The organism is Pseudomonas piscis (assembly GCF_009380155.1).
Taxonomy (GTDB): Bacteria; Pseudomonadota; Gammaproteobacteria; order Pseudomonadales; family Pseudomonadaceae; genus Aquipseudomonas; species Aquipseudomonas piscis.
This window is the reverse complement of the sequence record NZ_WHUV01000007.1, coordinates 170,662-227,338: the sequence shown is the minus strand read 5'-3', so window position 1 is coordinate 227,338 and position 56,677 is coordinate 170,662. Positions and strand designations below refer to the sequence as shown.

Annotated in this window: 55 protein-coding genes (2 of these 55 running past the window's edge); 33 read left to right on the top strand and 22 right to left on the bottom strand. The window is 62.2% G+C overall.

The genetic code is table 11. From position 1 onward, the window contains the following. On the bottom strand, positions 1–147 hold the 5' end (the start) of the coding sequence (locus tag GDH07_RS29955; RefSeq protein ID WP_031320571.1) for a DUF4879 domain-containing protein. It extends 303 nt beyond the left edge of the window; the window shows 147 of its 450 coding nt (coding positions 1–147); its start codon is at positions 145–147; its stop codon lies off the left edge, out of view. A 207-nt stretch (positions 148–354) separates the two neighbouring features. On the opposite strand from GDH07_RS29955, the gene GDH07_RS29950 reads away from it, so the two are divergent. Next, positions 355–1,650, top strand: coding sequence for an NCS2 family permease (locus tag GDH07_RS29950; RefSeq protein ID WP_022641131.1), 1,296 nt, complete (start codon positions 355–357; stop codon positions 1,648–1,650). Then, the gene (gene trmA / locus GDH07_RS29945) at positions 1,647–2,726 is read left to right on the top strand and encodes a tRNA (uridine(54)-C5)-methyltransferase TrmA (RefSeq protein ID WP_152899665.1); all 1,080 of its coding nucleotides are present in this window, start codon (positions 1,647–1,649) and stop codon (positions 2,724–2,726) included. Before GDH07_RS29950 ends, trmA begins: the two co-directional genes overlap by 4 nt. A 193-nt stretch (positions 2,727–2,919) precedes the next feature. Here trmA and GDH07_RS29940 read toward each other — a convergent pair whose 3' ends face one another. The 12 genes from GDH07_RS29940 to pcaQ form a co-directional block, all read right to left on the bottom strand. Continuing rightward, the gene (locus GDH07_RS29940) at positions 2,920–4,254 is read right to left on the bottom strand and encodes a TolC family outer membrane protein (protein WP_053134699.1); all 1,335 of its coding nucleotides are present in this window, start codon (positions 4,252–4,254) and stop codon (positions 2,920–2,922) included. Further along, positions 4,251–5,591, bottom strand: coding sequence for an HlyD family type I secretion periplasmic adaptor subunit (locus GDH07_RS29935; RefSeq protein ID WP_152899664.1), 1,341 nt, complete (start codon positions 5,589–5,591; stop codon positions 4,251–4,253). Before GDH07_RS29935 ends, GDH07_RS29940 begins: the two co-directional genes overlap by 4 nt. After that, complete coding sequence (locus GDH07_RS29930; protein WP_152899663.1) at positions 5,588–7,363, bottom strand: type I secretion system permease/ATPase; 1,776 nt, start codon at positions 7,361–7,363, stop codon at positions 5,588–5,590. The genes GDH07_RS29935 and GDH07_RS29930 overlap by 4 nt, the downstream gene beginning before the upstream one ends. Positions 7,364–7,581: 218 nt before the next feature. Beyond that, positions 7,582–8,196, bottom strand: a complete 615-nt coding sequence (locus GDH07_RS29925) for a heme acquisition protein HasA (RefSeq protein ID WP_022641137.1) — start codon at positions 8,194–8,196, stop codon at positions 7,582–7,584. Between the two features lie 82 nt (positions 8,197–8,278). Further along, on the bottom strand, positions 8,279–10,978 hold the full coding sequence (locus GDH07_RS29920; protein WP_152899662.1) for a TonB-dependent receptor: 2,700 nt from the start codon (positions 10,976–10,978) through the stop codon (positions 8,279–8,281). 130 nt (positions 10,979–11,108) lie between these two features. After that, positions 11,109–12,122: a FecR family protein gene (locus GDH07_RS29915; RefSeq protein WP_343038359.1), complete on the bottom strand. Its 1,014-nt coding sequence runs from the start codon at positions 12,120–12,122 to the stop codon at positions 11,109–11,111. 63 nt (positions 12,123–12,185) lie between these two features. Next, on the bottom strand, positions 12,186–12,707 hold the full coding sequence (locus GDH07_RS29910) for an RNA polymerase sigma factor (RefSeq protein WP_031320574.1): 522 nt from the start codon (positions 12,705–12,707) through the stop codon (positions 12,186–12,188). 108 nt (positions 12,708–12,815) lie between these two features. Then, positions 12,816–13,040 carry a hypothetical protein gene (locus GDH07_RS29905; RefSeq protein ID WP_022641143.1) on the bottom strand — a complete coding sequence of 75 codons (225 nt, stop codon included), beginning with the start codon at positions 13,038–13,040 and terminating at the stop codon, positions 12,816–12,818. Positions 13,041–13,136: 96 nt separating this feature from the next. Next, positions 13,137–13,814 carry a TetR/AcrR family transcriptional regulator gene (locus tag GDH07_RS29900; RefSeq protein ID WP_031320575.1) on the bottom strand — a complete coding sequence of 226 codons (678 nt, stop codon included), beginning with the start codon at positions 13,812–13,814 and terminating at the stop codon, positions 13,137–13,139. Between the two features lie 157 nt (positions 13,815–13,971). Then, the gene (gene pcaG / locus GDH07_RS29895) at positions 13,972–14,577 is read right to left on the bottom strand and encodes a protocatechuate 3,4-dioxygenase subunit alpha (protein WP_022641145.1); all 606 of its coding nucleotides are present in this window, start codon (positions 14,575–14,577) and stop codon (positions 13,972–13,974) included. Between the two features lie 10 nt (positions 14,578–14,587). Beyond that, positions 14,588–15,307 carry a protocatechuate 3,4-dioxygenase subunit beta gene (gene pcaH, locus GDH07_RS29890; protein WP_152899661.1) on the bottom strand — a complete coding sequence of 240 codons (720 nt, stop codon included), beginning with the start codon at positions 15,305–15,307 and terminating at the stop codon, positions 14,588–14,590. Between the two features lie 103 nt (positions 15,308–15,410). Next, the gene (pcaQ, locus tag GDH07_RS29885) at positions 15,411–16,340 is read right to left on the bottom strand and encodes a pca operon transcription factor PcaQ (protein WP_152899660.1); all 930 of its coding nucleotides are present in this window, start codon (positions 16,338–16,340) and stop codon (positions 15,411–15,413) included. Between the two features lie 140 nt (positions 16,341–16,480). Between pcaQ and ypfJ the strand changes: the two genes are divergently transcribed. Together ypfJ and GDH07_RS29875 are read left to right on the top strand one after the other, a co-directional pair. Next, entirely contained in the window at positions 16,481–17,380 is a 900-nt protein-coding gene (gene ypfJ, locus GDH07_RS29880; protein WP_022641148.1) for a KPN_02809 family neutral zinc metallopeptidase, read from the top strand. After that, positions 17,381–18,352, top strand: coding sequence for an alpha/beta hydrolase (locus GDH07_RS29875; protein ID WP_152899659.1), 972 nt, complete (start codon positions 17,381–17,383; stop codon positions 18,350–18,352). It begins immediately after the preceding gene. 14 nt (positions 18,353–18,366) lie between these two features. Here GDH07_RS29875 and GDH07_RS29870 read toward each other — a convergent pair whose 3' ends face one another. From GDH07_RS29870 to GDH07_RS29860, 3 genes are all read right to left on the bottom strand, one after another. Further along, on the bottom strand, positions 18,367–18,960 hold the full coding sequence (locus tag GDH07_RS29870) for an HAD family hydrolase (RefSeq protein ID WP_152899658.1): 594 nt from the start codon (positions 18,958–18,960) through the stop codon (positions 18,367–18,369). Next, complete coding sequence (tesB, locus tag GDH07_RS29865; protein WP_022641150.1) at positions 18,957–19,826, bottom strand: acyl-CoA thioesterase II; 870 nt, start codon at positions 19,824–19,826, stop codon at positions 18,957–18,959. The genes GDH07_RS29870 and tesB overlap by 4 nt, the downstream gene beginning before the upstream one ends. 104 nt (positions 19,827–19,930) lie before the next feature. Next, the gene (locus GDH07_RS29860) at positions 19,931–20,500 is read right to left on the bottom strand and encodes a GNAT family N-acetyltransferase (RefSeq protein ID WP_085597001.1); all 570 of its coding nucleotides are present in this window, start codon (positions 20,498–20,500) and stop codon (positions 19,931–19,933) included. 75 nt (positions 20,501–20,575) lie between these two features. On the opposite strand from GDH07_RS29860, the gene GDH07_RS29855 reads away from it, so the two are divergent. The 24 genes from GDH07_RS29855 to GDH07_RS29740 all read left to right on the top strand — a co-directional run bounded on the left by GDH07_RS29855 (position 20,576) and on the right by GDH07_RS29740 (position 46,164). Further along, complete coding sequence (locus GDH07_RS29855) at positions 20,576–21,496, top strand: histone deacetylase family protein (protein WP_085597000.1); 921 nt, start codon at positions 20,576–20,578, stop codon at positions 21,494–21,496. Between the two features lie 1,011 nt (positions 21,497–22,507). Next, positions 22,508–23,821 (top strand): UDP-N-acetyl-D-glucosamine 6-dehydrogenase, encoded by a 1,314-nt coding sequence (gene wbpA, locus GDH07_RS29850; protein ID WP_152899657.1) that lies wholly within the window; start codon positions 22,508–22,510, stop codon positions 23,819–23,821. Positions 23,822–23,870: 49 nt separating this feature from the next. Continuing rightward, positions 23,871–24,821 carry a Gfo/Idh/MocA family protein gene (locus GDH07_RS29845; RefSeq protein ID WP_343038358.1) on the top strand — a complete coding sequence of 317 codons (951 nt, stop codon included), beginning with the start codon at positions 23,871–23,873 and terminating at the stop codon, positions 24,819–24,821. A 7-nt stretch (positions 24,822–24,828) separates the two neighbouring features. Continuing rightward, entirely contained in the window at positions 24,829–25,416 is a 588-nt protein-coding gene (gene wbpD / locus GDH07_RS29840) for a UDP-2-acetamido-3-amino-2,3-dideoxy-D-glucuronate N-acetyltransferase (protein ID WP_152899656.1), read from the top strand. After that, positions 25,413–26,513: a DegT/DnrJ/EryC1/StrS family aminotransferase gene (locus GDH07_RS29835; RefSeq protein ID WP_152899655.1), complete on the top strand. Its 1,101-nt coding sequence runs from the start codon at positions 25,413–25,415 to the stop codon at positions 26,511–26,513. The genes wbpD and GDH07_RS29835 overlap by 4 nt, the downstream gene beginning before the upstream one ends. Further along, positions 26,510–27,778, top strand: coding sequence for a lipopolysaccharide biosynthesis protein (locus tag GDH07_RS29830; RefSeq protein ID WP_152899654.1), 1,269 nt, complete (start codon positions 26,510–26,512; stop codon positions 27,776–27,778). Before GDH07_RS29835 ends, GDH07_RS29830 begins: the two co-directional genes overlap by 4 nt. Positions 27,779–27,789: 11 nt before the next feature. Beyond that, positions 27,790–28,788: a UDP-N-acetylglucosamine 4,6-dehydratase (inverting) gene (gene pseB, locus GDH07_RS29825; protein ID WP_152899653.1), complete on the top strand. Its 999-nt coding sequence runs from the start codon at positions 27,790–27,792 to the stop codon at positions 28,786–28,788. A gap of 3 nt (positions 28,789–28,791) precedes the next feature. Beyond that, positions 28,792–29,952: a UDP-4-amino-4,6-dideoxy-N-acetyl-beta-L-altrosamine transaminase gene (pseC, locus tag GDH07_RS29820; protein ID WP_152899652.1), complete on the top strand. Its 1,161-nt coding sequence runs from the start codon at positions 28,792–28,794 to the stop codon at positions 29,950–29,952. Next, a complete protein-coding gene (gene pseF, locus GDH07_RS29815; RefSeq protein ID WP_152899651.1) occupies positions 29,949–30,650 on the top strand; it encodes a pseudaminic acid cytidylyltransferase in 702 nt (233 codons plus the stop codon). Before pseC ends, pseF begins: the two co-directional genes overlap by 4 nt. Positions 30,651–30,679: 29 nt before the next feature. Beyond that, entirely contained in the window at positions 30,680–31,831 is a 1,152-nt protein-coding gene (locus GDH07_RS29810; RefSeq protein WP_152899650.1) for an N-acetyl sugar amidotransferase, read from the top strand. Then, positions 31,828–32,472 carry an imidazole glycerol phosphate synthase subunit HisH gene (hisH, locus tag GDH07_RS29805; RefSeq protein WP_152899649.1) on the top strand — a complete coding sequence of 215 codons (645 nt, stop codon included), beginning with the start codon at positions 31,828–31,830 and terminating at the stop codon, positions 32,470–32,472. The genes GDH07_RS29810 and hisH overlap by 4 nt, the downstream gene beginning before the upstream one ends. Further along, positions 32,466–33,254 (top strand): glycosyl amidation-associated protein WbuZ, encoded by a 789-nt coding sequence (gene wbuZ, locus GDH07_RS29800; RefSeq protein WP_152899648.1) that lies wholly within the window; start codon positions 32,466–32,468, stop codon positions 33,252–33,254. The genes hisH and wbuZ overlap by 7 nt, the downstream gene beginning before the upstream one ends. Next, a complete protein-coding gene (gene pseG, locus GDH07_RS29795) occupies positions 33,251–34,372 on the top strand; it encodes a UDP-2,4-diacetamido-2,4,6-trideoxy-beta-L-altropyranose hydrolase (protein WP_152899647.1) in 1,122 nt (373 codons plus the stop codon). Before wbuZ ends, pseG begins: the two co-directional genes overlap by 4 nt. Then, entirely contained in the window at positions 34,372–34,893 is a 522-nt protein-coding gene (gene pseH / locus GDH07_RS29790; RefSeq protein ID WP_246196052.1) for a UDP-4-amino-4,6-dideoxy-N-acetyl-beta-L-altrosamine N-acetyltransferase, read from the top strand. The genes pseG and pseH overlap by 1 nt, the downstream gene beginning before the upstream one ends. Before the next feature lie 14 nt (positions 34,894–34,907). Next, positions 34,908–35,966: a pseudaminic acid synthase gene (gene pseI, locus GDH07_RS29785; RefSeq protein WP_152899646.1), complete on the top strand. Its 1,059-nt coding sequence runs from the start codon at positions 34,908–34,910 to the stop codon at positions 35,964–35,966. 6 nt (positions 35,967–35,972) lie between these two features. Further along, positions 35,973–37,490: a hypothetical protein gene (locus GDH07_RS29780; protein WP_152899645.1), complete on the top strand. Its 1,518-nt coding sequence runs from the start codon at positions 35,973–35,975 to the stop codon at positions 37,488–37,490. 19 nt (positions 37,491–37,509) lie between these two features. Then, complete coding sequence (locus tag GDH07_RS29775) at positions 37,510–38,247, top strand: class I SAM-dependent methyltransferase (protein WP_152899644.1); 738 nt, start codon at positions 37,510–37,512, stop codon at positions 38,245–38,247. Positions 38,248–38,502: 255 nt separating this feature from the next. Continuing rightward, the gene (locus tag GDH07_RS29770; protein ID WP_218584752.1) at positions 38,503–39,348 is read left to right on the top strand and encodes a GNAT family N-acetyltransferase; all 846 of its coding nucleotides are present in this window, start codon (positions 38,503–38,505) and stop codon (positions 39,346–39,348) included. A 2-nt stretch (positions 39,349–39,350) separates the two neighbouring features. Next, positions 39,351–40,733: a polysaccharide deacetylase family protein gene (locus GDH07_RS29765; RefSeq protein ID WP_152899642.1), complete on the top strand. Its 1,383-nt coding sequence runs from the start codon at positions 39,351–39,353 to the stop codon at positions 40,731–40,733. Positions 40,734–40,792: 59 nt separating this feature from the next. Continuing rightward, on the top strand, positions 40,793–41,707 hold the full coding sequence (locus GDH07_RS29760) for a glycosyltransferase family 2 protein (RefSeq protein ID WP_152899641.1): 915 nt from the start codon (positions 40,793–40,795) through the stop codon (positions 41,705–41,707). 95 nt (positions 41,708–41,802) lie between these two features. Further along, positions 41,803–42,546 carry a glycosyltransferase gene (locus GDH07_RS29755; RefSeq protein WP_152899640.1) on the top strand — a complete coding sequence of 248 codons (744 nt, stop codon included), beginning with the start codon at positions 41,803–41,805 and terminating at the stop codon, positions 42,544–42,546. A 45-nt stretch (positions 42,547–42,591) separates the two neighbouring features. After that, positions 42,592–43,605, top strand: a complete 1,014-nt coding sequence (galE, locus tag GDH07_RS29750) for a UDP-glucose 4-epimerase GalE (protein WP_152899639.1) — start codon at positions 42,592–42,594, stop codon at positions 43,603–43,605. Between the two features lie 7 nt (positions 43,606–43,612). Continuing rightward, positions 43,613–44,779, top strand: coding sequence for a glycosyltransferase family 4 protein (locus GDH07_RS29745; protein WP_152899638.1), 1,167 nt, complete (start codon positions 43,613–43,615; stop codon positions 44,777–44,779). A 128-nt stretch (positions 44,780–44,907) separates the two neighbouring features. Further along, positions 44,908–46,164, top strand: a complete 1,257-nt coding sequence (locus GDH07_RS29740; protein ID WP_053134947.1) for a TIGR03862 family flavoprotein — start codon at positions 44,908–44,910, stop codon at positions 46,162–46,164. 33 nt (positions 46,165–46,197) lie between these two features. Here the strand turns inward: GDH07_RS29740 and rhlE1 are convergent, their stop codons facing one another. Further along, positions 46,198–47,532, bottom strand: a complete 1,335-nt coding sequence (rhlE1, locus tag GDH07_RS29735) for an RNA helicase RhlE1 (protein WP_152899637.1) — start codon at positions 47,530–47,532, stop codon at positions 46,198–46,200. Between the two features lie 196 nt (positions 47,533–47,728). Here rhlE1 and GDH07_RS29730 point away from each other — a divergent pair, with 196 nt between their 5' ends. Together GDH07_RS29730 and GDH07_RS29725 are read left to right on the top strand one after the other, a co-directional pair. Further along, entirely contained in the window at positions 47,729–48,187 is a 459-nt protein-coding gene (locus tag GDH07_RS29730; RefSeq protein WP_022641154.1) for a hypothetical protein, read from the top strand. A gap of 59 nt (positions 48,188–48,246) precedes the next feature. After that, complete coding sequence (locus GDH07_RS29725; RefSeq protein ID WP_152899636.1) at positions 48,247–49,308, top strand: alpha/beta hydrolase family protein; 1,062 nt, start codon at positions 48,247–48,249, stop codon at positions 49,306–49,308. Here the strand turns inward: GDH07_RS29725 and yedA are convergent, their stop codons facing one another. Continuing rightward, positions 49,309–50,217 carry a drug/metabolite exporter YedA gene (yedA, locus tag GDH07_RS29720; RefSeq protein WP_152899635.1) on the bottom strand — a complete coding sequence of 303 codons (909 nt, stop codon included), beginning with the start codon at positions 50,215–50,217 and terminating at the stop codon, positions 49,309–49,311. Positions 50,218–50,379: 162 nt separating this feature from the next. Here yedA and GDH07_RS29715 point away from each other — a divergent pair, with 162 nt between their 5' ends. Further along, positions 50,380–50,841, top strand: coding sequence for an Lrp/AsnC family transcriptional regulator (locus tag GDH07_RS29715; RefSeq protein WP_053134750.1), 462 nt, complete (start codon positions 50,380–50,382; stop codon positions 50,839–50,841). A 206-nt stretch (positions 50,842–51,047) separates the two neighbouring features. Here the strand turns inward: GDH07_RS29715 and GDH07_RS29710 are convergent, their stop codons facing one another. From GDH07_RS29710 to GDH07_RS29700, 3 genes are all read right to left on the bottom strand, one after another. Beyond that, positions 51,048–51,653 (bottom strand): 3'-5' exonuclease, encoded by a 606-nt coding sequence (locus GDH07_RS29710; RefSeq protein ID WP_152899634.1) that lies wholly within the window; start codon positions 51,651–51,653, stop codon positions 51,048–51,050. Between the two features lie 28 nt (positions 51,654–51,681). Further along, positions 51,682–52,161: an NYN domain-containing protein gene (locus GDH07_RS29705; protein WP_022641159.1), complete on the bottom strand. Its 480-nt coding sequence runs from the start codon at positions 52,159–52,161 to the stop codon at positions 51,682–51,684. Positions 52,162–52,298: 137 nt separating this feature from the next. Then, positions 52,299–53,081, bottom strand: coding sequence for a DUF2076 domain-containing protein (locus GDH07_RS29700; RefSeq protein WP_152899633.1), 783 nt, complete (start codon positions 53,079–53,081; stop codon positions 52,299–52,301). Between the two features lie 178 nt (positions 53,082–53,259). On the opposite strand from GDH07_RS29700, the gene GDH07_RS29695 reads away from it, so the two are divergent. Further along, a complete protein-coding gene (locus GDH07_RS29695; RefSeq protein ID WP_022641161.1) occupies positions 53,260–53,919 on the top strand; it encodes a YciC family protein in 660 nt (219 codons plus the stop codon). Positions 53,920–54,008: 89 nt separating this feature from the next. Further along, positions 54,009–55,085 (top strand): endonuclease/exonuclease/phosphatase family protein, encoded by a 1,077-nt coding sequence (locus tag GDH07_RS29690; protein WP_152899632.1) that lies wholly within the window; start codon positions 54,009–54,011, stop codon positions 55,083–55,085. Between the two features lie 134 nt (positions 55,086–55,219). Here GDH07_RS29690 and hrpB read toward each other — a convergent pair whose 3' ends face one another. Next, positions 55,220–56,677, bottom strand: the 3' portion of a protein-coding gene (gene hrpB / locus GDH07_RS29685; protein WP_152899631.1) for an ATP-dependent helicase HrpB. Its footprint extends 1,062 nt past the window's final position; 1,458 of the gene's 2,520 nt are visible here — the last part of the coding sequence; the start codon falls outside the window, past its right edge — the gene reads right to left on this strand; its stop codon occupies positions 55,220–55,222.

Genomic DNA, 56,677 nt, shown 5'->3' with positions numbered 1-56,677 from the left:
ATCCTCCAGCCCGCAGGACGACGACAGCACCTTGAGGATTTCCACCTGGCTCAAGGGCGCGGCAGAACCGGCCGTGGCCGAGGCGGCGAACCAGCAGGCCGCGGTTCCCAGCAGCGCCAAGGCGGTCTTTTTCACTGTACTGCGCATAAATCCCCCCTCGAAATCAGGGCGCAGTATGCGCTACTTGCCCGCCCGGCAAAACATCGACGACGATCGCAGCCATTGACCCACGCTGCTGGTATGATGCGCGGCTTTTCCCGACCCAAGGCAAATCCACAGGCGCATCAGGCAGTCTGTGCTTTGCTGTTGGAGTCGATACATTCACGGCGCCCGGCGGCGCCACGGGGAGCAGACATGCTGGAAAGGCTGTTTCAACTCAAGGCACACAACACCAACGTGCGCACCGAGATACTTGCGGGCGTTACCACCTTCCTGGCCATGGCCTACATTCTTTTCGTCAACCCGAGCATCCTCGGCGAGACCGGCATGGACAAAGGCGCGGTGTTCGTCGCCACTTGCCTGGCGGCGGCCATCGGCTCCACCGTCATGGGCCTGATCGCCAACTACCCGATCGCCCTGGCACCAGGCATGGGCCTGAACGCCTTCTTCACCTATACCGTGGTCCTGCACATGGGCCATACCTGGCAAGTGGCGCTGGGTGCGGTGTTCATCTCGGCGGTGCTGTTCTTCCTGCTGTCGATCTTCAAGATCCGCGAATGGATCATCAACAGCATCCCCCTGCCCCTGCGCTCGGCCATCGCCGCCGGTATCGGCCTGTTCCTGGCGCTGATCGCCCTGCACAACGCCGGGATCGTGGTCAGCAACCAGGCCACCATGGTCGGCCTGGGCGACTTGAAGAAACCTGCGCCGATCCTCGCCACCCTGGGCTTTGCCATGATCGTCGCCCTGGAGGCCCTGAAAGTCCGCGGTGCGGTGCTGATCGGCATCCTCTCGGTGACTGTCGTCTCCATCCTGCTGGGCGTCACTCCATTCGGCGGCGTGACCTCGATGCCACCGTCCCTGGCCCCGACCTTCCTGCAGCTGGACATCAAGGGCGCCCTGGACATCGGCCTGGTGAGCGTGATCTTCGCCTTCCTGTTCGTCGACCTGTTCGACAACTCCGGCACCCTGATCGGCGTGGCCAAGCGCGCCGGCCTGATGGGCAAGGACGGCCACATGCCGAAGATGGGCCGGGCCCTGATCGCCGACAGCACCGCGGCCATGGCCGGCTCCCTGCTGGGCACTTCCACCACCACCAGCTACATCGAATCCGCAGCGGGCGTGAGCGCCGGCGGGCGCACCGGCCTGACCGCCATCGTGGTGGCGATCATGTTCCTGCTGGCTCTGTTCTTCTCGCCGCTGGCAGCCAGCGTTCCAGCGTTTGCCACCGCACCGGCGCTGCTGTTCGTCGCCGTGCTGATGACTTCGGGCCTGGCGGAAATCGACTGGGACGACATCACCGTCGCCGCTCCGGTAGTGGTCACCGCCCTGGCCATGCCGTTCACCTACTCCATCGCCAACGGCATCGCCTTCGGCTTCATTGCCTGGACCGCGATCAAGCTGCTGACCGGCCGCGCCCGTGAGCTCAACGCCCCGCTGGTGATCCTGTCGATCCTGTTCGTGGCCAAGCTGGGTTGGTTCAGCGCATGACTTTCGACGCCGCAAGCTACAGCACCCAGTTGCAGGAAAAGGTCACGCGCCTGCGTGGCCTGCTGGCGCCCTTCGACGCGCCCGAGCCCCAGGTCTTCGATTCGCCGCTGCAGAACTTCCGTCTGCGCGCCGAGTTCCGCCTGTGGCGCGAAGCCGGCGAGCGCCACTACGCGATGTTCTCCCAGGAGGACAAGCGCACGCCGATTCTCATCGAGCAGTTCCCCATCGCCAGCCAGCGCATCAACCAGTTGATGCCGCAGCTCAAGGCCGCCTGGCAAGCCAGCCACGCCCTGAGCCACAAGCTGTTCCAGGTGGAGTTCCTCACCACCCTGGCCGGCGATGCGATGATCACCCTGTGCTACCACCGCCCGCTGGACGAGCACTGGCACCAGGCCGCGAGCCAGTTGGCCGCCGAGCTGAAAGTCAGCGTGATCGGCCGCTCCAAGGGCAAGCGTGAAGTGATCGGCCAGGACTACGTGGTGGAACGCCTGGAAGTGGGCGGTCGCAGCTTCAGCTACCGCCAGCCTGAAGGCGCCTTCACCCAGCCCAACGGCACGGTGAACCAGAAGATGCTCGACTGGGCCTATGCCGCCCTTGGCGAACGCCAGGACGACCTGCTGGAGCTGTACTGCGGCAACGGCAACTTCACCCTGCCCCTGGCCACCCGGGTGCGCAAGGTGCTGGCCACCGAAATCAGCAAGACCTCGGTCAACGCCGCCCTGAGCAACCTCAGCGAAAACGCCGTGGACAACGTCACCCTGGTGCGCCTGTCCGCCGAGGAGTTGACCGAAGCGCTCAATGAAGTACGGCCGTTCCGTCGCCTGCAAGGCGTGGACCTGAAGAGCTACGAGTTCGGCAGCGTGTTCGTCGACCCGCCACGGGCCGGCATGGACCCGGACACCTGCGAACTGACCCGACGCTTCGACAACATCCTGTACATCTCCTGCAACCCGGAAACCCTGGCGGCCAACATCGCCCAGTTGCACGACACTCACAGCATCGAGCGCTGCGCCCTGTTCGACCAGTTCCCCTGGACCCACCACATGGAATCCGGGGTCCTGCTGACCCGGCGCTGATCCGCTGCCCCCTGCAACGGCCGTCCTCGTGACGGCCGTTTTCATTTCTGGCGGCCATTCATGGCCCCGTGCCTGCTCCGGGTAGCCGCTGCCGCAGGCTGCGTAGGGCACGCAACGGCCGCGGTGTGGGTGGGGCGGCGCGATTGTTGAAGGCCCTGCGGGCCTTGTCGCAGCCTCGCAAGCTCGACAGCGGCTACAGGGTCGGGTGGAAGTAGCCGGCCAGTTGCGCAAGGTCCTGCTCGTTGAGCAGTCCGGACTGGTACTTGAGCTGGATACGCGCCAGCAGGTAGGCGTGCCGGGCATCGGCCAGGTCACGGCGGGCGCCGAACAGCTGCTGCTCGGCATCCAGCACATCGAGGTTGACCCGCTCGCCGCCATGCACGCTTTTCTGGGTCGCGGCGACCAGTGCCTGGGCCGAGTCCACCGCCATCTCGTAGGCCCGGACCCTGGCTGCGGCACTGGTATTGAGGTTGAACTGCTTGCGCAACTCGTTGAGGGTAGCGGCGGTCTGAGCGTCCAGTTCGTACTGCGCCTGGGACAACTGGCTGGCCGCCTGACGAGTCGAGGCCGACACCGAACCACCGGCGAACAGCGGCAGACTGACCTGGATGCCGATGGTATTGGTGTCGTATTTCTGGTTGTAGGAGCTCTCCGAGTCGGAGCTGGTCTGGCGGCTGCTGGCGTACAGGCTGACCTTGGGCAGATGCCCGGCGCGCTTGCGCTCCACCTCGTATTCGGCGGCTCGCAGGGCCTGTTGCTGGGACGCCAGCAGCGGATTGTTGGCCATGGCCAGGTCCCGCCAGCTATCGAAGCGATTGGGTTGCAATGGCTGGATCGTGAACTGCCGGGTCAGCGGGTCCAGTTCGTCGATCTGCACCGGCTCCCCGACTATCGCCTGCAACTCACGCAGGGCGGCATCCTGCTGGTCCTGGGCCTCGATCTCTTCGGCCAGTGCCAGGCTCAGCCGGGCCTGGGTCTCCAGCACATCGGTGCGGGTGCCCTCGCCATCCTTGAGCAGCCGCTGGTTGAGTTGCAGGCGCTCGGCATAGGCCCGCTTCTGCGCCTGGCTCAGCTCGATGCGCTCCTGGGCCAGCAAGGCCTGGCTGTAGGCCTCCAACAGGCGCACCGCCAGTTCTTGGCTCTTGCTACGAAAACGCTCGTCGGCGAACAGCGCCTGGGCCGCGCCCTGGCGAAACCGTGCGTAGGCTTCGTAATCCAGCAAGGGTTGCTGCAAGGTCAGGGTCGAGGCGTAGCTGCGGTAATCGCGATTGCTGGTGAGATCGCCACGCAGGGTTTCCTGGGTCACCTGCGAGCGATTACGCGAATTGTTGTAGCTCCAGGACAGGTTCGGTAGCAGCCCGGCACGCCCTATGGCGCGGTTCTCCTCCCCGGCGTCACGCTCCTTGATCGCCGCCTGGAAGGTCGGGTCGTTACGCAAGGCCAGGTCGTAGGCTGCCAGCAGGCCCAAGGCCCGGGCACCAGGAGCGAACAGCAGGCACAGTAGCAACAGGTAGCGGCACCGGATCATTCTTCCACCAACGCCATGTGGGTCCGGTCCAGCAGCGGCTTGAACAGGTAGTTGAGCATCGAGCGCTCACCGGTGCGGACAAAGGCTTCCACCGGCATGCCCGGGCGAATCTGCAAGCCTTGCAACTGCTGCATGCCCTGGGGGCTGACCACCGCCCGCAGGCTGTAGTAGGGCTCATCGGTACGCTCATCGACCTGGCGATCGGCGGAGACCAAAGTCACCTCCCCTGCCACCCTCGGCGTAGTGCTCTGGTTGAATGCCGGGAACATCAACTCCACCGCCAGGCCCGGATGGACCTTGTCGACCAGTTGCACCGGCACCCGGGCTTCCACCAGCAAGGGCTCGTCCTGGGGCACGATATCCATCAGCGGCTGGCCGGGCTTGATCACCCCGCCCTCGGTGTACACCTCAAGGCCCACCACCACCCCGGCGGCCGGGGCCCGCACCTGGCTGTTGGCCAGTTCGAACTCGGCGGCAGCCAGGCGGTTGCGCAAATCCTCGGTACGGATACGGGTCTCGGCCAGCTGGCTGCGCAGGTCTTTCTGGAAATCCTCGGCTGACTGGCGGATGCGCAGGCGCAGTTCGAGAACCTGGCGCTGCAACTGGCCGATGCGACCGAAGTCCTCGGCGATCGAGCCCTCGACCTGGGCGTATAAACGCTCGCTGTCCAGCAGGCGGTTACGCGGGATATAGCCGTCCCGGGCCAACTCCCGCAGCCCCTGCAGTTGCTCGTTAAGCGCCTGGCGCTGCTGGATCTTGCTGGCCTGGGAATCCCGGGTCCCGCGCAACTGCGCCTCGGAGCCGGCGATGGTCTCGGCCATCCCCTGCTGCTCCATGGCCAAGGCCTGGCGCCGGCTCTCGAACAGCTGCCGTTGCAGCGCCAGGCTGGCTGCTACGTCCGGCTCTTGCGCCAGGGCCTGCAACTGCGGATCGAAGAGGATTTCGTGTGCGCCGTTGCGTTCGGCGTCGAGTCGCGCCTCGCTGGCCAGGGACCCGAGGTACTGGCTGCGCAGCGACTGTACCTGGGTGCGCAGCGGGGTTTCGTTGAGCCGCAGCAGCACCTGCCCGGCGCTGACCCGTTGCCCCTCCTTGACCTCGATCCGCTCGATGATCCCCCCGCCCTGGTGCTGCACCGTCTTGCGATGCCCCGAGACCATGACCTTGCCCGATACCGCCACGCCCTTGTCCAGCGGGGCCAAGGCGGCCCAGCCGAGAAAACCGGCGAACCCCGCCAGCACCAGGAACCAGCCGAGCCGGGAATAGCGCCGGTCATCCAGGACCAGCACATTGCTGGCCGCGGTCCCCTCGGTGGCGCCTGTGGATAAAGATGCCTTCATGCCTTTTTACCCTCTGCCCCGGCCACGCCCAGGCGGTAATTCATGTTCAAGCTGGCCACCGGGTTGCTCGCCGGCGGTGGCGCGGCCTTGACCTTGGTGCTGGCCTCCAGTACCCGCGCCGTCGGCCCGAAGGCTTGCAACTGGCCCTCACGCAGGATCATCAGTTGGTCGGTCAGGCTCAGCACGTTGGGTTTGTGAGTGATCAGCACCAGCGTCCGCTGCAACTGCTTGAGCTGGGCAATGGCCTGCAGCAACGCCTGCTCGCCGGCCTCATCCAGGTTGGAGTTGGGTTCGTCGAGCACGATCAGCGCCGGCAAGCCATACAGGGCCCGGGCCAGGCCGATGCGCTGGCGCTGGCCGCCGGACAGCCCGGCCCCGCCCTCCCCGAGCCGGGTGTCGTAGCCCTGGGGCAATTGCAGGATCAACCCATGCACCCCGGCCAGTTGCGCGGCTTGCAGCACCTGCTCCGAATCCACCTGGCCGAAGCGCGCGATGTTCTCGGCGATGCTGCCGGCGAACAGTTGGATGTCCTGGGGCAGGTAGCCGATATGCGGACCCAGCTGCTGCTTGTCCCACTGGGCGAGGTCCGCGCCATCGAGGCGCACCTTGCCCGCCAGCGGCGTCCAGGCCCCCACCAGCAGCCGCGCCAGGGTCGACTTGCCGCAACCGGACGGCCCGATCACCCCCAGGACCTGGCCAGCCGCCAGGCTGAAACCGAGGTTGGCCAGGGCCGGCCGACGGCTTCCAGGAGCGCATGCGCTCAGTTGCTCGACGCTCAGCTCGCCCTTGGGCGGGGGCAAGCTCATGCGCAGCGGCCGCGAAGGGTGGGCCTGCAACAGTTCCGACAAGCGCTCATAGGCCAGGCGCGCCGAGCTCCACTGCTTCCAGACTGCGATCAGTTGGTCGATGGGACTGAGCACCCGGCCCATCAGGATCGAACCGGCGATCATCATGCCCGGGGTGATCTGGCCCTCTACCGCCAGCCACGCCCCCAGGCCCAGCACCAGGGATTGCAAGGCCATGCGCACGCCCTTGGACCAGGCGCTGATGGCCGCGGTCTTTTCACTGGCCAGGTTCTGCTGGGCGAGAAAACCCTGGTGACCGACGAACCAGCGCGCACGCAAGGCTCCCAGCATGCCCATGGCCTCGATCGCATCGGCGTTGCGCAAGTTGGCGCTGGCCTGTTGGCTGGTGGCGATGGACAACTGGCTGGCCTGGGCCAGGGGGGCCTGGCAGATGTGCTGGTTGATCCAGGCCAGCACCACCAGCAGCACCGCACCGCCCAGGGCCAGCAACCCGAGCCAGGGATGAAAGAGGAAGATCACCAGCAGGTACACCGGGAACCACGGCGCATCGAAGAAGGCGAACAAGGCATTGCCGGTGGCGAACTGGCGCAGCGCCGTCAGGTCGCTCAACGCCTGGCCGGCCGCCTGCGGGCTGCCCTTGAGCTGAGCCTCGAACGCGGCGTCATAGACCCGCTGGTTCAGGCGCATGTCCATCTGCGTGCCGAGGTGGATCACCAGTTGGCTGCGCACCCACTCCAGGGCCCCCATCAAGCCGAACAGCCCGAGGATCATCAGGGTCAGCATCAGCAGGGTCATCTGGTTGCCCGAGGCCAGGACCCGGTCATAGACCTGCAGCATGTACAGGGCCGGGGCCAGCATCAGCAAGTTGATCACCGCCGAGAACAGGCCGATGTTGAAGAAACCTTTCTTGTAGGCCGCCAGGGCCGCCAGCGTCTCGGAAGCGGCAAGTGAGTTCGGCCTGCTCATCCAGATGTCCTGTGGAAAATTAACGTATAGGTAGCCCTCCACCCAGACAGGATGGAGCGGTAGGAGGCACGCCCGGCACGTTGACAGGCACCGCGGCGCTCCCCAGAATTTGCCACCGCCGCCGCCCTGGCCTTCGACAACTCGGGCGGCGGCGGTGAGTCAAGCCAGCGAATGGAGGAGCGATCCTGCATTCGCTTTTTTTTGCCTCAAGCCTGCACTCAGGCGACCAGCGCCCAGTCCTGGGCCACGTCTTGCACACCCACTAGGCCCACATCGGCGGCGGCCGGTGCCGGATTGACATGGGCGACGCCGGCGGCGGCCAGGTCGTCGAAGGTGGAGTTCACCGAGAGGCTCGGGTCGATCGCCTTGAGCAGTGCGTCGATCTCTCCTGCCAGCGCCGAGCTGTCGCCGCTCATCAGGCCGTAGACCACCTTGTGCACTTCGCCCGCACGGCCTTCGTCCTTCAGGCTGTTCAGGCCCAGGTTGCTGAAGCTGACCTCCTGGCTGACCAGACTGTAATTGCTGCCCGAGCCACCGGTGAGGGTGTCACCCAGGGAGACGGTATCCAGCGAACCCCACAGGGTATGGCTCGGCTGGTTGAACAAGGTGTAGTGCAGGTTGCCATCGGCGACGAAGGCCGCGTCGCTGGCGGTGCTCTTGATGGCGTACTGGGTACCGTCGAACGGACCTGGATTGAAGCCACCGGTGTTGGTGCCGTCGACCACCTGGCCTGGACGATGGTTGACGTCGCCGAAGTAGGCCGACCAGTCGTTCAGGTACTGGGCGACAGTGTTAGCGCCGTAGGTAGCGCTGTAAGAGATCGAAATGCTCATGCAAAACTCCAATACATGGGTGGGTCATGTCCGCAGCACGCTGATGCCTGCTGCGGTTTTGCCCTTCACTGGGCAAAAGCGGTCAGAACTGGTATTCCACGGTGCCCTGCATGGTCCGGCCACGGCCAAGAGTGAAGGCCAGCACATCGCCCATGGGCACCAGGTAGGCGCGGTCGGTGACGTTCTCCATGGCCAGGCGCAAGGTCAGCTCATCGGTGACCCGGTAGCTGCCGTAGAGGTCGTAAACGGTGTAGGGCTTCCAGTCGGCGGGATAGACACCGGACTGGCTGACAGTCGCGCCACCTCCGACCGAGTACCCGGCGCTGTAGCGAGCACGGGCGCCGACATCCAGCTTGCGCTCGAAAAAGCGCGCGCCCAGGGTCAGGGTGCCGCGATCCATGGGCATGTGTTCGGCGGAGCCGAGGATCGCGGCCTTGCATTGAGTGGCGTTGTTGGCAGCATCGTCGGGGCGCATGCCGGTGACGATCGCCTTGCGCCCGGTACCGTTCTTCACCGGCTGGGTCACGCCGCCCATCCATGCGGTCTTCATGCAGTACTCGTTGTCGCCGATCATGTGGGTGTAGTTGAGCTGGCCATAGGCGCGGCCGGTGTCATAGTCCAACTGGTATTCGACGCCCCTGAAGCGCGTGCCGCTCAGGTCGTTGACATAGGCGCTGTTGCCAATTCCGGCCATGCCATAACCCGGGGGCTGTACACCCATGGCCATGTAGATGAAGTCTTCGACCCGGGTATCGAAATAGGCGACCTTGATCCCCAGGCGATCCTCATCGATCCAGAGGTTTTCCTTGAAGATATTGAAGCCCACCTCCCAACTGCTGGAGCGCTCGGGCTTGAGGAAAGGGTTGGGATACATGCTCTCCGAACCGCCACCATGGGGACGACCGGTGATCATGGTTTCGGTCACCGCCGGCGGGCGCCAGCCCTTGCCGTAGCTGGCGAACAACTGCAGCCACTCCACCCCTGGCTTGACCGACAGGCCGAAGGTCGGGGAGAAACGCCCTTCCATCCTGTCGATGTCGTAATCCACGGGTACGGTGACCTGCTGGGGCGTCTTGCCGATCACGAAGGTGCGGGTGTTGAGCCCGGTTTCGCCGCGCAGCCGATAACGGTCGTAGCGCACGCCGGCATTGAGGTTCAGCCAGCCGTCATAGTCGTAGTCCAGGCGGGTGAACAGGCTGCCCAGTGCCCGGTCGCCCTCGGGGGTCATGCTCGCTGCGGGCGAAGCATTGACCGCCGAGCCAGTGGGCACCGGCTGGCTGGAGTCCGGGCGAACCTTGTCGTAGAAGAACTCCAGGCCGTAGTTGGCCTTGACCGTGGACAGCTCGCTCAGGGCGAAGGTCGAGGTGTTCTGCGCCTGAACGCCATAGGTATCGGTCTGGTAGGTGATCGAGTAGCCGGGGCTGATACCCCGCTTGAGGGTGCTCTGGTCGTTGCGGTTGTCGACGTAGTAGAGCTTGGCCTTGAAATCGATCAGCGGATTGTCCGGGGCGTAGCTGTAGTCGAGGGCGAAGTTCTGCGAACGCACATCGCTGCCGCCGAGCTTCTCCCAGAGCCGGTCCTTGTTCTGGGTATTCATCATGTTGGCGTCCTCGTAGGACACCTGGGTAGTCAGGTAGCTCAGTTGCAGGCGCTGGTCCTGCGGCAGGTTGAGCCCCAGCTTGGCCAGGCGCGAGCGCATCACCGAACCTGAGTAAGCCACCTTGGAATGCTTCACCCGATCATTGATCGTCGGATCCATCCAGCTCCCGGTGCGCAATTCCCCGATCCCGCCCTTGGTACCCGGATTGAAGTCGCCCAGGTGCCGTTCGCTGGCGGCCAGCAGCATGTCCCAGGCCTGGGTGCCGATGGCGAAGGCGGAACTGCCGATGAAGTGGGTACCGTTGCGCCTGCCGCCCAGGCCGGTGGTGGCGCGGATCCGCCCGCCGATTTCCTGCCCGGGCTTGATCAGGTCGCGGGCCTCCAGGGTGCGGAAGTTGGCAATGCCGCCAATCACCCCGGCACCGCCCATGGTAGAGGTGGCGCCCTTCTCCACCACCACCTCGGACAGCAGTTCCGGATCGATGTACAAGGTGCCGTTGCGCTGCTGGTGACCGCTTTGCTGGTAGTTCTGGCGCATGCCGTCCACCGCCATGTTGACCCGGCCGTAGTCCTGGATTCCCCGGATGTTCACCGACAGGCCCGGGTCCTGCTGGCTGACCGCCGAGTACACGCCGGAAGTTTCCTCCAGCATGTCGGCTGCATGGCGTGGCGGGTTGCGGTCGAGTTGTTCACGAGTGACCTGGCTCACCGAGCGCGGCGCGGTATAGGTCCAGTCCCGCTCGCGGGCTTCGAGATTGCCGGAGATCGTGGTGGGGGCCAGGGCCAGCGCGCCGCCCTGCTCGGTATCCACCCGGCTCAGGGTCACCTGCCGTTCGCTGGTGAAGTGGTACTTCACCGGGGCAGTGCCGAGCAAGCGGGCCAGGCCCTCTTCGGCGCTGTAGCGCCCCTTGAGCGACGAACTCTGCAGGCCATGCAGGCGCTGGCTGTCGAACAGCACTTGCACCCCGGCCTGCTCGGCAAAGGCCAGCACGGCGCTACCCAGGGCCTGGGCGGGAATGTCGAAGTCCAGGCCATTGCGCCGTTCGGCTTGCTGCCCGGCGCCGTCCAGGGGTTGCGCCGCATACAGCGAGCCACTTCCCGCCAACAGCCCTGCTACACCCAGGTGGATGGCCAGGGCCAAACGACCTGCGATGTGAACTCCAGTGCGACTGCCCAACCTCATGTTCGTCATTCCTGCGTCGGCCATTTCTGTTTATGCGAATGCATCTCAGTTAGCTAGACGTGCCAGGCAGGAAAACTCAGTAAGGTTTTTTCCGATTATTTTTCAAGAAGCTGGAAAAAGGCCCGCAGCCCTAGTAAATCAGGCTGACTCCGGCCAGGTCGAAACGCCGGACCTGCAACTCCTGGGTCAGGCTGGCCAGGGCCGCGTCGAGCATGTCCAGCTGGAATACCCCGCTGACCTGGCGCTGGCCCAGGGCCTCGTTGGTCAACACCACTCGTCCAGGGCGATAGCGGTTCAAGCGCTCGATCACCGCGGCCAGTGGCTCGCGGTCGAACACCAGCACGCCCCGGCGCCAACTGGTAGCACGCTGCAGGTCCAGCCCATCCAGGGATACCACTCCCGAACCGGGGCTATAGCGTGCGCTCTGGCCTTCCTGCAGGACCTGCTCGGAAGCGCCCTGTCGCGCCGGAGCATCCAGGCTCACCGCGACACTGTGCTGCAACACTCCGACCCAAGCCTGCTGCGCGCCTTCCCGGCCGACCACGAAGCGAGTCCCCAAGGCCCGGGTCTGGCCACCGGCGCTGCTGACCACGAACGGCCGCTGTTCGTCGCCGGTCATGGGCGCCACGTCGAACACCGCTGAGCCGGCGAGCAAGCGAACCCGGCGCTGGCTGTTGGTGAAATCCAGGCTGATGGCGCTGGATGCGTCCAGCTCGACCGTACTGCCATCGGCCAGGTGCACGGTACGTAGCTCACCCTTGGCGGTCTGGTAGTCAGCCTCCAGGTACAGCCATGCCTTGGGCGCTTGCCAGCCGCCCAGAGCCACCGCCAGGACCAGCACCGCAGCACTGGCAGCCCGAGGCAGCCAACGCCGGCGACGAGGCCGGCGGGCCACGGCCGTGGTACTGCGCAGGGACCGACGTGGGGTGTCGCCAGTACCTGGTTGCGGGTCCAGGCGCAGTTCGCCCAGGGCCTCCCAGGTCTGCTGGGCAAAAGCCAGGGCCTGGAGGTGGCGTGGATCGGCGGCCTGCCATTGGGCAAGTTCGGCCTGCTCGCCGGGCCCCAGCGGCCCGGCGTGCAGACGCACCGCCCAGTCGGCGGCGGCCTCGGTAATACTCTGCTCTTGCGAACCCTGGCTATTCACGTGTGAATCTCGATTTCTCGTTATGTATAAGCAGTGACGTCTGAGTTCGGCGTTTACCGTAATTCACGGGTCGCCCGGCCGACCATCGGTAGCCTGCAGGCGCTGCATCACATAAGCCAGGGCCTTGGACAGGTGCTTCTGCACCGAGCTGTCGGAGATGTCCAGGTGTCGCGCGACCTCGGCGTGGGTCATGCCTTCGATACGGTTCAAGCGGAAGATCTCCCGAGTTCGCTCAGGTAGCTCGGCCACTGCCTGTTTCAATGCCATGCGCTGTTGCAGAGCCATCGCCTGTGCCTCCAGCCCGGCTCCGTCATCCTCGATCTCGGCCAGCACTTCATGGGGCACGGCTTCGGTCTTGCGCCGGGCTTCCTGCCGGACATGATCGATCAAGAGATTGTTCGCCGTGCGATAGAGATAGCCCTGGGAATTGTCGATCGGCGCGCCACGGGTCTGCTCGGCCAGCCGCAGGAAGCTCTCCTGCACCAGGTCAGCAGCCAATTGCGGGTCCCGTACTCGGCGTGCCAGGTACCCACGCAAGGCAGCGGCATGCTTGAGAAACAGTCCCTTGAGATCCACGTCCGACAAACCGACTCCCTGGCGCATATAGGAAATTGCCGGGCATCTTACGGCTAGTCGAGAATGATTTTCAATTGCCATAACCATCAGCCACAGGTCACGCCTGGGGCCGATGGCTCATTCGGACTTGAGCTGCAAACGCGAGAGCAGGCCGAGCAACAGCACGTTGAAGAGGATCAGCAACATGCTGCTGAGAATGCCGAGCAGGTTGATCAGCTGGGTCGGCAGCCAGTCGAGCAGGCTGATGCCAGCCATGGACAGCAAGCGCTCGCCGAACCAGAAACCGTCGACGACGATCATCAGGATCAGGATGATTTTCAGGGTGGGGACGGGGTTGCCCATGGAGCCTTCCTTGTCGAGGGAAATGTCATGGAGCCGGCTGGCTCGCGCATGCGATTTTAATGGGCGGCCATGGCCCATGCCAATGCCGGCGGCCACTCAGGCTTGCAGGTAGCGCAGCACCGATTCGCAGATCATTTCCCGATGCCGGCGCTTGACCGTCTCATCCGGCAGGTCGAGCTGGAAGATCTCGCCGAAGGTATGGCGATTGGAAACCCGGAAGAAGCAGAACGAACTGATCAGCAAATGCACATCCAGGGCATTCAACCCACTGCGAAACAGGCCCTCTTTGACTCCGCGCGCGAGGATTTCGTCCAGGGCATGCAGGACGCTGTTGTTCATCGCCTTGATCACCTGCGACTGCTTCACGTACTCGGCGTTGTGGATGTTCTCGATACTGACGATCCGCACGAAATCCGCGTTGTGATCATGGTGGTCGAAAGTGAACTCCACCAGGCGGCGAATGGCTTGCGGTGGCGTCAGCTCCGTCAGCTGCAGGCGGCTTTCGGTGCTGCGGATATCGCCATAGAGCTTCTCCAGCACTTCGACGTACAGCTGCTCCTTGCTGCCGAAGTAGTAATAGATCATGCGCTTGGAGGTGTGGATACGCTCGGCGATGGCGTCCACCCGAGCCCCGGAAAGCCCCTGCTGCACGAACTCGATAACCGCCTCCTGGAGGATGTTCTCGCGGGTCTTTTCCGGGTTGTTCTTGCGGCTCTTGCGCGGCGCGAGAGCAGCTTTGTCAGGCACAACGGAGCGTTCACTGGTCATTGTCATTCTGGGCTCACAGCCATCACTCACAAGCCGGCGATTATGGGCTGCGTCAGGTCGCGAAAGAAAGCGCCGAGGGGGGCCGCCAGCCCCCTCGGTTACAGATCTTCTACAACTTGGAACCCACGCTGAACCGCCAGCCGGAGCGCACCAGGGCAACGACCTAGAAATCGAAGAACACCGTCTCGCCCTCGCCCTGAAGCCGGATGTCGAAACGATAGGCACGCAAGCCATCGACCTCGCAAGGCCACGCCAGCAAGGTTTCCCGGCGCTGCGGCTGCTCGATCAGGTTCAGCACCGGGCACTGCTGGTTGGCTTGCGGCTCATCGGCGAAGTACAAGCGGGTGTGCAGGTGGATGTTGATCCCCCGGGCGAACAGCATCACGTTGATGTGCGGCGCCATGGGCAGGCCGGCGGTATTGTTTACAATTCCAGGCTTGACTGTATGCACAATCCACTCTCCAGCATCGAAAGTGGTGGCGGCCCGGCCGAAGCAGTTGAAGGGTTTTTCCGTATCGAAGATCGGGTCATGAATGCCTTCATGATTGGCCTGCCAGAACTCCAGGAACGAGTCGCGTACCAGGTGGCCATTGCCATCGTAGACGTGGCCCAACAGCAGGATGTGCTCGCCCGGAGCATCCTCCCTGGCCAGCCGATTGCTGATTTCCTCGGGCCGGGAGGGATTTCCCGCGGCGGCCAGGGCCAGGCCGATATGCACGTAGGGCCCGGCGGTTTGCGAGGGGGTTTCCGGCAACAGTCGAACGGGCATGGCGGGTTCCTCAGCAGTTCTCGAAATGGGTCCGGCGCTGGCCACGCAGCACGATGTCGAAGCGATAGGCCAGGCAATCCATGGGGTTGGCGTTACTCATGTCCAGCCGGGCGATCAGGCTCTGCACCGCCTCCGGGCTGGCGATCGACTTGACGATCGGGCACAGCGGAATCAGCGGATCGCCTTCGAAGTACAGCTGGGTGACCAGCCGCGTGGCGATCGCCGGACCGCTGATGGAGAAATGAATGTGCGCCGGGCGCCAGTCGTTGGGAGCGTTGCGCCATGGATAGGGGCCAGGCTTGATGGTGCGGAAGCTGTAGTAGCCGTCGCGATCGGTGAGGGTCCGCCCGACCCCGCCGAAATTCGGGTCCAGGGGCGCCAGGTAGCGGTCGTTCTTGTGCCGATAGCGGCCGCCGGCATTGGCCTGCCACATTTCCACCAGGGTATGGGGCACCGGCTTGCCGTATTGGTCGCATACCCGCCCGGCGACGATGATCCGCTCTCCCACCGGCAAGCCGCCGTTGTCGAAATTGCGCAGCAGGTCGTTGTCCAGGCGTTCGAGGCGCAGCTTGGAAAAGTCCGGACCGCCGGTTTCACTGGGCGATTGGACAATGCTCACCAGCGCCTGGCGCGGGGAACGGGTGATGGAACTCTTGTAGTCGGGCGTCAGGGCCTTGGGGTGCCAGTCACGGTCGCGAATCACGAAGCGACTGCCGTCTGCATCGGACATGTCGGTCTCCTGTTGTTTGAGTTCTGGAGCGCAGCTTGTAGAGCTTCAAACAAACCAGGCCGGCGGAATATTGAAAAACCGGCGCTCATCCATAACCGGAAGGTTAAGGATATCGCCCCTCGCGATAGGCCAGCCCGACCTCCCGCAACACCTGCACCGCCCATTGCGCCGCCAGCGGCAACGGCAGGCTGGCATTGCTGGAGATCCCCACCGAGCCACCGGGCTCGCGCAACCCCAGGTCCAGCTCCAGCAGTTCGCCACTGGCCAGGTCCAGGCGCACCGCATCCAGCGGCGCGATCCACAACGCATCGCTGGACAAGGTGTAGCGCCGGCCCAGGGCCAGCGACAGGGTTTCCAGGCGTTGTGGCGACTGGGCAATGCCGCACTGCACGAACAGGCTGTCGGCATGCTTGCGGATACTGGTGCCAGCCAGCGGCAGCACCAGCGGATAACGACCGACGGCCCCACGGTCGAGCAGTCCGCTGGCCAACGGATGCCCGGGGCGCGCCACCAGGGTCATGGACTCGTTGTACAGATGCTCGAAGCTCAGGCCCTGGATCTCCGGGCTCTCGGTCATGCGCCCCACCACCAGGTCCAGGTCGCCGACCCGCAATTGCGAGAGCAGGTAGGCACTGGGGCCGGTGACCACGCTGAGCGTCAGCGCCCCATGCCGCTGGTGCAAACGCCGCAGCACCTCCGGCAGCAACAGGCTCTCCACCGTAGAAAGCACGCCGATACGCACCGCCTGCCCGGCATGCTCGCCACCGCGCAAGCTGCTGACTCCTTCCCGCAGGGCCTGCACCGAAGGGCCGGCATAACGCAGGAAGGCCCGCCCGGCCTCGGTCAGGCTGAGCCCGGCCTTGCTGCGCTCGAACAACCGGGTGTCCAGCAAGGTCTCCAGTTCCTTGAGGGTCTTGGACATCGCCGGCTGGCTCACCGCCAGCACATCGGCGGCCCGGGCCAGGCTGCCCTGGCGGGCCATTTCAAGAAAACCCACCAGGTGACGGAATTTGATGCGGGTATCGATGTTCAATAGGGAGCCCCAAAATGCGCTTGCAACCGGCCGACCCGGTGCCGGGCCATGGTAGCGTGGGCAAAAATCCCTGACGACCGGACTGGCGCCGGTTCCAGCCAGCAGCAACACTGACCAGCAGAAGAAACGAGGACTCCCCCATGCTTTGGAAAAAAGGCCGGCGCAGCGACAACGTCGTGGATGTGCGAGATGACAGCAGCGGCGGTGGTGGTGGTGGCGGCTTGCGCTTCGGCGGCGGCAAGGGGTTGAGCCTGACGGCGATTGTGCTGATCGTCGGCATCGGCTGGGCCACCGGCCAGGACCCGCTGCAGATCCTCGGGCAACTGCTCGGCCAGGGCGGCGGCCAGGTCTCGGCCCCGGCCACCACCCAGGAACGCAAGGCGCCACCGGCCAACGATGAACAGGCGGAATTCGTCCGCGCAATCCTCGGCGATACCGAGGACACCTGGGGCCAGATCTTCCAGCAGGCCGGCCGCCAGTACCAGGCGCCCAAGCTGATCCTGTTCCGTGGCCGGGTCACGTCCGCCTGTGGCGCCGCCACTTCGGCCAGCGGTCCCTTCTATTGCCCAGCCGATCGCCAGGTGTACCTGGACATGGATTTCTTCCGGGAAATGGCCCAGCGCTTTTCCGCCGCTGGCGACTTCGCCCAGGCCTACGTGATCGCCCATGAGGTGGGCCACCACGTGCAGACCTTGCTCGGGGTCTCGGCCAAGATGCAGGCGGCCCGCCAGCAGGGTCGGCAGATGGAAGGCGACGGTGGCCTGCTGGTACGCCAGGAGTTGCAGGCCGACTGCCTGGCCGGCGTCTGGGCCTACCACGCGCAAAAACGCTTGAACTGGCTGGAACCCGGGGACGTGGAAGAAGCCCTGAACGCCGCCAACGCCATCGGCGACGACCGCCTGCAGCAGCAGGGCCAGGGCCGGGTGGTACCGGATTCCTTCACCCACGGCACCTCGGCCCAGCGGGTACGCTGGTTCAAGACCGGTTTCAGCCAGGGCCAGGTCGGCCAGTGCGACACCTTCGCCGCCAAGAGCCTGTAGATGCGCCGCCTGCTCGCGGCGCTGCTGTGCCTGGGCAGCCTGGGCGCCCAGGCTGCGGGGCATGGGGTCAAGATCATCAGCCCCGGGCGACTGGAACTGCCAGCCGGTGAACTGGCCCTGGGCCTGAGCCAGGACTGGCGCCAGCCATTGCCAGGCATACAGCGGGCCCTGGTGATCGTCCATGGCCGCCTGCGCAACGCCCAGACCTACCTGCACAGCGGCGAAAGCGCCGCCAGGCTGGCCGGGCAAGACGCCACGACCCTGGTGATCGCCCCGCAGTTTCTCAATCAGCACGACATTGCCCGCCATCACCTGCCCAGCAGCCTGTTGCGCTGGCAGGGCAACGCCTGGATGGGCGGCGAGCCAGCCACCGCCCCCCAGGCGCTGAGCTCCTACGCGGCACTGGACGCCATCCTGCTGCGCCTGGGCGATCGCCAGCGCTTTCCCAACCTGCAGGAAGTGGTGGTCGCCGGCCACTCGGGCGGTGCCCAGGTGGTGCAACGCTACGCCCTGGCCAGCGGCGACCATGCCGAACTGCAGCGGGCCGGAATCGGCCTGCGCTTCGTGGTCGCCAATCCTTCGTCCTACGCCTACTTCGACGCCTGGCGCCCGGTAGCCGTCGAGCCAGCCGCCTGCCGCGGATTCAACCAGTGGAAATACGGCCTGGAACGACGCCCGGCCTATGTCGCCCGGCAAATGCCGGAACAGCTGGAGCAGCGTTATGCGGGGCGGGATATTACCTACCTGCTGGGACAACAGGACATCGACCCTCGGCACCCGGCCCTGGACAAGAGCTGCGCCGCCGAGGCCCAGGGCGCCTATCGCCTGGCGCGCGGGCACAACTATTTCGACTACCTGCTAAGGCGTCATCCCCAGGGCCTGGCCCAACGCCTGGTAGAGGTGCCGGGGGTCGGTCATGACGGGGACAAGATGTTCACCTCGGCCCAGGGCCAGGCGGCGCTGTTCAAGTAGAACCGCGCCCGGCCTCAAGCCCGCAACAGGCGGTGCAACTGCGCGCAATCCTGCGCATGCCAGTCGGTCAGTTCCGGCCAGGGGTTGTCCGGCAGGTTGACCAGCACCGTGCGGGTACCGGCGGCGCGGCCGCAGTCCAGGTCGAAGCGGTAATCGCCGACCATCACCATGCGCTGCGGAGCCACACCCCAGGCCTGGGCCAGCTTCAGCAGGCCACCGGGATGGGGCTTGGGCGGGGCCTCGTCGCGGCCCAGCACATGGGCCTGGGCGAAGCAGTCGGCCAGGCCGATGGCTTGCAAGGTCACGTGGGCCAGCTCGCGGGCATTGCGAGTGAGGATGCCCAGGCGATATCCGCGCCCGGCCAGGTCCCGCACCAGTTCCACCGCGCCCGGCGCTGGGCGCGAACCCAGGGCCAGGTCACGCTCGTGCTCCAGCAGCCAGGCATGCTTGGCCGCGGACTCATCCGCCGGCAAGGCCGCCAGGTGCGTGAGGATGTCTTCATCCGCCGGGATCGACAACGCCTGGCGGATCGCTTCGAAGTCATGCACGGCGATGGTCAGGGTGCCGTCCATGTCGAACACCCAATGCTCGATATCCGAAAGGCTCATGCCCAATCCTTGCGATGGCGGATCAACCCTTCCTGGGTCACCGAAGCGACCAACTGGCCGGCACGGTTGAACACGCTGCCCCGGGAGAAGCCCCGGGAGTTGCCGGCCCATGGGCTGTCCATGGCATACAGCAGCCAGTCATCGGCACGCAGGTCGGCGTGGAACCACAGGGCGTGGTCGAGGCTGGCCACTTGCATATCCTTCTGCCAGACCGACTTGCCATGGGGCAGCAGCGAGGTGACCAGCAGGCCGAAGTCCGAGGCATAGGCCAGCAGGTACTTGTGCAGCGCCGGGTTGTCGGCCAGGGTGCCGTCTGCGCGGAACCAGACGTACTTCACCGGATCCATCGGCTGCGGGTTGTACGGGTCCCTCTCGGTCACCGGGCGCACTTCGATGGGCTTGGGGCACAGCAGCTTTTCCCGCATGTGCTCGGGAATCAGGTGCGCGCGCTGGGTGGCGATCTCCAGCTCCGAGGGCAGGTTCTCCGGGCCGACCACCTGGGGCATGCCGCTCTGGTGCTCGAAACCCTGCTCGTCGTACTGGAACGAAGCGCTGCAGGTGAAGATCGGATTGCCCTTCTGGATCGCCGTCACGCGCCGGGTGCTGAAGCTGCCGCCATCGCGGACCCGGTCCACTTGGTAGACCACCGGCAAGGCAGCGTCCCCGGGGCGCAGGAAGTAACCGTGCATGGAATGCACATGGCGCGCCTCCTCTACCGTCTGGCTGGCGGCGGACAGCGATTGGCCGAGTACCTGGCCCCCGAACAGCTGGCGAAAACCCAGGTCCTGGCTGCGCCCACGAAACAGGTTTTCCTCGATGGGTTCCAAGGTCAAAAGATCGACCAGATCATCCAGCACATGACTCATTCAGACTCTCCTCACACAGAGCAAAACCGCGCAATCTCGGCTGCGGCGGTCAAATCGATTCGGGGCAAGCAACCTCATCGGCACATTCTAAACATGCGCGATTGCTATCCATGCAAGGTTTCCAACCATTGTTCACGGGTGATGCGGTACAGCACATGCTCGCGCAATGGGTGATCGCCGGCGAGCTTGGGATGTTCGAAGTCCCCCTGGACGGCATGCTGCATGCCAATGGCTTGCATCACTTTCTGCGACGCCAGGTTGGTCCGGGTGGTGAAGGCTACCACTTCGTCCAGGGCCAGGCGCTCGAACGCGCAACGCAACGCCGTCCAGGCCGCCTCGCTGGCATAACCCAGGCCCCAATGCTCGCGGGCCAGGCGCCAGCCGATCTCCACCGCCGGGGTGAAAGGCGCTTCGAAACCTACCACGCCCAGGCCGGTAAAACCGATGAAGGCGCCGTTGTCCTTGCGCTCCAGGGCCCAGGTGCCAAAACCATGCTCGGCGAAATGCCCGCGTATGCGGCCGATCAAGGCGGCGCTCTCCAGACGGCTCAAGGGTGCCGGAAAGTAGCGCATGACCTGCGGATCGGCACACATTGCCGCAAAAGCCTGCAAGTCGTCGTCACGCCATTGGCGCAGCACCAGGCGCGCGCTTTCCAGTTGCAGTATCGGCTCCATCGGTGCCCTCCGTTTTCATGGGTGCAAGTCTACATCGCTGGTAGGATCCTTCACGGGTCCTTCTAAGAAAATGCCATGACATTGCCGCTGATCTACCACGACGACTACAGCCCGGAATTCCCCCCGGAGCACCGCTTCCCCATGGACAAGTTTCGCCTGTTGCGCGACCACCTGGTGGACAGCGGCCTCACCCGGGATACCGACCTGCTGCGCCCGCAGCTGTGCCCGGCCGAAGTCCTGGCGCTGGCCCACGACCCTGGTTATATCGAGCGCTACATGAATGGCGAGTTGTCCCGGGAAGACCAAAGGCGCCTGGGCCTGCCCTGGAGCGAAGCCCTGGCCCGGCGCACCGTGCGCGCGGTCGGCGGTTCGCTGCTGGCCGCCGAGCAGGCGCTGGAACACGGCCTGGCCTGCCACCTGGCCGGCGGTACCCACCACGCCCACTACGACTATCCAGCCGGCTTCTGCATCTTCAACGACCTGGCGGTGATCAGCCATTACCTGCTGGAAAGCGGGCGCGTTGGACGGGTACTGATCTTCGATTGCGACGTGCACCAGGGCGACGGCACCGCGCGGATCTTGCAGCACACCGCCGATGCGGTGACCGTCTCGCTGCACTGCGAAAAGAACTTCCCGGTGCGCAAGGCCCAGAGCGACTGGGACATTCCCCTGGCCATGGGCATGGGCGATGCCGAGTACCTGGAGGTGGTGGACGATGCCCTCAACTACCTGCTGCCGCTGTACCAGCCGGACCTGGTGCTGTACGACGCCGGGGTCGACGTACACCAGGACGACGCCCTGGGCTACCTCAAGCTCACCGACGCCGGGGTGGCCGAGCGCGACGAACGGGTCATGCGCCAGTGCCTGGGCCGGGATATCCCGGTGGTGGGAGTGATCGGCGGCGGCTACAGCAAGGACCGCCAGGCCCTGGCCCGACGCCACGGCATCCTGCACCACAGCGCCCAGAGAGTCTGGGAGTCGCTAGGCTGTCGCTGACCCGACGCCCTTACCCACACCTGCTGTGGAACCGCTTGTGGATAACCTGAGTGAAAGCGTCTACAGCCCTTGCCCTGAAAGGCCCAGGACCGGCCGTCTGTTTTTTGATCAGCGACCTCGAAATGTCACATTCCGGTGTATTGCTTACCCCCAATCCCTGTGGAGCCGACTGTGGATAACCTGCGGGAAACCAGCTCCAGCCCAGGCCCTGCAAGGCCTACAGAATAAAGCTCATTTTTTGACCAGCGCCTGGGACCATTCCAGGCGCGGCATGCGCTTACTCCCAATCTCTGTGGAACCGCCTGTGGACAACCTGCGCAAAACTCACTCCGGCCCTTTCCGGACGAGGCCTGCAGAGCGATGACCAATTTTTGACCAGATTCATCAAGTAGTCATCGATCGGTGCGTCGCTTACCCCCAATCCCTGTGGAACCGCTTGTGGATAACCTGCGCGAAAGCCAGTACACGCCTTGAACTACAAGGGTTTCATGACGTCGATCATTTTTCGACCAGGACCTCGCCACCCTGTGGCGGGCACCTTTCGGCTGGAACCGCTCCCGCTGCCAGCACCCCGTGCTTGAGCATGCAAAAGACCTGCGGGGAGCAAGAATCCGACGCGCTAGCAAAGAAGTCCTGAATGAGGCTATCGGACATTACCCCGAATAGAGGTAAAATGCCTCGCTAACTAGAGCCAGATTTTCAGGCAATGCGGGGTTGTGCAGGGCACCGGAGGCACGGGATCACATCGTCGGCGATCGCTTCTCACTGCAAGGCGAACTTGGCATATGCGCCCCGTGAGCTTGGAACCGTGCCCATTGGATGGGTGAGAAAGATCTTGTGAAAACGTCAGACATGCTAAAGGCCTGGACCTACTCGTATCTCCAGCCTGAGACTACCCCAGGTTCTAGCAATTAATTTCCAATCATCCAAAGTTAAAACTTCCAGCCTATTAAAAGTTGAAGTTAAGCACTTACTAAATATTAAGACGCAGTCAAGTTGGAGTTTTAATTGATGTCAGACATCAAACAGGCAAGCATTGAGAAGTTCAAGAGCAAAGAAGCGCTGATCGGTATTATCGGGCTGGGTTATGTCGGTCTGCCGTTGATGTTGCGCTACAACGCAATCGGTTTTCGTGTGCTGGGTGTTGATGTCGATCAGAACAAAGTCAACCAACTGAATGCCGGGCAGAGCTACATCGAGCACATTCCCGCCAGCAAGATTGCCGCAGCCCATGCCAGCGGCTTCGAAGCGACCGTGGACTTCAGCCGTGTCAGCGAATGCGATGCCTTGATCCTCTGCGTTCCTACTCCACTGAACAAATATCGCGAACCCGACATGAGTTTCGTGATCAACACCACCGACTCGCTCAAACCTTACCTGCGCGCCGGCCAGGTGGTATCGCTGGAAAGCACCACCTATCCCGGGACCACGGAGGAAGAACTACTGCCTCGCGTTGAAGAAGGGGGCCTCAAGGTCGGCCAGAACATCTTCCTGGTCTACTCGCCGGAGCGTGAAGACCCGGGCAACCCCGACTTCGAGACCCGCACCATTCCCAAGGTAGTGGGCGGCCATACCGCAGCCTGTCTCGAAGTGGGTGTCGCCTTGTACGAGCAGGCGATCGACAAGGTGGTGCTGGTCAGCTCCACCAAGGCCGCCGAGATGACCAAGCTGCTGGAGAACATCCATCGGGCGGTCAACATCGGCCTGGTCAATGAAATGAAGGTGGTCGCCGATCGCATGGGCATCGATATCTTCGAAGTGGTGGATGCCGCGGCGACCAAGCCCTTCGGCTTCACCGCCTACTACCCTGGCCCCGGCCTGGGTGGCCACTGCATCCCGATCGACCCTTTCTACCTGACCTGGAAGGCCCGCGAGTACGGCTTGCATACACGGTTCATCGAACTCTCCGGCGAGGTCAACCAGGCCATGCCGGAGTACGTAGTCAACAAGCTGGTGGACGCCTTGAACGATGGCCGCCGTGCGCTCAAGGACAGCCGTATCCTGGTGCTGGGTATCGCCTACAAGAAGAATGTCGACGATATGCGCGAATCGCCATCCGTGGAGATCATGGAGTTGCTGGAGGCCAAGGGCGCCATCGTCGCCTACAGTGACCCGCATGTCCCGGTGTTCCCGAAGATGCGTGAACACCACTTCGATCTGTCCAGCGTCCCCCTGACCGCCAGCAGCCTGGCGGAGTTCGACGCCGTGGTCCTTGCCACCGACCATGACAAGTTCGACTACGAGCTGATCAAGTCCAGTGCCCGGTTGATCATCGATAGCCGCGGCAAGTACCGCCAACCCGAAGCCCATATCGTCAAGGCTTGATTTCTTCCAGTCCCGGCTCGTCCGGGACCTTGTATTTTGGAGCGTCCTAGTGAAACGTTTTGCCCTGATCGGCGCAGCCGGCTACATAGCCCCACGTCACATGCGAGCCATCAAGGACACGGGTAACGAGCTGGCTTGCGCCTATGACATCAATGACTCGGTCGGCATCATCGACAGCCTGTCTCCACGCAGTGAGTTCTTCACCGAATTCGAGCGCTTCTATGATCACGCCTGGCGCCTGAAGCGCGATCCGGCCACGGCGCTGGATATCGTCTCGGTGTGCTCCCCCAACTACCTGCATCACCCGCATATCACCGCAGCGCTGCGCCTGGGCTGTGATGTCATCTGCGAGAAGCCGCTGGTTCCGACCAGCGCCCTGCTCGATGACCTGGCCCTGACCGAGCGCGAGACCGGCAAGCGTCTGTGGAACATTCTGCAACTGCGGCACCACCAGGCGATCATCGATCTCAAGGAAAAAGTCCGCAGTGAACAGCGTGACCACAAGCATGAAGTCGAGCTGACCTACATCACCTCCCGCGGCAACTGGTACATGGAGAGCTGGAAGGGCGACCTGCGCAAGTCGTTCGGCGTAGCCACCAACATCGGTGTGCACTTCTACGACATGTTGCACTTCATCTTCGGCAAGCTGCAGCGCAATGTCGTGCACTACAGCGATGCCTACAAGGCTGCCGGCTACCTGGAGTATGAAAACGCCCGTGTCCGCTGGTTCCTGTCGATCGACCAGAACGACCTGCCTGACGCCGTCAAGGGCAAGAAACCCACCTACCGCTCGATTACCGTCGATGGGCAGGAAATAGAGTTCTCCGAAGGTTTTACCGACCTGCATACCGTCAGCTACCAAGCCATCCTGGACGGCAAGGGCTACGGCATCGAAGATGCGCGGCACTGCGTCGAAACCGTCGAGTTCATCCGTTGCGCCAAGCCGCTGGCCGCGCAAGACGGTGAAGGACACCCATTCCTCGCCTCCCTGGCTCGCTGAGGTCCCCATGCCCTATCAAGTACACCCCAGCGCCATAGTCGATGACGGCGCACAAATTGGCGAAGGCTCCCGCGTATGGCATTTCGTGCACGTCTGCGGCGGCGCGCGTATCGGCAAGGGGGTGTCGCTTGGGCAGAACGTCTTCGTCGGCAACCAGGTGGTGATCGGCGACCAGTGCAAGATCCAGAACAACGTCTCGGTGTACGACAACGTGACCCTCGAGGCGGGCGTGTTCTGCGGCCCGAGCATGGTCTTCACCAATGTCTACAACCCCCGCTCGCTGATCGAGCGCAAGGACCAGTACCGTGACACCCTGGTGAAGAAAGGCGCGACGCTGGGTGCCAACTGCACCATCGTCTGTGGGGTGACCATTGGCGAGTTCGCCTTCGTCGGCGCCGGCGCCGTGATCAACAAGGACGTACCGGCCTACGCCCTGATGGTCGGCGTACCGGCCCGGCAGATCGGCTGGATGAGCGAGTTCGGCGAGCAACTGGACCTGCCGGTCGAAGGCGACGCCACCACCACATGCACGCACACCGGGGCTCGCTACAGCCTGCGCGGTAAACATCTGAGCAAGGAGCAGAGCCCAGCATGATCGAATTCATCGACCTGAAAAGCCAACAAGCACTGATCAAGGATCGCATCGACGCAGGCATCCAGCGAGTACTCGCCCACGGCCAGTACATCCTCGGCCCGGAAGTGGCCGAGCTGGAAACCCAACTCGCCAACCTGACAGGCGCCAGGCACTGCATCAGCTGTGCCAATGGCACCGATGCGCTGCAGATTGCCTTGATGGCCCTGGGCGTCGCTCCCGGTGACGAGGTCATCACCCCTGGCTTCACCTACATCGCCACTGCGGAAACCGTGGCCTTGCTGGGCGCCAAGCCGGTTTACGTGGATATCGACCCGCGTACCTACAACCTCGATCCGCAGCGCCTGGAAGCCGCGATCACTGCACGAACCAAGGCCATCATCCCGGTGTCCCTCTATGGCCAGTGCGCGGACTACGATGCCATCAACAGCATCGCCGCAAAGTACCGTATCCCGGTGATCGAGGATGCCGCACAGAGCTTTGGCGCCACCTATAAAGGCAAGCGCTCCTGCAACCTGACCACCATCGCCTGCACCAGCTTCTTTCCCAGCAAGCCACTGGGTTGCTATGGCGACGGCGGGGCGATCTTCACCAATGATGACCAACTGGCCGTAGTCCTGCGCCAGATCGCCCGGCACGGCCAGGACCGTCGCTACCATCACATCCGGGTCGGCGTGAACAGCCGGCTGGACACCCTGCAGGCGGCGATCCTGCTGGCCAAGCTGGAGCTTTTCGAAAAAGAAATCCTGCTGCGCCAAGAGGTGGCAAAAAGCTACGAACGTCTGTTGCACGATGCCGGAATCGGCGCGACGCCCCACGTCGAGCCGTACAACACCAGCGTCTATGCGCAGTACACCATCAGGGTCAGGAACCGGGACAGCGTGCAAGCCCAGCTCAAGGAACGTGGCATTCCCACCGCCGTGCACTATCCGATCCCGTTGAACAAGCAACCGGCGGTTGCCGACAACAGCGTCAGCCTGCCCTTGGGCGACGAAGTGGCGGAACAAGTGATGAGCCTGCCGATGCATCCGTACATGAGTCTCGAGGATCAACTGAAAGTCGTTGAGGGCCTGGTGTCCAGCGGTGTCGCGAATCGATGAGCAACACTAGAAAACTGGTGAGCAACACCGCGATCTACTTCGGGGCTAACGTCCTGAATGCGGCGATACCGTTTTTTCTCCTGCCCATTCTGACCCGGGTACTGAGCCCGGCCGACTATGGCAGCATTGCCATGTTCGGCGTTTGCCTGAGCATCATCAGCGCATTCACCGGGCTGAGCGTGCATGGCGCCATCGGGGTCCGCTACTTCCAGTTGGCCAAGGAGGAGTTGGCGCAGTACGTGGTGACCTGCATGGGCATCCTGGTCGTCAGTACCGCCACCATCTTCCTGGTCGCACTCGGGCTGCGGCCCTGGCTCCCCGAGATCACCGGCCTACCTGCGGACTGGCTGCTGGTGGCTGTCGTGGTGTCGGGCTTGCAGTTCCTCATCAACATTCGCTTGTCGCTGTGGCAAGTGGCTGGCCAGGCGGTGAAATACGGCACCTTCCAGATCAGCCAGAGCCTGCTCAACGCTGGTGGTTCACTGCTGCTGATCCTGGTGGTCGGCATGGCCTGGGAAGGCCGTGTGCTGGCCCAGGCGCTTGCCATCGGCCTGTTCGGCGCGATCGGATTCTGCTGGCTCTGGAAGGACGGCCTGCTGAGAAAGCCGGTAGTGTGGCGTACCCACTGCCTGGACGCGCTGAAGTTCGGCGTGCCGCTGATTCCACATGTCATCGGCGGGCTGCTCATAGTCGCCACGGACCGGCTGATCATCGTCAGGTTGTTGGATGTCAGCCAGGCAGGTCTCTACATGGTGGCCTTGCAGTTCGGGCAGGTCATCGGCCTGGTGACCGAGTCCTTCAACAAGGTCTATGCGCCATGGCTGATGAAGAGCCTATCGAGCAAGGAAGAAGTACCACGCTCACGCATAGTTCGCTTTTCATATCTGTACATGGGCCTGTTGTTCGCCATGGCGATCATCTTCGGCCTGCTGGCGCCCTGGGTGATGGGCTTCGTGGTAGGTAGCGAGTTCAAGGCCTCCAGCGAGCTGGTGATCTACATCGCACTGGGCTTCGCCTTTGGCGGCTGCTACTACATGGTCACCAACTACGTGTTCTTCGAAAACAAGAACTCGAACCTGGCATTGATCACGCTGATTACTGGATTGATAAATATTCCGCTGATGTTCTTCTTGGTGGAGCGCAATGGACTGGTAGGTGCAGCCCAGGCATTCATGCTTACTCAATGCTTATCATTCGTTGGCACATGGTGGCTTTCCAACAAAGTACATCCGATGCCTTGGTTCAACTTAAAAGCTTATAAATAGGATTAACGTTCATGCTCACCGGCCAAACCATTCTCATCACTGGCGGCACAGGCTCTTTCGGGAACACCTTCGTGCCAATGACTCTTGCCAAATACAACCCGAAAAAAGTGATCATTTTCTCTCGCGATGAAATGAAGCAATGGGACATGGCGAAGAAGTTCGAAGGCGACCCGCGCGTACGCTTCTTCATCGGCGACGTCCGTGACAAGGACCGCCTGTATCGAGCGCTGGATGGCGTGGACTACGTCGTGCACGCAGCGGCGACCAAGATTGTACCGACCGCCGAATACAACCCCTTCGAGTGCGTGAAGACCAACATCAATGGCGCCATGAACCTGATCGATGCCTGCATCGACAAGGGCATCAAGCGAGTGGTGGCCCTATCTACCGACAAGGCCAGCAGTCCGATCAACCTGTACGGTGCCACCAAACTGGCCTCCGACAAGCTGTTCATCGCCGGCAACTCCTATTCCGGTGGCCACGAGACCCGCTTCTCCGTGGTTCGCTACGGCAACGTCATGGGCTCCCGTGGTTCGGTGATCCCATTCTTCATGTCGATCAAGGACAAGGGCGTACTGCCCATCACCGACGAGCGCATGACTCGCTTCATGATCTCCCTCGAAGAGGGCGTGGAACTGGTCTGGCACGCCTTCGAAGACATGGAAGGTGGCGAGATCTACGTGAAGAAGATCCCATCGATGAAAGTTACCGACCTGGCCCGGACCATCGCTCCGGACGCAGCCCAGGAAGTGGTCGGCATCCGTCCCGGCGAGAAGCTGCACGAGCAGATGATCAGCGTCGAGGACGCCTATTACACCTACGAATACCCGCAACACTTCAAGATCCTGCCGACGATCAATAACTGGGCGACTTGCGAAGAGCGCATCAAGGACGGCCAGAAAGTACCGGAAGGCTTCGTCTATGCCAGCGACAGCAACAGCCAGTGGATGAGCGGCGAACAGTTGCAGGCCTGGATCGACCTCAATCGCGAAAAGATCGGGAGTATCTGATCCATGATTCCCTACGGTCGCCAGGACATTACCCAAGCAGACATTGATTCGGTAGTGGAGGTATTGCAGTCCGACTTTCTCACGCAGGGCCCCATGGTCCCGCGTTTCGAGCAAGCGCTGGCATCACATGTTGGTGCCCGGCATGCATTGGCGTTGAACAGCGCGACGTCCGCACTGCACATCGCCTGCCTGGCGCTGGGACTGGGTCCCGGGGACTGGCTCTGGACCAGCCCCATCACCTTCGTGGCATCGGCCAACTGTGCGCTGTATTGCGGGGCCCAGGTCGACTTCGTGGATATCGACCCGGTGACCTACAACCTCAGTCCGCAGGCGCTGGAGCGCAAGCTGGAGCAAGCGGAGCGCGAAGGAAAACTGCCCAAGGTGGTCGTCCCCGTCCACCTGTGCGGACAACCCTGCGATATGCAGGCGATCCATGCCCTGGCCAAGCGCTACGGCTTCAAGATCATCGAGGACGCGTCCCATGCCGTGGGCGGCAAGTACCAGGACGAGTTCATCGGTAACTGCAAGTACAGCGACATCACCGTGTTCAGCTTCCACCCGGTGAAGATCATCACCACCGCTGAAGGCGGCATGGCATTGACCAACGATGCCGCCCTGGCCGAAAGAATGGCCTTGCTGCGCAGCCATGGCATCACCCGCGATCCGGCGCAGATGACCCATGAATCCGATGGCCCCTGGTACTACCAGCAGATCGACCTGGGCTTCAATTACCGCATGACCGAATTGCAGGCGGCCCTGGGTGTCAGCCAGGTACAGCGCCTGGACCAGTACGTCGCTCGCCGCCATGTACTGGCCCGTCGCTACGATCAGCTCCTGGCCGGGTTGCCGGTCACCACGCCCTGGCAGCATCCGGACAGCTACTCCGGCCTGCACCTGTATGTGATCCGCCTGCAACTGGGGAAAATCGCCAAGACCCACGCCCAGGTCTTCGCCTCCCTGCGTGAACAGGGCATTGGCGTCAACCTGCATTACATCCCGGTGCCGACCCAGCCGTACTACCGGCAGATGGGCATCGATCCCGAAGTATTCCCCCAAGCGCAGCAGTATTACCGCGAAGCCATCAGCCTGCCGATGTTCCAGACCATGACCGAACAGCAGCAGGACCAGGTCGTGGCTGCATTGAACCAGGCGCTGCTGGGATGAACGTCGCGATCATCCCCGCCCGCGGCGGCAGCAAGCGTATTCCACGCAAGAACATCAAGGAGTTCTGCGGTAAGCCGATGATCGCCTGGAGCATCGAGGCCGCCCTGAACAGTGGCTGCTTCGAGCAGGTCATCGTCTCCACAGACGATCCCGATATCGCCGAGGTTGCCATCGAACATGGCGCCAGCGTGCCCTTCATGCGCCCGGCAGCCTTGTCCGACGACCACACGGGCACCACGCCGGTGGTGCGTCACGCCATCGAGTGGTTGAACCAGCAGGGTGTGACCCCTCAATATGCGTGCTGTGTCTATGCAACGGCCCCTCTCATCAGCAGCCAGGACATCCTCAAGGGACTCAAGGCGCTGGAGGAAAAAGGTGGCGACTACGCATTTTCAGTGACCAGCTATGCGTTTCCGATTCAACGTGCCATCCGCATCAAAGAGGATGGCCGCGTCGATATGTTCAATCCCGAGCTCTTCGCTGTCCGCTCTCAAGATCTTGAACATGCCTTCCACGATGCTGGGCAGTTCTACTGGGGAGCCTGCGCGGCGTGGTTGGAAAACCGGGTTATTTTCAGCAGCCGATCGCTGCCGATCATACTGCCGCGGCACCGCGTCCAAGACATCGACACGCTGGAAGACTGGGAAATGGCCGAATACCTTTTCAAGGCCGTGGGGCTTCGGGTTAACGGCCTGTAATAATTTGTTTTTCGAGAGGATTTAAAAGAATGCTGACTTATTGCAAGCGCTGCGTAATGCCCGACACCAAACCTGATCTCTATATTGACGATGAGGGTATCTGCAGTGCCTGCCGCAGCTACGAACAACGGAACGAAGTCGACTGGGACCAGCGCAAGCAGGAACTGCTGGTGATCCTCGACAAGTACAAGAACAAGACCGGCGACAACTGGGATTGCATCGTTCCTGTCAGTGGCGGGAAGGACAGCACCTACCAAGTAATACGCATGTTGCAACTGGGCCTGAACCCGCTCTGCGTAACCTCGACGACCTGCGACCTCTCGGATATCGGCCGTAAGAACATCGAAAACCTCAAGCACCTCGGCGTCGACTACGTCGAGATGTCACCGAACCCGAAGGTTCGCGCCAAGCTGAACCGGATCGGCCTGACTCAGGTGGGCGACATCGCCTGGCCCGAGCACGTCGGGATCTTCACTATCCCGGTTCGCGCAGCCGTGCAGTTCAACATTCCGCTCATCGTATGGGGCGAGAACTCGCAAAACGAATACGGCGGCCCAGCCGCAGCGGCCAGCAACAACGTCCTCAACCGGCGCTGGCTGGAAGAATTCGGTGGCCTGCTGGGCATGCGGGTATCCGACCTGATCGGCACCGATGGCATCGAAGCCAAGCACCTGATCTCGTACACCTACCCAAGCGACGAAGAGTTGGCGCGCGTAGGGGTCACCGGCCTGTTCCTCGGCCACTACATCCCCTGGGATGGCCTGTCCAACGCCCTCATCGCCCAAGCGCATGGTTTCCATTCCTATGAGAAGGTGGCCGAAGGCTCCATGGTCAACTACGAGAACCTGGACAACCACCAGCATGGCATCCACGACTACTTCAAGTTCCTAAAGTTCGGCTTCAGCCGTGCGACCGACCACGCCTGCCTGCATATCCGTCGTGGCCGGCTGACCCGCCTGGATGGCCTGGACATCGTGACCAACCTCGATGGCAAGTTCCCATGGGAATACCTGGGCAAGAGCCTGGAAGAAATTCTGCGCCCACTGGATATGACCGTCGACGAGTTCATCGCGCTGTGTGACAAGTTCACCAACAAGAAGATCTTTAAACGCGACGCCAAGGGTGTGTTGATTAAAGATCGGGATGGCAACCTCACCAAGGTCAACTACGACAACGTATGAAGATCGGAATTATTGATTATGGAGTCGGCAACCTGGGATCGGTGATGCGCGCAATCGAAGCACTGCGCGTAACCCCGGTCCTGGTGGATCGCCCCATGGACATGCACAACGTCGATCGACTGCTGCTACCCGGAGTCGGCAACTTTGCCGACTGCGCCCAGCTACTGCACGAAGGCGGCTGGGTCGATGCCTTGCACGAAGAGATCCAGCATCGTGGCAAACACCTGCTAGGCGTGTGCGTCGGCATGCAGCTTCTGGCCACCAGCAGCATGGAAGGAGCCCAGGGCGAGGGTGAGGGCGACACTCCCGGGCTCAACCTGATCCCGGGCAAGGTCGAGCACCTGAGTACCCTGGGCTGTACCCTGCGGGTGCCGCACAGCGGCTGGAACAATGTTTCGGCCTGTGCTCCAGAGCGCGAGCTGTTCGAAGGTATCCCCGACGGCACGGATTTCTACTTCGTGCACAGCTACGCCTTCACTCCTGCGGACCCTGCCGATGTCCTGGCGGTCACCGACTATGGCGTACCGGTCGTTGCCGCCGTTCGACGCGGCCGCGTCTGGGGCACGCAATTTCATCCAGAAAAAAGCTCCAGGGCCGGGTTTCGGTTGCTGCGAAACTTTGTAGAGGCTCCAGAATGCTGAAGGTTCGCGTGATTCCCACCTTGTTGTGGAAACAATTGGGCCTGGTGAAAGGCATTGGCTTCGACAGCTGGCGCCGGGTCGGCTCGGTCATGCCCGCCATCAAGGTCTACAACCAGCGGGAAGTCGACGAACTCGTGCTGGTGGATATCGTGGCCCACAAGTCGGATGAAGAACTGGACTTCGAATCCGTCGACGACTTTGGCCAGGAATGCTTCGTGCCCCTGACCGTTGGCGGCGGCATCACCCATATCGGCCAAGTGCAGCGCCTGCTGCGGGCAGGCGCGGACAAGGTCTGCATCAATACCGCGGCCTACGGCAACCCGGAACTGCTGACCGAAATCGCCAAGCGCCATGGCGCGCAATCCGTGGTGGCGAGCATCGACGTACGCCATGAAGCCGACGGTAACGACTGGCAGTGCTTCAGCCATGCCGGCAAACAAGCCACCGGTCGCAAGGTCATCGAATGGGCCCGGGAGGTCGAGGCCAGGGGGGCGGGCGAAATCCTGATCACCTCCATCGATCGTGATGGCACCCAGCAGGGCTACGACCTGGCGCTCATCGAGAACGTGGTCAAGGCGGTCAATATCCCGGTAATCGCTTCAGGCGGCGCGGGCAACTACCAGCACATGGTGGAGGCCGTGATCCAGGCCGGGGCCTCGGCAGTCGCGGCTGCGAGCATGTTCCATTTCACCGAGCAGACTCCAGCCGGAGCGAAGAACGCCCTGGCCGCGGCCGGTGTGCCGATCCGCAAGCCATACCTCGACTCGGCTGGCTCTAGATGATCGAGCGCGTTGCGTTTCGTGCCGATGCCTCGGTGCAAATCGGCATCGGCCATGTAATGCGCTGCCTCACCCTGGCCGATGCCTTGGCCCAGCGGGGCGTCGAGTGCCACTTCATCTGTCGTGGCGCCCCCCGTGGCCTGCTGGCGCAGATCGTGGCCAAGGGGCATCGAGTGCACGAGCTTCCCGCCGCTGCACCTGTCGAACCCGCGTCGTCCCCGATGGCGGATGAGACAGACGGCCCCCAACTCGCCCACCAGCAATGGCTCGGTGTTACTCAGAACCAGGACGCCAGTGAGTCGGCGGCGGTGTTGCGCGAGCTGCAACCTGATTGGCTGATCGTCGACCACTACGCCCTCGATAGTCGTTGGGAGGCTGCCGTCAGGCCACTGTGCGGCAAGCTGATGGCGATTGACGACCTGGCCGATCGGGCGCACTGCAGCGACCTGCTCCTGGACCAGAACCTGGGTCGCCAGGCCGCGGACTACCAGGCTCGGGTCCTGCCCCATTGTCAGGTACTCGCCGGCTCGAGCTACTCACTGCTGCGCCCCGAATTCGCCGAATTGCGCCAATACAGCCTGGAACGCCGGGCAACGCCGCAACTCCGGCAGCTGCTGATCAGCATGGGCGGCATCGACAAGGACAATGTCACCGGCCAGGTGCTGAAGGCACTAGGTAACTGCCAGTTGCCGGACGACTGCCGCATCTGGGTGGTGATGGGGGGCGCCGCCCCATGGCTCGACAGCGTGCGACAACAATGTGTGCGGATGCAGGTAGCCACCGAAGTGCTGGTGGATATCCGCGACATGGCACAGCGGATGGCCGACAGCGACCTGGCCATCGGCGCCGCCGGCGGAACCTCCTGGGAACGCTGCTGCATGGGGCTTCCCACCCTGACCGTGGTCATTGCCGAGAACCAGTGGCCTGGCGCCCATGCACTGGCTGAAACCGGCGCTGGAGAATTGCTCGGCACCCCGCAGGATATCGCTGAACGCCTGCCGGCCCTGCTGACCAGCCTGCAGCAAGGACCCCGGCTGGCGCAGATGATCGCGGCAGCCACCGGAGTGACCGATGGCTCCGGTGCCCATTACGTCGTGGAAAAACTGGAGCAACTCGCCTGATGACCGGCCAATCCGATCGCCCATGGCTGATACGACGCATGATCGAAGACGATATCGATCAGGTGCTCGCCTGGCGCAACCACCAGGACATCCGTCGCTACATGCACACCCAGCATGAAATCACCCGCACCGAGCATGCGCGCTGGTTCGAACAGGCCAATGCCGACCCCAGGCGCTCCCTGCTGATCTTCGAAAGCGAGGGTGTCGCGCTCGGCTATGTCAACTTCCACCAATCGGCACAAGGCCGCATCGCCGACTGGGGCTTCTATGCTGCGCCACAAGCCCCCAAGGGCACAGGCCGGCTCATGGGGCATGCAGCCCTGCAGCATGGCTTTACCGAGTTGAACCTGCACAAGGTCTGCGGCCAGGTGCTGGCCTACAATGAGCGCTCATTGAAGATGCATCGCAACCTTGGCTTTCAACAGGAAGGCATCCTGCGCGAGCAACATTTCGACGGCCAGAGTTATCACGACACCGTCTGTTTCGGCCTTCTTGCCGCTCAATGGCCATCAAATACTTGAGAGACACCGACGCTATGTCAAACACCTACAGCATCAACATCGCCGGCCGTCGTATCGCCCAGGACGCCCCTCCCTACATCATCGCCGAGCTCTCCGCGAACCATAACGGAAGGCTGGAAACCGCGTTGAAGATCATCGAAGAGGCGAAAAAAGCCGGGGCCGATGCCATCAAGCTGCAAACCTACACTGCCGACACCATCACCCTGAACTGCGACTCCGAGGAGTTCCAGATCCATGGCGGCCTGTGGGATGGAAAATCACTGTACCAGCTGTACCAGGAAGCCCACATGCCCTGGGCCTGGCATGCGCCGCTGTTCCAGCATGCGGAAAAACTCGGGATCACCATCTTCAGTTCGCCGTTCGACAATACTGCGGTGGACATGCTGGAGGACCTCAACGCCCCGGCCTACAAGATCGCCTCTTTCGAAGCCGTGGACCTGCCGTTGATCAAGTACGTCGCCAGCACCGGAAAACCCATGATCATCTCCACCGGCATGGCCGATGCCGAGGAAATCCAGGAAGCGATCGATACCGCCAAGGCCAACGGCTGCAAGGAACTGGCGATCCTGCATTGCGTGAGCGGCTACCCTGCCCCGGCCAGCGACTACAACTTGCGCACCATTCCAGAGATGATCCAGCGCTTTGGCCTGGTGACCGGCCTGTCCGACCACACCCTGGACAACACCACCGCCATTGCCAGCGTTGCCCTGGGCGCCTCGATCATCGAAAAACATTTCACCCTGGACAGGAGCGGCGGCGGTCCTGACGACAGCTTCTCCCTGGAACCTGCCGAGCTGGCGGAACTGTGCCGCAACAGCAAGACCGCCTGGTCCGCCCTGGGCAAAGTCGACTATGCCCGCAAGTCCAGCGAACAAGGCAATGCGAAATTCCGCCGCTCCCTGTACTTCGTCAAGGATCTGAAAGCTGGGGAACTGATCACGCCCGACGCCATTCGCAGCGTGCGTCCGAGCTACGGACTGCCCCCCAAGTGCTATGACCAGGTCGTCGGCAAACGTGCCAGCCGGGACATCGCCGCCAACACAGCTGTCAGTTTCGAAGCGGTCGCGGAGTAACGGCTGGTGGGCGATCGTGAAGGTAGTTCTGCACCTGTTATCAGAGAAAAAGGCTTTCTTGATACCTTGTGCATGCTTGAAAAAAAATATGACGTTTCATCACTGCGCTACAAGGGCACGCAATACTGGCCTTTGCTACGAATGATGCTCGGTTTTGAGAACGACCCACTGGTTCCACCCACCAAAGGCAAGGCTGGAGCAAAAGATCGATTCAAGAAATATCTGAATGCGATCAGCTCTTTTTTTGAAAACTTCATTGACCCGAAGAACAATCAAAGCCGAAGCAAGCATTGCGATGTCTATTACCTGACACACTCGACTTGTCGCGGAGTCAAAGTAAAAGATCGGCACTTCGATACATTCTTCGCGCCTCTGAGACACTGGTGCGAAAAGGCAGGCAAGAACCTGGCTTTTTATGCCGAAGAACTAGCACTCGATGCCGAGTACCGCCACCCTCGCTCGGAAAAGACCGCCTACATACAGAAACACCTGACACTTATTTCTTTCATGAGTGGATTCAAATACAAATCCACAATTCTAAAAGATACAGATCTAGCAATTATCGAAAGCTTGAAAAACGAGCTCAATCTATTGGGCTTCGATACTAATTCGATTAACTTGCAAGCAATCAAGAAATCCCTTACGCAGCTAGAACTTCATAAAAATCGATTTTCCAGGATCCTGGAATCAAAGCAGCCAAAGATTGTAATGGTCGTGACATATTACAATATTTTTGGCTTCTCCCTCATGGCGGCCGCCAATGCACTGGGCATCAAGACCCTTGATCTTCAGCACGGAGTCCAAGGGGCAGGACATTTTGCCTACGGAAACTGGGGATGCGTACCTGAGGGTGGATGGGACATATTGCCCAAGCTTTTCTGGAATTGGACAGCAGAGGATGTCGCCAACATAAACTCATGGGGTGGAGAGTTTCACTCGGGCATCTTGGGCGGTCGTATCTTTAGCCAGTACTTGAATGAAGTGGATGTCGAGTTCCCGACATATCATGCGCTGACCCAAAACTTAAAGCGTTCTGAATGTACTCAAGTGGTCCTTGTCACGCTGCAACCCATTGAGTGCGAAGACTTCATTAATTCATTACGTGATGCAATGCGCAGCCCTGACTTCGAGTCAGTATTCTGGCTGTTCCGCCTACATCCAGCAATGATGGAGAAAAAAGACTTCTACTCGAATTTACTCAAGACTACGAATAGTGACTTAGCCTTATGCTCGGGCCTACCACTCGACTATGTTTTGAAACTAAGCAACTTGCATATCACCCTTAACTCTTCGGTCACGATCGAGGCTGCACTTGAGGGCGTTCCTACGCTGCTTGAAAATAACTGCAGCTATTATATGGAGTGGCAAAACCTTGGAATCGCAAAACGCATAAAAGAAGGCCAGTCCTGGGCTGATGCGATTTCAGAGCAATTGAGCCATGAGGGTTGCTTTTCAAAGTCCGAAAACAAGCACTCTGCAGAAAGCGCCATCCTCAAACTAACTCCAAGCACAAATCAAAACTAAACTTTAGCGGATAATTATTATGAGCAACCCCAAGGACTATTGGCAAGACAAGACCAATAGCGGACATCGTTTCTCCAGCACTGAGTACTTCAAGAAGAAAGCTCTTGAGTGTACGCACGTACTCGAGGAGTTTGGGGCCGAGGGAAAAATTATCGACTTGGGTTGCGGTGCTGGTGAGCTACTACAACACCTTACTCCAATAGCGAACATCTCAAAGGGTGTTGACTACTCCGCCTCCATGATTGAGTCCGCCAAGAAGCTCCTGGATGGTATCGATATAGAACTGGAGGTAGCTAACGTCTTTGAAATCCTGCCCCAATCCGACTTTCCGACTTGGACTACGACAGGAGCCCTGAACCAATATTTGAATCCTTCAGAGATCACCAGGGTTATTGAAATTTTTGCTAAAAACGAGAAAGCCAGCGGGTTTTATCTATTCGATTGCGTCGACCCTATTCGTTACCTGACCTTAAACATGGGTTCCTACTATTCAACACAGTTAGAACCTGCTCCGAGCGGGCCAGGTGCTAAAGCCAGGTCGTTCATAAGAGGCATGCTACCTTGCGCCAGACTGGCGGCTTTCAAGCTGAGTGGTAACAAGTGGATCAAATGGAAAGACCAGGGCATGGGAATTGCCTATACACCGTACTTCTGGTTTGAAACATGCAAGAAATTCAATCTCAAAGTAAGTTTCATCAGCTCTAAGTACTACGAATACAGGTACCACGTAATCATCCGCAAATCATCCGACAACTGACCGACAAAGCCTCCAACATAGGCAAGCAGTTAATCGGCCTAGTACATTGGAGCATATCGTATAGAGGCAAGTATATTTTAGGTCAGCTAAATACAATATACTTGCCGCCACCGAAATAAACTGATGGTTTTCTGTATGCAGCAAAACAAAACACTCTACAGGGACGCTTGCATAGCAGAAAAATCAATCCCTATCTTCAGCCAGGCCTGGTGGCTCGACGCTACAGCCGGTGCAGAAAACTGGGACGTCGCCATCGTGGAAAAGGGCGGCAAGGTCATGGCCGCCCTGCCCTACGTGATCAAGAAACATCGCGGTTCCACCTTGCTGGGCCAGCCCTCCCTCACGCAGTTCCTGGGTCCATGGCTGCGCGAAAGCAACGCGAAGTACGCCAAGGCGCTCGGGCAGCAGAAAGACCTGATGGAATCCCTGATCGACCAGTTGCCCAGGTTCCACCAATACGCCCAGAACTGGCATTACAGCCAGCAGAACTGGCTGCCGTTCTTCTGGCGCGGCTTCAAGCAGACCACTCGCTATACCTACGTCCTCCCGGAACTGGGTAACGAAGACGTACTCTGGCAAGAGGTCCAGGCCAATATTCGAACCGATGTGCGCAAAGCCAGCGAACGCTTCCAGGTCCGGGTCCGCGACGACCTGGACATCGCCGACTTCCTGGCGCTCAACCGCCTCGTATTTACCCGCCAGGGCATGCCGCTGCCCTACTCGGAGAGCTTCGTCGAGCGACTCGACAAGGCCTGCGTCGAACATGGCGCACGCAAGATATTCATCGCCGAGGACGAGCAGGGCCGTAGGCATGCCGGGGTCTACCTGATCTGGGACGCCAATAGCGCCTATTACCTGATGGGTGGCGGAGACCCTGAGTTGCGTAACAGCGGCGCCACCAGCCTGTGCATGTGGGAGGCCATCAAGTTCGCCTCCACGGTCACCAGGCGATTCGATTTCGAAGGCTCGATGCTCGAACCTGTCGAACGCTTCTTCAGGGCCTTCGGGGCAGTGCAAACGCCCTACTTCGCAGTTTCGAAAACCCCCTCCAGGATGATCAGGGCGGTGCAATTCATCAAAGAACTCAGGGCAGGACAATGACTATGCAGAAGGCTTGGCCGAACCCATCGATTCTCAGCTGGCTGCAGCAGGTCCTGGCGGAACGCTATGGCCATGCATTTTCCATCGGTCTCCTGGATGCCGGCATCCTGTGCCTGAGCCATGAGGACAACCCCGCCCGCGTGCTACTGGCAACGGACTCCAGTAGCTTCAACCGGGCCGACTCGGACCTGCCATGCACCAGCTGGAACGCGGCCCGGGAAGGTTGGACCCCGGCCCTGGGACGCGCCCTACCCGCGCCCGGAGCCAGCGACTTGCCCTCGCCGCTGATCGAGCCAAGCGATGGCGGCTACCACATCCACTACGACATCCTCGGCCTGACGTACTGGATGCTGTCGCGCCTGGAAGAAACCAACCGCGAAAACCTGGACAACCACCAGCGTTTCGCCGCCACCTCCTCCCACGCCTTCAAGCACGGTTACCTGGAGCGCCCCGTGGTGGACGAATGGCTCGGCATTCTCGGCCAGGTCATCCAAAAGACCTGGCCGGAACTGGTGCTCAAGCGCCAGCAGCCGTCGATGAAGGTGTCCCATGACGTCGACATGCCGAGCTACTACGGATTCCGTTCGCCCACGGGCATCGCTCGCGGGATGCTGGCCGACGTCCTCAAGCGCGGGAATATCAAGGGAGCCCTGGTAGCCCCATGGGTGCGCCTCAATAGCGGCACGTCGCTGCATCCGGCCGACCCGGCAAACACCTTCCACTGGCTCATGGACATTTCGGAGCAACACGGGCTGGTCAGCGCCTTCTACTTCATCTGCGGCCGCACGGATCCGGCCAAGGATGCCGACTACGAACCCGAACATCCAGCCATTCGCCAGTTGTTGCGGGATATCCATGCACGAGGCCACGAGATCGGCCTGCACCCCAGCTACAACACCTACCAGTCCCCTGGAGACATCCTGGCCGAGGCACAGCGGTTGAAAAAGACCTGCGCGCAGGAAAATATCCATCAGACGACCTGGGGCGGGCGAATGCACTACCTGCGCTGGGAGCATCCCACTACAATGCGCGCCTGGAACGACGCGGGGCTAGGCTACGACAGCACCCTGGGCTATGCCGACTATGTAGGGTTTCGCTGTGGGACCTGCTATGAGTACCCGGCCTACGACCCTCTCGAGGGTCGGCAACTGGACTTGCGTATTCGTCCATTGGTCGCCATGGAGTCCACGGTGACGGCCCAGCATTACATGGGGCTGGGGGTTGGTCAGGCGGCGTTGCAGAAGTTCTGCGACCTGAAGGATATCTGCCAGGCTGTGGGCGGTTGCTTCACCCTGTTGTGGCACAACTCACAGTTCGATAGCCAGGCCGAGCGGGAACTGTACAAGGCCGTGGTGAGCCACAAGCAACCGGCAGCAACTTGTTAAAACAACTATCAGCTCGAACCTGATTGACTTCGAAGTACACCGTTAGATTGAGGACTCACATGCACCTTGTTTCATATCTGATCCCCTTGTACAACAAGGAGGACTATATAGTCGAAGCAGTTGAGTCGGTGTTGAAAGAGGCCAGCGAAGAGCTCGATGTTGAAGTCTGCATAGTTGATGATGGCTCGACCGACTCTTCCCTTTCCCTGGTGCGCAGCCAGTTTTCTGCCAACCCGAAGGTCAAGATACATGCCTTTCCCAAGAACCAGGGAAAGAACGCAGCCTTCAACTCTGCCTTTGAAATGGCCCAAGGAGAGTTCATCTGCTTGTTGGGCGCCGATGACTATCTGGTGCAAGGCAGAACGCAAAAGCTCCTGGATAAGGCCAAGACCACTGGCAACTCGGTCTACGGTGGCCTGTACCGCTACGACCACGATGCCGCCAAGACCATTGGCCAAGTGCTGCCCGCCCAACCGAGCTATCTGAAGAACCTGCTGGGCAGCAGCCTTTCCGGTGGCTGCGCCCTGCTCTGGAGGAAAGATGCCCAACGCGTGTTTCCCCTGCCCGAGAAGCTGAAGTTCGAGGACTGGTGGATCTCGTTCTTCCTGCTCCAGGCCGACCGGGTTTGCGTGCTCGCCGAACCGGTCCTGTTCTACAGGCTCCACGGTGGCAACGACTGTGGAGCCGTTGTCCACGATCAAGAGTCCGTAGCCCGTGATTACGCCAGGCACTACGACTTCTTCGCGGCCATACGCCCGTTCATCACGGGCTTCTGGCCCAATCTCTACTTCAAGAAATCCATTGCCTTGCGCGAAGCCTTCTTCGGCCGGGGGAAGTTGAAGTACTTCTTCTATTTCCCCATCGACATCACGTGGGCGAAGACCGCGGCATTCATGATTTTCGGAACCTCGTTCGTCTATCGCACCAAAGACTGGCTAGGTCGCTTGCGCAACAATACCCGGCAGCGTCCCTAGTCGCCTCTTTGACCGGCACGCCAATGGGCCAGCCCTCGACAGGCAGCTCCCGGCATTAATGGACTTTCGTTATTTCAAGGTACGGCGGTAAGCCAATGATTAGTGTTGTTATGGGCGTCAGCAGGTTCGATGATTTCGTCCCCCTGGCCATCGATAGCGTTCTGGCTCAGACATTTGCTGATTTCGAACTGATCGTCGTCGCCAATGGCGCCGCATGTGACGAAACCGAAACCCGCCTCAATGAGCTCTATGCTCAGGAACCTCGCTTGCGGGTCGTCAAGAGCAAGATTCCCCAGTTGGCGAACGCGCTGAACCTCGGCCTCGATGCCGCCAGGTACGACTATGTCGCCAGGATGGATGCCGATGACGTCTGCTGGCCAGATCGCCTGGCAAAGCAATTGGCCTACCTGCAGGCCAACCAGCTCGACTTCGTCGGTTGCGACCTGCGACTCATCGACCCTGAAGGAACTGTGTTGGGCACCCGCATCTACCCCAAGGGCGCCAATATCGACAAATTGCTCAGGTACAAGAACTGTTTTGCCCACAACACCATCATTTACCGCAAGGATCTGATCATCAGGGCCGGTGGATACAACGCCGGCTTCAACTCCGAGGACTATGACCTGTGGCTTAGGCTCAAGCGTCTTGGCATCAAGTGGGCGAACATGGATGAAATACTGCTCGACTACCGAATTCACAGCGGTGCATCGCAAAGAAAGCTGCTCGGTTACGCTGAAGCCACTGGCTTGGCAGCCAGAGAGTTCGTATTGAATAAAAGCATCAAGAACCTGATGGCCGTTTTCTATCACTTCCTAAAGTCCATCATCAGGTCCAGATAATCTGGAATGACAGACTCGGCACACATTTAGAACGAGATCAGTAACATGCGATTCTTGATAACTGGCGGCGCAGGCTATATCGGCTCACACACGGTATTGGAGTTGCTTCAGGCTGGTCACGAAGCAGTAATACTGGACAACTTGTGCAACAGCTCGATGTTGTCGGTAGAACGTGTCCAGCAACTAACCGCAAAAACGCCGGTGTTCATCCAGGGCGACGTTTGCGACCGGTCCCTTCTCGATCATGTCTTCGCCACCCATCAAATCGATGCGGTCCTGCATTTCGCCGGGCTGAAGGCCGTGGGTGAGAGTGTCCGGCAACCCCTGGCTTACTACCAGACCAACGTCGGCGGTAGCGTTACCCTGTGCCAGGCGATGGCCGCGGCAGGCGTGTTCCGCCTGGTCTTCAGCTCATCGGCCACTGTGTATGGCGACCCGCAACAGGTGCCTCTGCTGGAGACCTGCCCCACGGGGACCCCGACCAACCCCTACGGCACTTCCAAGCTGATGGTCGAGAAGATCCTGCAAGACATGGCCGCCGCCGATCCGCGCTGGTCGGTGGCCCTGCTGCGCTATTTCAACCCGGTCGGAGCTCATCACAGCGGGCAACTGGGCGAAGACCCCAACGGGGTCCCGGAAAACCTGCTGCCCTATATCAGCCGCGTCGCGGTGGGCAAGCTGGAAAAACTCTCCATCTATGGCCATGACTATCCCACCCCGGATGGAACCGGCGTGCGCGACTACATCCATGTCGTCGATCTCGCCAAGGGACACCTGGCGGCCGTCGACTACGTCTGCGCCCATAGCGGAATCGATGTCTGGAACCTGGGAACAGGTGTCGGCTACTCGGTGCTGGAAATGCTCCAGGCATTCGAGAAGGCTTCCGGACGCACCATACCCTACGTGCTCTCCCCCCGCCGGCAAGGAGATATCGCACAGTGCTGGTCGGACTCCTCCAAGGCCCAACGGGAACTAGGCTGGAAGGCGGAGCTCGGGCTCCGGGAAATGATGGAAGACACATGGCGTTGGCAGTCGAACAATCCAGATGGCTACAGGTAATTACACAATGAAGATTGCGCTGGTCGGCACTAGTGCCTCATGTGTCTATGGCTTTCGTGCCGACCTGATCAAGGCCCTGGTCGCGGCTGGCCATGAAGTCCATGCCTTGGCACTGGACTACGACGCAAGTAGCCGCCAGAAGGTCCAGGCGCTCGGTGCCATTACCGTTGACTATGACTTCAGCCGCGCCGGCCTGAACCCGTTTTCGGATGTATCCAACACCTTCAAACTGGCCAGGATCCTGAAGAAGATCGGCCCGGACCTGGTCTTTTCGTACTTTTCCAAGCCGGTGATCTTCGGCACTTTCGCCGCCGTCTTGGCAGGCGTGAAGCGACGGATCGGCATGCTCGAAGGGCTGGGGTACGTATTCACCGACACTCCTGGGGGAACCGGCTTCAAGCTGAGAATCCTGCGCCAGGTGCAGGCGTTGCTTTATCGCCTGTCCTTTCCGTTCCTGGAGAGGATCATTTTCCTCAACCCCGATGATCCGGTGGACCTGGTCGACAAATACCGGATCCATGTGAAGCAGGTCGATGTACTGGGAGCCATCGGCCTCAATCTCCGGGACTACCCCTATTCGCCATCTCCCGCCGGAGCGGCCCTGTCGTTCCTGTTCATCGGACGCCTGCTCGCCGAGAAAGGCGTGAACGAATACGTCGCCGCCGCGCGCCTGGTGAAAAGCCGCTATCCCGAAACCCGTTTCGTCATGCTGGGCGGCCTGGACGAGGAAAACCCAGGAGGACTCACTGCCACGACTCTCAAGCAACTGGTGGAGGATGGCCTGGTGGTACATCCGGGGCACGTGTCCAATGTCGTGGACTGGATCACCGAGTCCGATGTGTTCGTCTTGCCCTCCTACTATCGCGAAGGAGTGCCCAGGAGCACCCAGGAAGCCATGGCGGTGGGCAGGACCGTCATCACTACCGATGTCCCCGGCTGCCGTGAAACCGTAGTCGACGGAGTCAACGGTTTCCTGGTACCACGCTGGTCGGCACAAGTGCTGGCGGAAAAGATGCTGTTCCTGATCGAACACCCCGAATACCTGGAGAAAATGGGCCGGGAAAGCTATCGCATGGCCCAGGAGAAGTTCGATGCCCAGGAAATCAACCAGCGACTGCTAGGCCTGCTGGATATACCGGTCCATGGCCTGACGCCGGATCCGGCTTCCGGCTGAGACCGGCCGGAGACCCGCAGCCACAGGATCCATCGCGTGGCGGCGGGTGTCCGGCCAGCTTCATCAGCGGGCAGCCCGGCCATGGCTCGGGTAGAATGCGCGGCTCATTCCACCAGCACCGCCCCGCCATGACTCGATCCCCTTCCTCCTTGTCCCACCACGTTGCCATCATCGGTGGCGGCCCGGCCGGCCTGATGGCTGCCGAGGTCCTGAGCCAGGCGGGAGTCCGGGTCGATCTGTATGACGGCATGCCCTCGGTCGGACGCAAGTTCCTCCTGGCGGGCGTGGGCGGCATGAACATCACCCATTCCGAAGCCTATCCGGCCTTTCTCTCGCGCTATGCCGAACGAGCGCCGCAAATCGCCCCCTGGCTGCGCGACTTCGATGCCCAGGCCCTGTGCCAGTGGATTCACGAGCTGGGGATCGAGACCTTCGTCGGCAGCTCCGGCCGGGTGTTTCCTAGCGACATGAAGGCCGCGCCCTTGCTGCGCGCCTGGCTCAAGCGCCTGCGCGAGGCCGGGGTGGTTATCCACACCCGGCATCGCTGGCTCGGCTGGAATGCCGACGGCAGCCTGCGTATCCAGCATCCCGAGGGTGAAAGCGCGGTACGCCCCGACGCGGTGCTACTGGCGCTGGGCGGCGGCAGTTGGGCACGCCTGGGCTCCGATGGCGCCTGGATGGCGTTGCTTGCGCAACGCGGGGTCGAGGTAGCGCCGCTGCAGCCGAGCAACTGCGGTTTCGAGGTCAGTACCTGGAGCGAGTTGCTGCAGAGCAAGTTCGCCGGGGCGCCATTGAAGAATGTCGCTATCGGCTTGAACGACGACACGCCACGGCTGGGGGAATGCGTGATCACCGCCAAGGGTATCGAGGGCAGCCTGATCTATGCCCTTTCGGCCTCGATCCGTGAAGCGATCAACCTGCACGGCCAAGGCACCATTCATATCGACCTGCTGCCGGGCAAGCCCCGGGACAAGGTCCAGGCGGCCCTGGCCAAGCCTCGTGGTTCGCGCTCGATGGCCAAGCACTTGCATAGCCAGTTGGGGATCGATGGCGTCAAGGCCGCCTTGCTGCGGGAGCTGACACCGGCCGCGACCTTCAATGATCCGGCCAGCCTCGCGGCGGCGATCAAGGCCCTCCCGCTGGCGCTGGTGAAGCCCCGCCCCCTGGACGAAGCCATCAGCAGTGCCGGCGGCGTACGTTTCGAAGCACTGGATGAACGCTTGATGATCCGGCAGGAGCCTGGGCTGTTCTGCGCCGGAGAAATGCTCGACTGGGAGGCCCCCACCGGCGGCTACCTGTTGACCGCCTGCTTCGCCAGCGGACGCCGGGCCGGGCACGGCATCCTCCAATGGCTAGCCGAGCCCCGCAGGCCCCTGGCCAAATAGCTGGGACCTGCCGCCGGCAACTGACCGCGGTGCTTACGGCTTGCGCTTGCGCGGGCCGGTGTTGAAGGCCGGCACCTTGCGCACCGGCTTCACCGCAGGCTCGGCGGCTACTTCGCCGCTATCGACCCAACGCCCCAGGTTGCGTTTGCCGGCGCCACCGGCAGCCTTGGGCTTCTTCGGCTTTTTAGGCTTCTTCACCACCTGGCCACTGGCGTCGGTCTCGGGCACCCGGTGCTCGGGCTCGAAGTCTGGTTCCTCATGGCGCTTGAGGGTCTGGCGGGTAAGCATTTCGATCGCCGACAGCAGGTTCACTTCATCGGCGCAAACCAGGGAAATCGCTTCACCGGTGGAACCGGCACGCCCGGTGCGGCCGATGCGGTGGACGTAGTCCTCGGCGACGATTGGCAGGTCGAAGTTGACCACCAACGGCAGATCCTCGATGTCCAGGCCGCGGGCCGCCACATCGGTCGCCACCAGGATCTGGATCTCGCCCAGCTTGAACCGGTCCAGAGCACGCTGGCGCGTGGCTTGGGGCTTGTCGCCGTGGATGCCGTCGGCATTCACGCCCTGGCCCTGGAGTTTCTCCACCAGGGCATCCACGCCGTTACGGGTCTTGGCGAACACCAGCACCTGCTTCCAGCGGTTCTTGCGCAGCAGGTGGCTGAACAGTTCCGGCTTGCGCTTCTTGTCCACCGGTACCACCCATTGCTTGACCGTGCTGGCGGCGACGTTGCGCGGGCTGACCTCGATGCTCAGCGGGTCATTGAGCATCTGCCCGGCCAACAGGCGGATGGCATCGGAGAACGTCGCGGAGAACAGCAAGGTCTGGCGCTTTTTCGGCAGGGCTGCGTAGATGCTCTTGAGCTCTTCGGAAAACCCCAGGTCGAGCATGCGGTCGGCCTCATCCAGCACCAGGGTCTGCAACTGACCGAACTTCACCGCGTTCTGCCGGAACAGGTCCAGCAGGCGGCCAGGTGTCGCCACCAGCAGGTCGACACCCTTGCGCAGCTTCATCATCTGCGGGTTGATGCTGACTCCGCCATACACCGCGTAGGTGCGTAGCGGCAGGTGTTCGGCGTACTGGCGCACGCTGTCGTGGACCTGCTCGGCCAGCTCGCGGGTTGGCACCAGGATCAGCGCCCGCACCGAATTGCTGTCGACCTTCGGACCTTCCAGGGTCAGCAATTGCAACAGCGGCAGGGCGAAACCGGCGGTCTTGCCGGTGCCGGTCTGGGCTGCGGCCATCAGGTCGCAACCGGCCAGCACCGCCGGAACCGCCTGGGCCTGCACCGGGGTCGGGGTCTGGTAGCCAAGGGGTTCAAGGGCGCGCAGCAAGGGTTCGATCAGGCCGAGAGTGGCGAATGTCATGGGGATACCGTAGGAAAGAGTCAGCACAGGAATGCAATGGGCGGCAGTTTACCCTAATTCACGGCCCCACTTACGGACCATGCCCGCCGGCCCGGGAGCGTGTATGCTCGCCCCCCAGCCGGCCCAAAAAGAATGCCCCGCGCCCTGCGCACTGGACATCTTCTCGGCCCTCCCCCCTCAAGGAGTCTCACCTCGCATGGACCAAGAAAATCCGTTCCAGGCCCCCGCCGCCGAACTGCGGATCGCCCCGACCGTCGATCAGAACCTGCGCCTCTACAGTGTCGCAGCCATCGGCCTGAGCACCTTCCTCGGCACCGCCATCGCGGGAGCCTATTTCATCAGCCGGAACCTCAAGGCACTGGGGCGCGAGGCTGAGGTGAGGAAAGCCTGGACCATGGGCATCGGTGTCTTCCTGGCCATGACCCTGGCAGGCTTTTTCCTTCCGGATAACGTTCCCGCCGTGGTCTTCATCCTGCCGCAGATCTACGGGATGAACGCCTACGCGCGCCAACTGTTCGGCCCCCAGGTGGTGGACCACAAGGCCAACGGCGGCAACTTCGTCTCGTTATGGCCAGTGGCGGGAATCAGCCTGTTGTTTTGCCTGGCCCTGGCGGCGGTGGTCTTCGCGATAGCGCTGCTTATCGGCCTCGAGTGATTCCTTCGCGCTGAAACCACAACGCCGGGTACCCGGCGTCCTTTGTACATGGAGTCCCAATGCGCAATATCGCCCTGTCCGCACGGATGCTCGCGGGCCTGTCTCTGGCCCTGTTCCTCCCCCTTGCCGGAGCTGCCGAACTCATCGGTTTCCGTGAAATCACCGTGGCGGATGCCAGTGGCCAACGCCCACTGCATGTCGCCCTCTGGTATCCCACCGAGACACCCGCGCCGCTGCTGACATCCGCAGAGACCCCGGTCTTCCAGGGCCTGCCCGCCATCAAGGATGCCTCGCCTGACCCGGCGGCCCACCCATTGGTGGTCCTGTCCCACGGCTATCGCGGCAGCTGGCGCAACCTCAGCTGGCTGGTACCGAGCCTGGTCAACCAGGGCTATGTGGTCGCAGCTCCAGACCACCCTGGCACCACGACCTTCGACCGACGCCCGGCAGAAGCGGCCAAGCTCTGGGAGCGCCCCCACGATATGAGCCGGGTGATCGACACGCTCACTGCCGACAGCAGCCTGGCCGGCGCCGTCGATCTGCAGCGTATCGCCGCCATCGGCCATTCCCTGGGCGGCTGGACGGTCACCGCCCTGGCCGGCGCCCGCTACAGCCCGCAACGCTTCCTCGAGGAATGCCGACTGCATCCCAATCCGCGCCTGTGCGGGTTGGCTGCGGAACTGGGCATCGCTGCAGGCAACCAGGGCCAGCTGAGTGCCGACCTGCGCGACCCGCGAATCAAGGCAGTGGTTTCCCTGGATCCGGGACTGGTCCGCGGATTTACCCCACAGAGCCTGGCCGCGGTACAGACGCCGACCTTGATCCTGGGCGCCGGGGTGAACATTGCCGGCATGCCGGTGGAACAGGAGTCGGGTTATCTGCAAGCCAACCTACCGCCGGCCACCTCAAGCCTGCTGGTGGTCGCCGATGCCAGCCATTTCAGCTTCATGCAGCTCTGCAAGCCGGGAGCCACGGCCCTGCTCAGGGCAGATGACCCCGAGGATGAAATCATCTGCCGGGACGGCGACAAGCGCGGCCGCGAAGCGATTCACCAGCAAGCGGTCCAGGTCATCGGCGGTTTTCTCGAACGCCACCTGGCCAGCCAGCCGACGCCGCCATAATCAGGCGGCCTCTTCCCGGGCCACGGCCTTGGGCTTGCGCCATTGCGGCAGGCCGATCAACACCACGGCGCTGATGATCACCAGCATCGCCAGCGCTTCTTCGAAGCCGATGCTCTCGCCGACGAAGACGATGCCCAGCAACACCGCCACCGCGGGGTTGACGTAGGCATAGCTGGTGGCCGCCGCCGGGCGTACGTGCTTGAGCAGGTACATGTAGGCATTGAAAGCGACGATCGAACCGAAGCCTGCCAGGTAGGCCAGCGCCAGCCAGCCCTCCAGGGCGGGCATGGCTTCCAGGTGCTCGCCGCGCAGCAGGCTGCCCAGCAGCAGCACTACACCACCGACGAGCATTTCCGCGGCGCTGGCCATGGCCCCCTGGGGCAGAGGCAAATGCTTGCTCCAGACCGAGCCGAAGGCCCAGGCCGCTGCGGCGAACAGCAACAGGGCCGCGCCCAGGGGGCTCGATTGCAGGTTGGAACCCAGGTTCAGCATGCCGATGCCGATCATCCCGAGGATGATGCCGGCCCACTCCAGGCGGGTATTGCGCGTGCCCCAGAAATAACCGCAGAGCAAGGTGAACAACGGCACCGTGGCCACCGCCAGGGCCGCCACTCCGGAAGCCACGCCCAGGTGCTCGGCGACCGTCACCGCACCGTTGCCGAAACTCAGCAGCAGGATGCCGATGATCCCGGCGGCCTTCCATTGCGCCCAGGTGGGCGCCGGGACTCCACGCCAGCGCAGGAACGCATACATCAGGCTGCCGGCGAGTACGAAGCGGATACCGGCAAGCATCAAGGGTGGCCAGTATTGGACACCGATGCGGATCACCAGGTAGGTCGACCCCCAGATCACGTAGAGGGCAAAGAATGCAGCGATCAACGGCAAGGGAAAGCGGCTTTGGCCAGGCATGGGATACGGCTCGGGAGGCAGGCAGGGAGGGCCCATTGTAGAAAGCCGAACGGGGCAAGCTTAAGTTACAAAACTTGTTTTTAAGAGCAGTACACTTTCCAAAACATGGAGTTCGGGGCTATATACCTTGCTTTCGAAAGCCAGGATGTTTTGGAGCCTTCCATGGACAAGTATGACCGCATGCTCTTGGCCCAACTGCTGGAAAACGGCCGGGCGACTTATGCCGAGCTGGCGCGCAAGGTCAACCTCTCGGCACCTGCCGTGGCCGAGCGGGTCGCCAAGCTCGAAGCCAGCGGCGTGATCACCGGCTACCAGGCCAAGGTCGACATGAACAAGCTGGGGTTGCCGATCCAGTGCGTCATCGAACTGCGCCTGGCCCAGCACGGCAACCAGAAAAGCTATGACGAACTGATCAAGATCCCGCAACTCACCGAATGCCACCGGGTCACGGGCGATCCCTGCGTGATCATGCAGGCCGCCGTGGGTTCGATGCCGGAGCTGGAAGAGCTGATCAACCGCGTCGCCCAGTTCGGCTTCAGCAAGACCTCCATCGTGCTCTCCAGCGCCATTGAACGGCGCCTGCCCCTGGGGCACCTGGACAGCAACGGCAAACCTTCCACCTGATCCACCATTGGCCTGTAGCCGCTGTCGAGCCAAGGCGAGGCTGCGCGAAGGCCCGCAGGGCCTTGCTTGAGCAGGCCTCGATCCCTGCGGCCACTTCGTGCCCGTACGCAGCCTGCGGCAGCGGCTACACGAAGCAGCGTTGACCTATAGCGTCGAGCCACGGCCACTGCGCAGCGGCCGCAGATTCCGATGGGGCTTGCGGCGCGTCAGCGATGGCGCCGCAAGTGCTCGGACACCTTGGCCGCCGGAACCTTCTGCAACTTGCACAAGAAATCGTGGGACAACTGGTGCAGGCCGTGGGTATCGCGCAGTTCGCCCGCCAGGTGCACCAGCAAGTTGGCCGCCATCTCGGCGTCGGCCATGGCCCGGTGGGCCTGGCCGGTATGCGGCAGGCCGGCGTAGGCGGTCAGGGTGCCCAGCTTGTGGTTCGGCGCCGCCGGCATCAGGCGCCGGGCCAGCAGCAGGGAACAGGCGAAGTTCTGCAACCGGGTGCGCCGGATCCGCCCCAGCTCGAAATCCCAGAACTTCTGGTCGAAGGCGGCGTTATGCGCCACCAGCGGCGTGGTGCCGACGACCTCGTTGACTTCGTTCATCACCTGCTCCGCCGAGGGAGCCCCGCGCAGCATGGCGTTGCTGATGCCGGTCAATTGCTCGATGAACGCCGGTACCCGCACGCCGGCATTCATCAGACTCTGGTAACGCTCGACGATGCGCCCCTGTTCGAGGATCACTACGGCGATCTCGGTGGCCCGGCAACTGCTGCTCGGGGAAAGCCCGGTGGTTTCGAAGTCGATGACGGCAATGCGTTCCAAACCTGTTTTGCTCCGTATGAATCTGTTTTCAGCTTTTCAACAACAAGGCGCCTTCGATCGGCACATAGCGGCTGGCGGCGCGAATCAGCGAATTGGCGGTCAGCCCCGGCACTCCGTAGGCCACCGCGCTGACGCCATGCTTGTGGATGATGCGCTCCAGCAACAGGTCGAAATCGCCGTCGCCGGAGGCCAGCACCACTTCATCCACCTGGCTGGCGGCGTCCATGATGTCGATGGTGATACCCACGTCCCAGTCGCCCTTGGCCGAGCCATCGCTGCGCTGGATGTAGGGTTTGAGTTTTACCGTGAAGCCCAGGTTGCGCAGGATCTGCTGGAACTGCTGCTGCTTGCTGTCACCGCGGTCGATGGCATAGGCATAGGCCTGGACGATCTGCCCGTGCTTGCTGATATCGGCCCACAGCGCCGCGTAGTTGAAGTGACAGCCATAAGCCTGGCGCACGGTGTAGTAGAGGTTTTGGACATCGGCGAACAGGGCGATTTTTTTCACCGCTAATCCTCATGGCGCTGCAGCACGGCAACTGGATCGACCCTTGGGGTCGGAAAAGTCGTCCAGTATGCCAGCGCCAGGGATTGTTCCGCGAATTATCGGCCCGGGGCATGTTGTGGCCCCGGACCGATGGTAGGTCAGACGAAGGAATCGTCGTCGGAGAAGAACGAACTGTCGTCGTTGTCGTAGCCCGCGTCGTTGAAGCCGCCCTGGTCGTTGCCGCCCCAGGAGTCGTTGTTGGCATAACGCTGTTCGTCATTGCCCCAGCCGCTGTTGTCGCTGGCCGGCGCCGGTTCTTCCTTGATGACTTCGACCACTTCCTGGGGCTGCTGGTTGCTGTGGAACAGGCTGCTGATGCCCTGGGCCAGCATCACACCGCCTGCGACACCGGCGGCGGTCTTCAGCGCGCCACCCAGGAAACTGCTGCCAGCCGCTGGCGCCTGCTGCGGCGCGTAGTTCTGTTGCGGCGCAGCGCCGAACCCCTGCTGGGGCGCACCGAAATTCTGCTGGGGCGCGCCAAAGCCCGAGCGTGGCGGCTCACGCCAGCCACCGCCGGAAGATGGCGCCGGGCTCGCGGCTGGGGTCGGGGCCGGTTGCGCTTCGCGGGAGCCACCGAAGATGCTCGACAAGAACCCGCCACTCGAGGCCGGGGCCGGAGCCGCCTGGGACTTGGCCTGTTGCAGTTGGGCCTGCAGTTGCTGGACTTGCTGGGTCAGTTGCTTGTTCTGTTCGTCGAGGCTCTTGAGGGCAGCCTCCTGCACCAGGATCGCCTGGGTCATGAAATACCCGGCCGCAGGCTGGCGGGTCAGATGCTCCTTGATCCGCGCCTCGGCCTGGGCATCACGCGGGGCTGAATCCGTTTCGGCTTGCTGCAACCGTGAAAACAGTCCATCGATCAGGGTTTGCTCTTCGCTATTCATGGCGACCTCTTTAGATTGCCGGTAAAAATCCGCTCTACGGTCCGAAGGGACCGCGATACGCAACAGTTATGGGGTTGGTGCGTCGACTTTCAATGGTCTTTACCCAAGGTTTACGTTTGCTTCCCCGGGGCCTGCATCGGTTAAAGTGTCCAACCGCTTCGCCACTGCGACCCCTTCGATGAATCCGTTAGACGTTCTGCGCGACTCCCTGTATTTCTTTCGACGCAACCTCGGGCGCATCGCCCAGCTGTGCCTGCCACTGGTGATTCTCGAGGCGCTGCTGCAACAGGCTGCCGGCAAGGCCCTGGGCCCGAATGCCTTTTCCGGGTACAGCGTGATCGTCGGCCTGCTGGTGTATCCGCTGTACACCGGCGCACTGATCCTGCTCCTCGATGCCCGTACCCGTGGCGAATCGCCCCGGACCCGCGATCTCTTGGCCATGAGCCTGAGCCTGTGGCCACGCTTCGCCCTGCTGACGGCGGTCAGTACCCTGCTGATCTTGCTGGGGCTGTCGCTGTATTTCCTGCCGGGCCTGTGGCTGATGGTGGTCCTGGCCTTCGCCGAGTACCTGCTGGTACTCAAGGGGGCATCGCCGCTGAATGCCATCACCGAGAGCTTTCGTCTGAGCCGCGGGCATTTCCTGCGGATCCTGGCGTGCATCCTGTGCGTGATGACCCCGCTCTGGCTGCTCAAGGGCATGAGCGAAGCCGCCTATCCAGACCCGACGCCGCTGGTGGCACTGACCATCGACAGCGCCTACAGCTTCCTCCAGCTGTTCACCAGCGTGGTGCTGTTCCGCCTGTTCATGCTGATCAGCCAGCAGCCGGACAAGCACTGAAACCCCGGCGCGGCCGCTCTACCCCTTGGGGGACGGCTGCGCACTCGGTTATGCTCGGACCCCATCCCGCAACGCCATAAGCCGAGCCGATGATCCGTCTACTTCGCGTGACCCTGTTGAGCCTGCTGCTGATCGGCCTGGTATTGGCCGGTCTGATCTACAGCCTGACCTGGCGTCCCCAGGCCAAGGAAACCCTGGCGGTTTCCTGTAGCGCCGAAGCCGCGCCGCTGGTACCGGGCCAAGCGTTGAAGGTGATGACCTGGAACCTGCAGTACCTGGCCGGCAAGCGCTATGTGTTCTGGAACGACCAGGCCCATGGCCAGGACGAACGCCCCACACTAGAGGACATGGCCTTCAGCCTCGACGAAGTGGCCCGGGTCATCCGCGACGAACAGCCGGACCTGGTGCTGCTCCAGGAAGTGGACGACAACGCCAAGGCCAGCGCCTACCAGGACCAGCTCAAGCTTCTCCAGGAACGCCTGGCCGACCTCTATCCCTGCAGCACCCGGGCCTACGACTGGAAGGCCGACTTCGTTCCCTCTGTGCATATCCTCGGCAGCGTCGGCCGGCAACTGGCGACCCTCAGCCGCTATCGCATCGAACACGCCGAGCGCCTGCAACTGCCGGTGGCGGACCACAACTTCATCAGCCGGCAATTCCTGCCGCGAGACGCCCTGTTGCTCAGCTACCTGCCCCTGAACGACGGCGGACAACTGGCGGTACTCAATACCCACCTGGAGCGTGCGCAGCAGGCCGGCGAGACCCAGGCCCGGCAAGTCGCGGCCATCGCCAGGACCCTGGACAAACTGGAAGGCCGTGGCACTCCCTGGCTGATCGGCGGCGATTTCAACCTGCTGCCCCTGGGCCAGTACCGGCGCCTGGATGAGAACCAACGCACGCCCTACAGTGCCGACAGCCCCCTGCACCTGCTGTGGGACAAATACCCGATGATCCCCAGCAATACCCAGGCCAGCGGTGCCGACCGCGCGCACTGGCTGACCCACTATCCCAACGACCCCGGCCTCGATGGGCCGGACCGGACCGTCGACTACCTGTTCTACAGCCCGCGCCTGAAGCGCGTGGGGTCGCGGGTCCGCCAGGACGACACCCTGCGCATCTCCGACCATCTGCCGGTGCTCGCGCGCTTCCTGCTGCCGGCCCAGTAAACGGCCAGGGCGATGCCGAGCGGGCGCCGCGCGGTAGCGGCGTTCTGATCCGTCGGTGAAACCTGAAGCGAAAAAACCACGCGATGCCGTCCTCCAGGTCCAGCACAAGCAAGTGCGCTGGGCCTGGAAGGCTCTTACTTGCGCGGCTTGGCCCGGGCAGTGGCCTCGGCGATCAGCGGATCATCCGGCCAGTAGTGCTTGGGATAACGGCCCTTGAGGTCCTTCTTGACCTCGGCGTAGGTGCTGCGCCAGAAGTTCGCCAGGTCCTGGGTCACCTGTACCGGCCGTCGGGCGGGGGACAGCAGGTGCAACTTGACCGCCTGGTGGCCACCGGCGATGCGTGGGGTTTCGGCCAGGCCGAACAGCTCTTGCAGGCGCACCGCGAGAATCGGCGGCTGTTCGCTGTAGTCCAGGCGGATCGAAGAGCCGGATGGCACCTTCAGGTGCTGCGGGGCCAGCTCGTCCAGGCGCTGGGGTAAGGGCCAGGGCAGCAAGCCGAGCAGGATGCCGGCCAGGTCCAGGTTGGCGAAGTGGGCCAGGCGCGAGACCTTGCCCAGGTACGGCGCCAACCAGTGTTCCAGTCCCTCAAGCAAGGCCGCATCGCTGACATCCGGCCACTGGCTTTCAGCCTTGGCGGCCAGTTCCAGCTGGCGCAACAGGGCCACCCGGGCCTGCCACTGGCGCAGCTCGGCGGTCCAGGGCAACAGTTCCAGGCCCTTGCGCCGCACCAACTGGACCAGGGCCAGGCTACGGGCGCTTTCGTCCAGGCCCGGCAGCGGCTCACGGCTCAGCACCAGCTCGCCCACCTTGCGTTGTCTTTCTGCCCGCAACAGGCCTTCACGCTCGTCCCAGTCCAACTGGTCGACGTTACGCACTTGCTCGGCCAGCACCGTCTCGAACAGCGCTGGATCGAAATCCGCAGCCAGATAGATCCGCTCCTCACGCTGGCCCTGGCGGCTGCCCAGGTCGGCGATCACCAGCCAGGGCTGCTTCATCAGGTTGTCGGACTCGCTGAACAGGGCCGCACGGCCATTGGCCAGGCGGTACTCGGCGCCACCCGGGCGCCGTTGCTGGGCCACCCGGTCGGGATAGGCCAGGGCCAGCAAGGCACCGAGCCAGCGTGGATGCTCGGGATCGGCCACCGCCGCATCAGCTTGGCCGCGCAGGTAGCCGCGGTATTGGCGCGCCAGTTGTCGGGCCCGCTGCACGCCGCCCTGGGCGCCACGGGCAGCTCGCGCCTCACCCGAGAGCAGCACCAGGCGGTTGTGCAGGTCGGCGTCGCCCCCCCGCAAGATGTCCCGCTCGCCAAGCAAGGCCGCGACATCGCAAGCCATCGGCGCCAACCCCAGGGACTGGCCACGCAGCAACAGATGGGCGATGCGTGGGTGGGCCGGCAACTCGGCCATGGCCTGGCCGTGGCGGGTCAGATTGCCTGCCCCGTCGAGCGCGCCCAGGCGCATCAACAGGTCCTGGGCCTGGGCATAGGCCGCAGCGGGCGGCGCATCCAGCCAGGCCAACTGGCCCGGCGTCACGCCCCAGCGCGCCAGCTGCAACGCCAGGCCGGCCAGATCGGCCTGGAGTATCTCCGGGCT

Coding starts and splice junctions, on each gene's coding strand:
- GDH07_RS29950 (WP_022641131.1), top strand. CDS start 355: ATGCTGGAAAGGCTGTTTCAACTCAAGGCACACAACACCAACGTGCGC.
- trmA (WP_152899665.1), top strand. CDS start 1,647: ATGACTTTCGACGCCGCAAGCTACAGCACCCAGTTGCAGGAAAAGGTC.
- GDH07_RS29940 (WP_053134699.1), bottom strand. CDS start 4,254: ATGATCCGGTGCCGCTACCTGTTGCTACTGTGCCTGCTGTTCGCTCCT.
- GDH07_RS29935 (WP_152899664.1), bottom strand. CDS start 5,591: ATGAAGGCATCTTTATCCACAGGCGCCACCGAGGGGACCGCGGCCAGC.
- GDH07_RS29930 (WP_152899663.1), bottom strand. CDS start 7,363: ATGAGCAGGCCGAACTCACTTGCCGCTTCCGAGACGCTGGCGGCCCTG.
- GDH07_RS29925 (WP_022641137.1), bottom strand. CDS start 8,196: ATGAGCATTTCGATCTCTTACAGCGCTACCTACGGCGCTAACACTGTC.
- GDH07_RS29920 (WP_152899662.1), bottom strand. CDS start 10,978: ATGAGGTTGGGCAGTCGCACTGGAGTTCACATCGCAGGTCGTTTGGCC.
- GDH07_RS29905 (WP_022641143.1), bottom strand. CDS start 13,040: ATGGGCAACCCCGTCCCCACCCTGAAAATCATCCTGATCCTGATGATC.
- GDH07_RS29900 (WP_031320575.1), bottom strand. CDS start 13,814: ATGACAATGACCAGTGAACGCTCCGTTGTGCCTGACAAAGCTGCTCTC.
- pcaG (WP_022641145.1), bottom strand. CDS start 14,577: ATGCCCGTTCGACTGTTGCCGGAAACCCCCTCGCAAACCGCCGGGCCC.
- pcaH (WP_152899661.1), bottom strand. CDS start 15,307: ATGTCCGATGCAGACGGCAGTCGCTTCGTGATTCGCGACCGTGACTGG.
- ypfJ (WP_022641148.1), top strand. CDS start 16,481: ATGCTTTGGAAAAAAGGCCGGCGCAGCGACAACGTCGTGGATGTGCGA.
- GDH07_RS29875 (WP_152899659.1), top strand. CDS start 17,381: ATGCGCCGCCTGCTCGCGGCGCTGCTGTGCCTGGGCAGCCTGGGCGCC.
- GDH07_RS29870 (WP_152899658.1), bottom strand. CDS start 18,960: ATGAGCCTTTCGGATATCGAGCATTGGGTGTTCGACATGGACGGCACC.
- tesB (WP_022641150.1), bottom strand. CDS start 19,826: ATGAGTCATGTGCTGGATGATCTGGTCGATCTTTTGACCTTGGAACCC.
- GDH07_RS29860 (WP_085597001.1), bottom strand. CDS start 20,500: ATGGAGCCGATACTGCAACTGGAAAGCGCGCGCCTGGTGCTGCGCCAA.
- GDH07_RS29855 (WP_085597000.1), top strand. CDS start 20,576: ATGACATTGCCGCTGATCTACCACGACGACTACAGCCCGGAATTCCCC.
- wbpA (WP_152899657.1), top strand. CDS start 22,508: ATGTCAGACATCAAACAGGCAAGCATTGAGAAGTTCAAGAGCAAAGAA.
- wbpD (WP_152899656.1), top strand. CDS start 24,829: ATGCCCTATCAAGTACACCCCAGCGCCATAGTCGATGACGGCGCACAA.
- GDH07_RS29835 (WP_152899655.1), top strand. CDS start 25,413: ATGATCGAATTCATCGACCTGAAAAGCCAACAAGCACTGATCAAGGAT.
- GDH07_RS29830 (WP_152899654.1), top strand. CDS start 26,510: ATGAGCAACACTAGAAAACTGGTGAGCAACACCGCGATCTACTTCGGG.
- pseB (WP_152899653.1), top strand. CDS start 27,790: ATGCTCACCGGCCAAACCATTCTCATCACTGGCGGCACAGGCTCTTTC.
- pseC (WP_152899652.1), top strand. CDS start 28,792: ATGATTCCCTACGGTCGCCAGGACATTACCCAAGCAGACATTGATTCG.
- pseF (WP_152899651.1), top strand. CDS start 29,949: ATGAACGTCGCGATCATCCCCGCCCGCGGCGGCAGCAAGCGTATTCCA.
- GDH07_RS29810 (WP_152899650.1), top strand. CDS start 30,680: ATGCTGACTTATTGCAAGCGCTGCGTAATGCCCGACACCAAACCTGAT.
- hisH (WP_152899649.1), top strand. CDS start 31,828: ATGAAGATCGGAATTATTGATTATGGAGTCGGCAACCTGGGATCGGTG.
- wbuZ (WP_152899648.1), top strand. CDS start 32,466: ATGCTGAAGGTTCGCGTGATTCCCACCTTGTTGTGGAAACAATTGGGC.
- pseG (WP_152899647.1), top strand. CDS start 33,251: ATGATCGAGCGCGTTGCGTTTCGTGCCGATGCCTCGGTGCAAATCGGC.
- pseH (WP_246196052.1), top strand. CDS start 34,372: ATGACCGGCCAATCCGATCGCCCATGGCTGATACGACGCATGATCGAA.
- pseI (WP_152899646.1), top strand. CDS start 34,908: ATGTCAAACACCTACAGCATCAACATCGCCGGCCGTCGTATCGCCCAG.
- GDH07_RS29775 (WP_152899644.1), top strand. CDS start 37,510: ATGAGCAACCCCAAGGACTATTGGCAAGACAAGACCAATAGCGGACAT.
- GDH07_RS29765 (WP_152899642.1), top strand. CDS start 39,351: ATGCAGAAGGCTTGGCCGAACCCATCGATTCTCAGCTGGCTGCAGCAG.
- GDH07_RS29760 (WP_152899641.1), top strand. CDS start 40,793: ATGCACCTTGTTTCATATCTGATCCCCTTGTACAACAAGGAGGACTAT.
- GDH07_RS29755 (WP_152899640.1), top strand. CDS start 41,803: ATGATTAGTGTTGTTATGGGCGTCAGCAGGTTCGATGATTTCGTCCCC.
- galE (WP_152899639.1), top strand. CDS start 42,592: ATGCGATTCTTGATAACTGGCGGCGCAGGCTATATCGGCTCACACACG.
- GDH07_RS29745 (WP_152899638.1), top strand. CDS start 43,613: ATGAAGATTGCGCTGGTCGGCACTAGTGCCTCATGTGTCTATGGCTTT.
- GDH07_RS29740 (WP_053134947.1), top strand. CDS start 44,908: ATGACTCGATCCCCTTCCTCCTTGTCCCACCACGTTGCCATCATCGGT.
- rhlE1 (WP_152899637.1), bottom strand. CDS start 47,532: ATGACATTCGCCACTCTCGGCCTGATCGAACCCTTGCTGCGCGCCCTT.
- GDH07_RS29730 (WP_022641154.1), top strand. CDS start 47,729: ATGGACCAAGAAAATCCGTTCCAGGCCCCCGCCGCCGAACTGCGGATC.
- GDH07_RS29725 (WP_152899636.1), top strand. CDS start 48,247: ATGCGCAATATCGCCCTGTCCGCACGGATGCTCGCGGGCCTGTCTCTG.
- yedA (WP_152899635.1), bottom strand. CDS start 50,217: ATGCCTGGCCAAAGCCGCTTTCCCTTGCCGTTGATCGCTGCATTCTTT.
- GDH07_RS29715 (WP_053134750.1), top strand. CDS start 50,380: ATGGACAAGTATGACCGCATGCTCTTGGCCCAACTGCTGGAAAACGGC.
- GDH07_RS29700 (WP_152899633.1), bottom strand. CDS start 53,081: ATGAATAGCGAAGAGCAAACCCTGATCGATGGACTGTTTTCACGGTTG.
- GDH07_RS29695 (WP_022641161.1), top strand. CDS start 53,260: ATGAATCCGTTAGACGTTCTGCGCGACTCCCTGTATTTCTTTCGACGC.
- GDH07_RS29690 (WP_152899632.1), top strand. CDS start 54,009: ATGATCCGTCTACTTCGCGTGACCCTGTTGAGCCTGCTGCTGATCGGC.